Source organism: Streptomyces sp. NPDC001787 (assembly GCF_040297465.1).
Lineage (GTDB): Bacteria > Actinomycetota > Actinomycetes > Streptomycetales > Streptomycetaceae > Streptomyces.
Genome location: NZ_JBEOZE010000015.1, coordinates 112,439 through 168,850 on the forward strand (window position 1 = coordinate 112,439; position 56,412 = coordinate 168,850).

The following is a 56,412-nucleotide window of genomic DNA, read 5'->3' on the forward strand; positions in this document are numbered from 1 at the left end:
GTTCGAGCAGGTTGAACGGCACCGTCAACACCTCCTTCAGTGGCCGCTGTTGGCCGCATATGTCCTCGCCGGCCGGGCCTGGACACCGTGTCACCGCACCGAGCAAATCGCAACATGATCTTGTTACGATTTGACAGTGGGAGGTGGTTGGCTGGCCGGAACGCAACGAGCTCACCAGGAGGCAGCGAGTGCGACGCATGCGTCCCCTGTTCGTTCCCGGGCGCACGGGGTGGACGGGACCGCCGGTACGGGGTAGATGGCTGTGCGCGGGGCGGCGGTACCATCGCCCCGACCGCCACCGAACGGAGTCAGGGCCCATGACCCCGCGCGAGACGCTCCCCGAGCTCATCCACCGCCTCATCGAGGAGAAGGGCCGCCCCTGGGTGGAGCGCGAACTCAGCTACTCGCCGCAGACGGTCGACGCCCACTTGGCCGCCTACGCACGAGGACGGCCCACAGGACCCGGCCCCGTCGCGCCCTCGCGGGTGGCCGCCCAGCCCGTGCACCAGGCACAGATCGCCCGCTACCTCGGGGTGCACCGGGAAACCCTGAACCGCGCCCTGCGCAACGACCCCGCGGCCCCGGAACCGGCTCCCGGCACCGACGGCCGCCGCTGGCGCTACGCCGAGATCTACGCATGGTGGCCCCAGCGCCGCTCACGCGGCCAGTACCCCCGCACCACCGGACCAAAGTCCGCGCCCCCCGGCGAGGCCCAGGAATGAGCCGCCCTGTCCTCCCGACGGGGCCAGGCCCGCACCGGGCCTGCGCCCCCGGCATGCCGGGGACGACCGCGTCCACACCCCGGACACGGCCGGTGCCGGGGGGCGGATGATGGGCCAGTACGGCATCACCCACGCCTGCGGGCACCACGAAACCGTCCAGCTCTACGGCAAGTCCTCCCAACGTGATGACCGCGCACGGTGGTTGGAGAATTCCGACTGCGGCAGCTGCTGGAAATCACGGCAGGACCGGCAGCGGGCCGAGGACGCCGAACGGGACGCCGCGGCGAACCGCTCCGCGGGCCTTCCCGCGCTGCAGGGATCGCCCCGGCAGATCACCTGGGCGGAGACGATCCGAGCGTCGATGCTCGACGGACTCACCCTCGCCCGCGAACGCCTCATCCAGGCCGCCCGGGCCGCCGGCGGCGAGGAGCAGCGGTCCCGCCTGGAGCAGCACCTGCAGCACACGGACAGCGCGCACGCGGCCATCGCCGCGGTCACCAGCGCGAAGTGGCTCATCGACCACCGCGACCTGCGGACCCGCCACCTCACCCAGAAGGCGGCGCAGGGCACGCTTGGCCCCCGCACTCCGCAACAGCAGGTCCTCGGCTTCGACCCCTACGGACTGAACACCCTTACCTTCCCCGCCGGTGACATCGCCGCGGACACCCAGGACGAGCGGTGCGTCCGCGTGCGGCTGAGGCACTCACGGTGGGAGGGCTGCACGGCGCTCCTGCCGAGGTCGATGGTGCAGCAGGAGCAGGAGCAGGAGCAGGAGCAGGGGCCGCTGACGGTCCGGATCGGTGGCGCCTGGGCCATCAGGATCGATGACGGCGCCCGCATCGGCTCGGTGCCCGCCGAGCAGTTCCACCAGGACCGCACGCACCGCCTGTCCCACCCGGCGGAGCGGCACTACTGGGGCCCGCCGCCCTACGAGGACGGCACCTCGGGCGAGTTCGACGTCCCGGAAGCGGACGTCAGCGAGACGACGAACGACCACGGCAAGCCCGTGGCCGTGGTGCGCCTGGTGTGCTCCCGGTGGGAGGGCCTGCGCTTCGAACACCCGCCGACCCTCCTGCGCCGGCACCGGCCCGGCCATGTCACCGTCCGCTTCGGCCCCCACTGGCACTTCAGGGTGCTCGGCGGCCGCCGGGTGATGAGAGTGCCGGCGCAGCAGATGCACGAGGACCGGACCAACCCCCTCCCGCAGCCGGGCCCGTCGCAGGCCGTCGAGCCGAAGACCTGGTACCAGGTCGCCTTCCACCCCTCCCGCGTCCGCCGCGGCACGTCCACCTGGTGGCTCCCCCTCCCGCCGGGCACCCCGTGGCCGCACGCGGTCATCCACCACCGCGAGCCGCTGGTCTCGGTCAAGGACGACGGCCCGGACCACATCACCTGGCGCTTCCCCGAGAACTGGACCTTCCGCGCCCGCACACCGGACGGGGACACCACCACGGTGGGCGCCGAGGAGTTCATGGCGGCCACCTCCCCCTGGGCCGACACCGCCCCTGCCCCGGGCACCTACACCCGCCAGCCCCCGGCGCTCACTCCTCTCGACGAGGTCGCCGTTCACGCCGAACTGCTGGAGGACGACCCCCGCCTCGCGCCCGAACCGTGACGACCCCGCCCCGCGGGCCCGCCGCCCCGGCCCCGGACTGCGCAGACCGCCCCGGCCGGGCACCCGAGGAGACACCCTGATGCCGCACGACCCGACCAGCAGCCCGCCCCGCCCGTCAACCGCGCAGCCGGCACCGCCCGCAGGCCCTGTACCGCCCGGGCAGCAGGCCCTCACCGGCCCCCAGGGCGAGGCGCTGGAGCGCTTCGCCCGCCTCAAAGTCGGCGCCGCGTTCCTGGAGCAGGGCATGGGCAAGAGCCGCGTCGCGGTCGAGCTGGCCAACAGCCGCGCCCACCGGCTGGACTCGGTGCTGTGGGTGGCCCCGTACTCCGTGCTGGCCACCGTGGAGGAAGAAGTGGCCAAATGGGGCTGCCGCGTACCGGTGCGGTTCCTCGGCTACCAGACCCTCTCCCAGTCCGACCGCACCTACCTCGACGTCCTGGCCTGGGCCCGCCGGCGGCGGCTGATGATCGTCGCCGACGAATCCACCTTCATCAAGAACGCCCACTCCAAGCGCCACCGGCGACTGACCGAGATCCGCAGCAGCGCCGACTACGCGCTGGTCCTGACCGGCACCCCCCTCACCCGGGACCTGTGGGACCTGAAACGCCAGCTGGACTGGCTCTCCCCGAAGATCCTCGCCACCGACGACCGCGCCTTCCGCTACCGGTACTTCACCATGCACCAGCGCATCCAGCGCGACGGCGGCGAACGGGTGTGGTTCGAGACGTACACCCCCAACGTCGCCCACCTGAAATCCCTCATGGAGCCCTACATCTACGAAGCGCGCCTCGACGTCGGCGTACCGGAGAACGCCCGGGAACACGAACACGACGTCGGCGCACCGACACGCACCGCCTACGAGAGCGAACGCGACGACTTCCTCGACGCGTGGGCCGCCTGGGGCCAGGACCACGCCCTGTTCCGGATGCTCGGCAACCTGAAACGCATCGCGGCCACCGACCCCGACAAGTGCCGATCCGTCGCCGAGCAGGTCGCCGGCCGCCACACCATCGTCTTCTGCCAGTACCGGCACGAGCAGCAGCAGATCGCCCACCACCTCGACGACCACCTCCTCGTCAACGGCTCCACCCCCGCCGCCGAGCGGGAACAGATCTACGCCCGCTTCCGCACCGAGGGCATACCCCTGCTGCTGACCTACGGCACCGGCAGCTACGGACTGAACCTCCAGCACGTCAACAGCTGCCACTTCGCCTCGATGCCCTTCAACTACGAACTCATCCAGCAGGCCCGCAGCCGCATCCGCCGCATGGGCCAGACCCGCCCCCTGACGTACACCACGCACGTCTCCGACCTCGGCATCGACGTGCTCGTGGCGCAGAACCTGCGCAGGAAGGACTGGCTCGCCCGGCTGGTCCGGCACGAGATCGACCCGACCGGCACTCTGTGACAGACCGGCCCGATACGCTTGACGAGAGCGCCGCACCCACCACCACCGACGCAGAGCGGCGGCCGGGACGCGCTTCACACCGCCGGGCAGCCGACACACCAGGAAGTGAGACCGCACCGTGAACGTGTGGGAGGCCACCCAGGCGCGCCTTCAGGTCGTCTTCAGGGACTTCGACAACGTGATCCTGGCCTTCTCCGGAGGCAAGGACTCCGGAGTCATGTACAACGCGGCGATCGCCTACATGCGCGAGCACAACATCACCAAGAAGATCACCGTGCTCCACCTGGACTACGAGGGGCAGTACGCGGCGACCACCGACTACGTCACCGAGGTCATGACGTCCAACCTCGACATCGTCGACCCGGTGTGGATCTGCCTCCCCTTCGCCGCGGCGTGCGAGGTCTCGATGTACCAGGACCACTGGAAACCCTGGGACCCCGACAAGCGCGACCTGTGGGTCCGCGACCTGCCCGACGTCCCCGGCGTCATCCACACGGGCAACGTCCCCGAAGGCTTCCCCGCGTACGACGGCGTCTGGGACTACACCGTGCAGCAGCAGATCGCCGGCTGGCTGCACCGCCGCTCCGGCGCCGAGCGCACCGCCGTACTCGTCGGGATCCGCACCCAGGAGAGCCACCACCGCTACGCCGCCCTGCACCGCAAGGACCGCGCCGAGGCCTCCATGCTGGACGGGCGGAACTGGACCAGCAAGAAGGGCGACGGCGTCTTCAACGTGTACCCGATCTTCGACTGGGTGACGGAAGACATCTGGACGGCGAACGCCACCTTCGGCTGGTCCTACAACAAGCTGTACGACCTGTTCCATCTCGCCGGCGTCCCCATCAACGACATGCGGGTCGCCTCCCCCTTCCGCGGCGAGGGACAGGAGTCGCTCAAGCTCTACCGGGTCATCGAGCCGGAGACCTGGGCGAAACTCGTCGGGCGGGTGAACGGCGCGAACTTCACCGCCATCTACGGCGGGACCAGCGCCATGGGCGCCAAGGACATCAAGCTGCCCGCCGGCCACACCTGGAAGACCTACGCGAACTTCCTGCTCTCCACCATCGAGGACGACGAGATCAGAGCGGGCTACCTGCGAAAGTTCCGGACGTCGGCCAGGTACTGGACGGTCAAGGGCGGCGCCCTGCCCAAGGACGCCGCCGACGAACTGCGGGCCAGCGCCCCCGAAGGAACGGAATTCCTGGGCGAGCCCGCGGACAACCGCAAACGCCGCGTACCGTACGAGGTCGTCCGCTTCCGCCGCTACCCGGACGACATCTCCGGCGTCTCCGACTTCTCCCTCATCCCCACCTACAAGCGCCTCGTCATCACCATCCTGCGCTTCGACCACTCCTGCAAATACATGGGATTCGGGCAGACCAAGTACGAAATGACCAAGCGCAGCGCTGCCGTCGAGAAGTACCGGGAGATCCTGTGACCCCTCAGGCATTCGTCAGTCCGATCTACCGCGTCCGCGCCGTCCCGCTGGAGAAGGTCCGCACGAACTTCTACAACCCCAACTCAGTGGCCCCACCCGAGCGCGAACTGCTGGAGCGGTCGATGTGGGAGGACGGCATCACCCAGCCCTCCGTGGTCGTCCACGACTCCGAGGCGGACGTCTACCACCTGGTGGACGGTGAGCACCGCTACCTGACCGTCCGCGACACCCCCCGCCTCCGCGACCGCGAGAACGGGATGCTTCCCGTCGTCGTGCTGGAGGGCAAGACGCTGGCCGACCGGATGGCCTCCACGATCCGCCACAACCGGGCACGCGGCACCCACGACCCCGAGCTGATGGCCCAGATCGTCGGCGAACTCGTCGACTCCGGCATGCGCGACGCCTGGATCCGCAAACACCTCGGCATGAGCCAGGACGAGGTGCGCCAGCTCAGTGCGATCGTCGGGATCCAGAAGATCAAGCACCTCGCTCCCAACCGGCCGGCCGGCACCGACGGCGACGACCTTGCCCAGCCTCCCACCGCGGCCGTGCAGGAGGAGCTGTTCACCCCGGGCGACGACGGACGCAGCCCCGTCTACCGTGTCCAGGCCATCCCCCTCGACCGTGTCCGCGCGAACGCCTACAACCCGAACGTCGTCAAGCCCCGGGAGATGCGGCTGCTGGAGACATCGATCTGGGCGGACGGCATCACCCAGAACACCGTCGTCTACCTCGACGAGGAGACGGGCTTCTTCGAGATCGTGGACGGCTACCACCGCTACCTGACCGTCCGCGACACCCCCCGCATCCGAGCCCGCGAAGGCGGCATGCTCCCGGCCGTCGTCCTGCCCCAGGCCGACCTTGCCCACCGCATGGCCTCCACCATCCGCCACAACCGGGCCCGCGGCGCCCACGACAAACGGCGGATGTCGAGCATCGTGCAGAGCGCCGCGGCCGGCTACACCACCGCCACCGGCGAGAAGATCCAAGGCCAGAGCGACGCCTGGATGCTGAAGAACTTCGGCATGGGGGCAGAAGAGCTCCTCCTCATGAAGGACCCGAAACCGCTGGCCGACATGTACCGGGGCCGCCCGTTCTCGGAGGCGCCCAGCCCCACGCGCTGAACAACGAACTTCCACACCACCGGGGCCCGGAACGCTGAGGTGACCAAGGCGGCTGGTCGAGGAGGCCCGCTGGAGCCGTCCGCCCGTCGGCTCGGTGCCCTGCGCCCGCGATCCGGGACACAGATCCAGATGTCCGACCTGTGTGGTACTTCTTTGTCCTCAAGCGGAAGGAAAGACAAGGCGTGAGCGACAAGGAACCGCCGGAGATCACGTGGGACGAGGTCGCGTACAGCTGGCGGATCGACGAACTGGTCGAGGGCCGCCTGCCTCCGGCCACACGCGACGACGTGCTGACGCTAGCCACCATCGGCGCGCTACGGCTTGTACCGCTGCTGAACGACGGTGCGCGCCAGATGGCCTTGGATGCCATGCTGACCGCTGCCGAGAACCGCACAGAGCCAGCCTCGGACCAGGAACCACGTGATCCCGTTCGCATCGAGCAGACGCGACTGGCGATGCTGCGGACCTTCGAACAGGCGCGCCAGCGCGGCAACGAGTGACAGGCCGCCGGCTCCGAGACGCCCGTGTACACCAAGAGCTGCCCGTCGAAAGGCGACGCAAGGCACTCGGATGAACAGCAACCGCACGCCGCCGGAACCGGGTGAACGACCAAGCTCGGCAGACGAGGGCGCGCGGTGCTGGCGGAGAGGCATGCCGCAGCGGTTTCCGACGACCGTTTCCGAGCGATGAGCGGTCCGGGAGGTACATCGCCGACACCGCAGCGGAGGAGTTCGTGCTTGCCGCGGCCTATGCGGGCTCTCCCCGCTCCGCAGGGTGGGATGTGCAATATCGGCCCGCCACCCGACCGAACCCGCTCGTGGCCCCACCCACCGCTCGTCGTGGTGAGGACAGCGCACGGACGGTAGAAGCGCCGCGGGCCCGGCCCCTGAGCCGGGCCGCAGCAGATCCGCCCGGGAAGCAGCTGCTGCACAGGCCCCGTATTCGTCCTTTCCGGTACAGCGCTCACCGACGAGTGGAACGATAACTGGGACCGCGCGGCCGTCGAGCGCGGCAGTAGAGGGCTACCCAGCCACGGCCCGGAAGCTGCCGGACCGGGCCGCCCCGAGCCGTACGAAGGACTATCCGTGCGAGAGAACGACGATGCACTGCCAACCCCAGCTCCGGGGGACACCGCACGACTGGATCAGATGGCAGCCTGCTGGCGTGACGCCGAGCCGGCGGCCAAGGAGGCAGTCGGCGACGCTGCTGCCGCCCTGCAGGTGTCGCTGTCACCGGACAGCGTTGCGGACCTGTTCAACGCGCTGGAGCGTGCCGGACTGTACGACCCCAGCAAGGATTGACCCCCGCCGGGTGGCCGGAGCCATCGGCGGGTTGACGTCGTCCCCGTCCCGGCGGCAGCAGAACATCATCGGCGTTCCGCCCTCGGGCAGGTTGCTTCCCACAGGCCCAGCGCCACGCGGTCGTGCTTGTCGGTCAGTGTCTTGAGCTGGTCCGCGAAGCGGACCCAGTCCGCGGGCGGCTGGGGGTCGACGACGGCTGTCCCGTTCCAGACCGGGCCCGAGACGTGGAGTTCCCGCATCTTGCGGACCAGGTCGCGCTCCTCGTCGTCCATGGCTCGCATCCGTGACCACGGGCGCCTCCACTCGCCTCCGACAGGGGTGACGAGGTCGTGCTGCAGGAGGTGTCCCATGCGTGACTGCCAGAAGTCACGCTTCCGGTAGATGTCCTGCGCGTGGTCGAATCGGTCCATGTCGGCTGCCGAGATGACGCCGTTGACGGTGACGGCTTCGAGGATCTGCTGGTGGAACTCGGTCAGGCGCGGGAGCCTCCGTTTTCTCGCCGGCACCGTGAACGGCTCGAGCCCTGCCTCTTCGCGCAGGATCGCGTGCATCCCTGTCAGGCAGGCGGACTGGTGGAGCTCTCTCCACTCGTGCTCACGCTCGCGCCGGTCGGCCAGCCCCAGCAGGCCCGGACAGATCTGGCACAGCACCAGATCTGCGTCGGCTACTTCGCTCTTGCTCCACTGCTCCCACCACTGCTTCTCTGAGGCGGGCAGCCGCCCGCAGAGCACGCACCCGGTGCCGTGGGACGCACCGCCCTTCTTCAGTTCCTTCAGCGCCTTGTAGCTCGCGTGGGGCAAGACCTCCTGGAAATCGTTGGCGCGGCCGGACACCCCGCCCAATCCCCGGCAGTCCTCGCACAAGGCGATCGGCGACGAACTGCGCGGCTCGCCGGGCCGCGCGATCCGGGTGGCCGGCAGCTCGCGTCGGCACCAGGAGCACAGGCCGACGGTGTCGGGCTCACGCTTGCGGTACTGCGGCGTGGTGCGGCTGACGGTCAGGTCGCGGTCCTCCCGGAACAAGACCGTCCCCTCTTCGGCGTACGGGGGGAGCATGAACAGCCGCACGGTGGTGCCCTTGCCGGCCAGGGCGAGCTTGGTGCGCCAGTGGCCGTATCCGACCATGTCGCGGACCTGGCCGGTCATTCCCGCGTCCCTGGCGGCGTCCTCCATCCGGGCCTCGGCCTTGGCCTGTTCGGTCTGGTCCGACAGACGCGGAGAAAGGTGGACGGCGAGGTCGACGTGCAGGAGCTGCTCGCGGCCGGGGTCGGAGTAGGGGCCGGCGGCCCGGATCTCCTTGACCCACCACAGCGTGTCAGGGTCGGCGTTGATGTCGCGTGCCGCAGTGACGACCTTGGCGGCCAGGTCATCGGCCCTGGCGCGGCTGACCATCTTGCGGCCGGTGCCGCGGCCGAACTGCACACCGTCCGCGGTGATCTTCCAGCGTCCGCCGTCCCGGTCGGCGACGGCGCCGGAACCGGGCGCGATCAGCAGCCGTTGGTCGGCCATCGCGCCCAGGTAGGCCAGAGCCTGGGGATCGTCCATCGCGAGGTGCTCGCGGACATCGCGCAGGGTCAGGCCCCAGGTCCCGGCGCGCTTGAGGAGGTCCCTGGTCTGCCGGGTCGGATGGCCGAGGAACGGTGCGTCGAGGTTGAGGGCCACCTCGCCACCTCCCGTGCCGATGCCGCCGAGCGGAACCAGCGCGGGGCGGTCGGGGTGTGCCGAGGCGCGCAGCAGCTCCTCCTGGTTCTTCCACACCTGGTAGAGGGCGCCACGGCGGGCACCGTCAACCCGTTCGAGGTCGGGGTTCTGCACGCCGGCGGCGAGTGCCTTCGCCTGGTCGTCGGGATCGACGGGGGCGGTCTCGCAGGCTGCCCTGCGGGCATGCGTGGAGGTCCGTTGGGGCAGGTGCTGTTCCTGCCCGGCCCCGGAAGGTGGGCACTTCTGCCCGGTATGCTCACATCGAGATCGCCATCACGGCACGAGAGGTTACCGATTGTGACCAGCGCTGTCCCGGGTCCCGTATCGGACTTCTACTGCAACCAGGCGCTCAGTGGGCGGGCAGTCGTCAAAAAGGTCGCTGAGACGGAACGGGCGCTGGCCTTCCACCACACCAATCCTTCCTATCCCGTGCATATCGTGGTGATCCCCAAGGAGCATGTCCCCTCGCTCACCGATCTCGGCGACGCTGATGAGGGTCTGCTGCTAGCGGTGCTCGGTCTGGTCCGTGACGTTGCGGGCGCTGTGGAGAGAGAACACGGGTCGTGCAAGGTCACGACCAACCTCGGGCTGTACCAGGAGTCCAAGCACCTCCATTGGCATGTGGTCTACCGGGGCGAAAGCCAGGAGAAGATCCTGGACACCTACGGGCACGGTGATCGCTGACCCTTTCAGCCGTGCCGCCCGCGGTCGGTCCGAGGTTGCAACGGTGAGGTTCTCGCAGGCCTTCCAGAGAGGCCCGGCCGTCGAGTCGTATGTCGTCCGGCAGGCACCCGCAGCGGCGGGGCGTTCCCGGGCGTACGGTGCCGCCTGTCGACCTGGTTGCCGGATGCCGTCGGTGTCCTGAGCGACTTGACGGCGCCTGAGGGCACGGGTCTGGCCCGTCTCTCCCAGGTCGGGTGGGGGAGACGGGGCCTTCTGGCTCGGTTGCGCGGGTTGGCTCAGTACTTGAGCGAGGCGGTGAACGCAGTCCACGTGTCGCTGTTGAAGGCGAGGGTGCCGGCTTCAGGGGCTTTGGTGTCGCGGACGGGGACGATCCCAGGCAGGTTGACGGCGGCTCCGACGCAGTTTCCTTCCCCTGCGCTGTACGAGGACGTGAACCAGGCGGCGCCGGTGAAGTCACGGGCGGGTGAGGTGCAGGTGTGCTCGGTCATGAACTGCTTCTCTCCTTCTTCTTGAGTAGTGCCAGGGAGTCGTCCACTGACAGGGCCGAGCCGACGATGAGGTTGAACGCGTCATCGAAGAGCGTTACGTCCTCGCCGCCTTCGGCGTAGCTGGAGCCTTTGAGGTTCTCGATCTGCACCACGTCGGGCATGGGGTGCGGGAACCCGAACAGGCTGAATGCCCCGGCGCCGCCGGGGTGCGGGGTGGAGTCGAGGGGCATGATCTGGATGGTCACGTTGGGCAGCGTCGCCCTGGAGATCAGGCGGGTGATCTGATCATTCATGATCTCAGGCTGCACGGCGAAGCGTTGGTGCAGGACGGACTCGCAGATGACGGCGCGGAGTTTGAGGGGCGATCGTTCCGGCCGGGTGGTGAGAACGGACTGGCGCGTCACACGTACCTCGGCCAGCGCCGCGACTTCTTCCGTGGTGCGGGTCAGCGCGTGCGAGGAGATGGCCTCGCGGGCGTATCCGTCTGTCTGGAGCAGGCCGGGGATCAGGAGCGGCGACCATTCGCGAACACTGTCGGCGTCGCGTTCCAGGGAGATGAGGTCGGCGTAGGACGGGGCTACGACCCCGCTGTAGGTCTGCCACCAGCCGGTCTTTCCTGCGTCGCGGGCCAGGGCTTCCATGGCTGCTAGGGCGGCGGGGTCGGTGACTCCCATGACGTCGAGGAGCCGGGCGACGTCCTTCGGGTTGAGCTGGCCCCTCGCATTCTCGATGCGCGACAGCTTGCCGGGGTCCCAGCACATGGCCTTCGCTACAGCGTCGCCGCTCATCCCGGCCTTTTTTCTGAAACTGCGTACCAAGCCGCCGAGTTGGCGTCGGCGGACCGTAGGAACGAGCGGAAGTGTCGCCATACTGCCGTTTCTCCTCACTGAACGCGTAGTGGGGGCTCAGCTCTTCATGCGGGTGCTGGGCACTCTCATTCGGGTGCTCAGCTCTCTCATTCGGGTGCTGGGCACTCTCATTCGGGTGCTGGTGGACGTGTCACGGGTGCAGTGTGGCGGCAAGCGGGGGTGCAAGTCGATAGGTTGCAGGTTTTTTACTTGGGGAAACGCACCCCAATCTTGCACCCGCATACCCCAAGGGTGCATTCTCAAGGTGAGCAGACACGACCAAGCGTCAACTTGCTTATTCACGTGGGCAATTGGTCGGCGCTTGGCGACTGTCGGGCCTTGAGCAGGCCTGATGCGCGACTTCGGCTCCGTCCCGTCATGGGCTGGAGCCGGCGCGCCCCCTACTCGGCAGAGGAACGGCGATGAACACGCCCTACCCGAGCACCACCCCGAATCACCAGCACGGCCGCCCCGCCGGTCCCGGCGCGAAGTTCACCGGTGGGCAGGGCCCTTCCCGCCGCTGCGCTGAGGTGGCCTGTGGCCTGTCCCTTGTCCCGTACAGCACCCTCAGCTCCAGCCGCCCGAGGGGAGCCATTCGGTGACCACCACCGGCAACGCCCCCGCGCTGTCCAAGGGGCGGGGCCCTGCGGGCATCACCAGCTCGGTCGAGGCGGCATCATCCACCGATCAACGGGTCCCGCTCAGCTACCGCGCCAGCTACATCGCCCACGTCACAGCGGCAAGCCGGGCCCGCCGGGACATCGCCCATGCTGTGAAGAGCTGGGGGATGGCCCACCTCGCTGACACCGCGCGGCTCTGCGCGTCCGAGCTGGTCACCAACGCCGTCGTTCACACGGACTCGCGCCTCGTCTGCATGACCGTCACCCGCACCAGCGACATCACCGTCCGCATCACCGTCATGGACACCGACCGTGGCGAACTGACCGTGCCGGCCGTCCCGAGCGTCCACGAGGAGCACGGCCGCGGCCTCGCCCTTGTCGACGCACAGGCCGTCCGGTGGGGCATCGACCGCCTCATCACCGGCAAGCGGATCTGGTGCGAGCTCAACACCACGACGGTGAGGGAGCAGTGACGGCTCTTTGCCGTGAGCCCGCCACGCCCACCGCCCCTGAGTCCTCGAAATCCACGCCGGAGGTGACCCCGTGAACTGTGTCGAGGGGGGCGAGTTACACAGCCCGGCCCACCCCACCGTCAGATCCCCGCGCCAAGGTCGGCACACCCGGCCCGAAGTCAGCCAGAGCGCGGTCGGCGCGGTGATGATCACGGTGAACGCCATCGGTCTCGCCCTCACCGGCTGGATCGCCGCCGACGAGATCATGACAGCGCATGCCGCTCCCGCACCGGTCGCGACGTTCGGCCGGCCGCCCGCCGAAGAGCAGCCGCACGGGCCCTGCGCGCCCGCTGCAGCCGATGCCACGGCAGCCCCCAGCGATACCCGCCCCGCACGCGACTCCCGCGGGCAGGCATGCCGCCGCGGCACCCGTCCCAGCGCCTCCGCGTGACCCCGTCGGTCCGTCCGGATGCCCCCGCCGGCCCGCTCGGTCACCGGCCTGCCGTTCCCCGGTCCGGCACCCCGGAAAGCACTACCGCCAGGCCGTGAACAGCGGAGGCATCCCTCTTGGCAGGGTGCGGGCAGCAGGGCCTTCCGGCGCCGCTGCCCGTACTTCGCACCCCCGGTCCCGTGCACGCAGCGTGCACCAGCCGAATGTCAGCAACCGCAGAGGAGTTCCCGCATGCGTACACCCGTATCCTCCTTCCGCTCCCTGGTACAGCCGGGCCGTCTGGTCCGGGTCGCCGGCGCCCATACCGCGCTCGGCGGACGCCTCGCCCAAGAGGCCGGGTTCGACGCCGTCTGGTCGTCGAGCCTGGAAGTGTCGGCATCCCGGGTGCTTCCGGACGCGAGCGTCCTCACCATGACCGAGTACCTGGAGGCCGCCGCGAACATGCAGAAGGCGCTGGGAGTGCCGGTCGTCGCGGACTGCGACAGCGGCTACGGCAACAACGCGAACGCCCAGCACATGGTTCACGAGTATGAGGCAGCCGGGATCACTGCCATCAGCGTCGAGGACAAGAAGTTCCCGAAGATGAACTCGTTCGCCGACTGGGGCGACAGCCTCGTCTCCACGGAAGAGTTCTGCCGCAAGCTCACCACCGCGAAGGACTCCCAGACCAGCAGCGACTTCTTCGTCATCGCCCGGACCGAGGCGCTGATCAACGGGCTGCCCGTGACCGAGGCACTGTCCCGGGCCCACGCCTACGCCGGCGCCGGGGCGGACGCGATCCTCATCCACTCCAAGGAGAGCACGAACCACCAGGTCCTCGCGTTTCTGGAGAAATGGGAGGGCAGGCTGCCCGTCGTGGTCGTCCCCACGACCTACCCGGACTGGCAGGCGGATCACATGGCCGCCGCCGGTGTGTCCGTGGTCATCTACGCCAACCACGGACTGCGCGCCACCATCACCAGCCTGCGCCACACGTACTCGTCGATCCTCACCAACGGCGACACCACGAAGCTGGAGGAAGAACTCGCGCCCGTCCGCGATGTCTTCGCCCTGCAGGAACTCCCTGCCTGGCAGGCCCTCGACTGACGGTCGCGTCTGTGGTGCGGAGCCCCGCCGGCCCCGCACCCGCCCGCTCGTTCCCCTATCCCCTCATTCCCGCCAGCCAGGAGAGCACCGTGCCCCAGCCCGACCCCTACCGGGTCCTGCTCGTCGATCCGATCGCCCCGACGGCCCTGGAAGCTCTCCGTGCCCGCTACGACGTCACGGTGAGGCTGTGTCCGGCACCAGCCGATCTGCCGGGCCTCCTGCACGGCCAGGACGCGATCGTGCTGCGCAGCGGCATCACGCTGCCCGGCCCCGTCATCGCCTCGGCCAACCAGCTGCGCGTCATCGCACGGGCCGGGAACGGCATCGACAACATCGATCTCCCGGCCGCCCGGCAGGCCGGCATCCAAGTGTTCAATGTCCCCTCCGTGTCGTCCCGGGCTGTCGCCGAACTGGCGATCGGCCTCCTGTTCGCAGCGGCACGCCACGTGGCGGCCGCCGACCGGCAGGTGCGGGCCGGGGTGTGGAACAAGGCCGCCCTGGCGGGCACCGAACTGACCGGGAAGAGCATCGGGATCATCGGCGTCGGGGACATCGGCGGCCACGTCGCCTCTCTGGCCACCGGCATCGGCATGAACGTGCTCGGCTCGGTCGCCTCCCCAACCCTGGAACGCCGAGAGGAATGGGCGGCCCGGGGCGTACAGCTGGCCACCACCGCCGATCTTCTCGTCTCCGCCGACATGGTGGTCGTGGCATGCCCGCTCACCGACCGGACCCGCAGTCTCCTCGACGCCCGGGCCCTGGCCACGATGAAACCGCACGCCTACCTCGTCAACGTCGCCCGCGCCGAGATCGTCGACGGCCACGCCCTGTACGCCGCTCTCGACGAACGGCGCATCGCCGGGGCGGCTCTGGACGTCCACACCGCCGAGACGGGCACACCCGTTCTGGCCGGCCTCGACAACGTCGTGCTCACCCCCCACATCGGTGCGATGACCGACGACGCGCAGGACCGCATCGGCAGGGCCCTCGTCGAGGACCTGGAACGTGCCCTGGCCGGTCGTGACGCGACCACCCGTATCTGCTGAACTCAGCCACCCGGGAGACCTGTGATGAACACCAGCGACCTGACCGTCGGCGTCGTGGGAGCCACCGGCTACGCCGGAGGAGAACTGTGCCGGCTCCTCCTCAACCACCCGCGCGTCCAACGCATCGTGCCGACCGCCCGGGGCGACGAGAACTTCGAGCACGTACACCCCAACCTCCTGGGCAGCGGCCTGGCGTTCAGCACGCTGGAGGCCCTGAAGGACCAGGCCGCTGATGTCGACGTCGTCTTCTTCTGCACCCCGTCCGGGACCGCCATGCAGCACGCCGGGGGGTTCCTGGACCAGGACTGCCGCGTCATCGACGTCAGCGCCGACTTCCGGTTCCCCGACCCGGACACCTACCGGCGTGTCTACGGTGGCGAACACACCGCCGCCGGCCTTCTCGGCGAGGCCGTGTACGGAGTCACCGAGCTGCACCGCGACCGGATCGCGGGCAGCAGGCTCGTCGCCAACCCCGGCTGCTACGTCATCACCGCCATCCTCGCCCTGACCCCCATCCTGCGATCCGGCTGGGCGGACCTCGACCAGCCGGTCCACATCACCGCGGTCAACGGCACCACCGGTGCGGGCAACAAGCCGGTACGCGCCCTCATGCACGCCGAGGCGCTCAACTCCATGCTTCCCTACAGCCTGGACGGACACCGGCACGCACCCGAACTGGAGACCCACCTCACTCCCGAAGCCGGCCGCCCCGTGAGCATCTCCCTGTCCACCGCTCACGGGAACTACGCCCGCGGCATCTACCTGCAGTCGAGCCTTCAGGTGCACCCGGAGCACCGCGACCGCATGTCCAGGGAACGGCTCATCGGCCTTCTGACCCGCTTCTACCAGGGCGGACCGCAAGGAGCCCCGGAACCCTTCGTCCGGATCATCGCCGCCCCCAGGTCCGGCGGCCTCAACGTGAAGGACTACGGCCTCTACCCCCAGCTCACTGCCGTGACCGGATCGAACTTCTGCCACATCGGCGCGGACTGGGACGAACGGCGCGGAATCATCAAACTCGTGTCAACGACCGACAACCTGGTCAAGGGCGCGGCCGGATCGGCGATCCAGAACATGAACGTGATGCTCGGCCTCGACGAGACGTACGCGCTGACCGCGTACGGGCTGTAGAAAGGGCGATCCGCGATGAACACCCTGCCGCTGCTGACCGACAGGCCCCTCGCCACCGGCGAACGGTGGATCTTCTCCGCCGGGTTCAACGTCGCCGACACCCTGGGCGACACCTCCCGCATCGACAGCGAACTCCCCGACATCGCCCACCTCGCCGAGGGCGGCGCCCGCGTCGCGGTCCTGTCCCACCAGGGCCGCCACAGCGACAGCACCGCCCGCCACCTCGACGACATCGCCCGCTACATCGCCGACCGGCTGCACCGCCCCGTGCACTACCACCCCGACAACACCACCGCCGCCGCGGCCGACCGCTCCCGGGGACTCGCACCGGGGGAGGTGTGCGTCTTCGGGAACACCCGCCACCACCCTGGAGAGGAGAACGGAGACCCGCACCTCGCCGCCCGGTTCGCAGCCCTCGGCGACTACGTGGCCGTCGGAGGATTCTCCAAGGCACACCGTCGGCATGCCTCCAACATCGGCATACTCGCCCACCGGCCCGGATGGGCCGCCGGGAGCCTTCTCACCCAGACCCGCCTCCTCACCCCCTGGGCCGGCAGCCTCCCCGGCGTACCGTCAGCCGCTTTCCTCGGGGGGACCAAGCCCGAAAAAACCCTTGTGGGGCTGGCCGCGTTCACCCGCACCTACGACCTCGTCGTCCCCGGCGGAGCCGTGCTCCACCACCTCCTGCGCGCCCGGGGATACAGCATCGGCGCGTCCGAGCTCGGCACCGCCGCCGAAGACTGCACCGCCGCCGCAGCCCACGCCGCCTGCTCCACGACGGCCCGCATCCACCTGCCCCGCCACGTCGTCATCGCCCGCCGCGACGGACACCACTACACCGGCCGGCAGGTGACAGCCGTCACCGACGGAGTACCGGACGGGTACGCCATCACCGACTTCCTGCCCGAACCATGGCTCACGGCGGAGCTGCGCCGGCTGCGGAGCGGGGCTCGCGTCATTGTCGCCGGAACCCCCAGCCTGCACACCGCGGGATACTCCACCGCCACCGATCTCGCTCTCGGCCTCGCTGGGGCCCCGGCCGTCGACGGCATCCTCCTCGGCGGCGACACCGTCGCCGAACTCCACTTCCACGGACCGACCTCCACCGGAGGAGGATCCGCTCTCCACTACCTCCACCACGCAGACCTCCCCGTCCTGCAGGCCCTGCGCGACCACACCACCCGGAGAACCGCGTGATCCCGTTCGGCTTCCACACACCCACCCGCATCGTGTTCGGCCGCGGCCTCCTGGACGAACTGGGACGGCACACCCTCCCCTGGGGACGCACCGCCCTCCTGGTGTGCGGACACACCTCCGCCCGCACCAACGGCGTCCTTCGCCGGGCCCTGAACAGTCTGGCCGCCGCCGGTGTGAACACCCACATCGCCGACGGCGTCACCCCGCAGTCCACCGACGTCGACGCCACTGTCGGCCAGGCCCGCGCCACCGGCGCGACCGTCATCGTCGGCATCGGCGGAGGCAGCGCCCTCGACACGGCGAAAGCCACCGCGGCCGCCATCGCCCACGGCCCGTCAGGACCCCTCGTCGGCACCACCCTGGCCCCGCACCCCGACTGCCTGCCCGTCATCGCTGTCCCCACCACAGCGGGCAGCGGAGCCGAAGTCACCAAAGGCGCCATCATCACCGACACCGTGCGAGGCATCAAAGCAGGCATCCGCGGCGACGACCTCTGTCCGAGGACCGCCCTCATCGACCCGGCACTGACCGACACCCAGCCCACCCGCATCGCCGTCGCCTCAGGGTTCGACGCCCTCGCCCACGCCATCGAAGCGACCGCCGCCCGCCGCGCGGGACCTCTCACCGACACGATCGCCGACCAAGCCCTCCGCCTCCTGCCGGACACCCTCCAGCGCATCGCCGCCGGCGACACAGGCCACGAAGCACGCGACCGGATGGCCTATGGGGCCGTCCTGGGAGGACTCCTCGTCGCCACCGCCAGCACCTGCCTGCCCCACCGCATGCAGCAGGCCATGGGCACACCCGACCGCCCCGGCCCCTCCCACGGCCAGGGCCTCGCCCTCCTCTACCCCGCATGGCTCGAAAGCCTGGAACAGGCCGCACCCCAGGCCGCTGCCCGCATCGGCACCGCACTCGGCACCGACAACGCCCGGGAAACGATCACCCGACTCCTCACCACCACCGGCCTGCGCAGCACCCTGAGCGCCGCCGGCTACCGGCCCGACGACATCCACGGATTCACCGCCCGCATCACCGGCAACACCGACAACGACCCCCACCCGAACCCCGACATCCCCCTCATCACCACCATCTACGAACGGGCCCTGTAACCGCATGCACCCTGACCACCACCACCGCGCTGCCATCGTCCCGACCGTGAACAGCGGTGTGTACGCGGGCAACGCGGGCAACGACGCGCACGACGACCCGTGGATCCTCGGCCACTTCAAAACCCCGGGCGACCTCCGGCACAGCCACGACGTCGAGGTCAAATGGGGCATCCACCCCCGCGGCGACGAGCGCACCGCCTGGGTCACCGGTGAGGAACGCACCGGATTCCTCATCCTCATCAGCGGCCGCTTCCGCATGCACTTCCCCACCCACAGTGTCCTGCTCGCACAGCAGGGCGACTACGTGACGTGGGGGCGCGGCATCGACCACTCCTGGACCGCCGAGGCCGACTCCGTGGTCATGACCGTACGGTGGCCCTCCATCCCCGGCTACAAAGCCCCCAAGTCCCCCTGAACCAGGCGCCTGCCCAGTCCCGGCGGCCGAAACAGGACAACATCGACACCACCCAGGCCGCCTGCCCGTGCCTGCACCGCCCCGCATCCCGGACCTTGCCCCCGGCCAGATCTCCATTGCCGCCGAAGGCCCTCGTAGAACCGGCGCCGACCGGTGCCCCTACAGCCCCAGGCCCTGGCCCCCACCCGACAGCCCGGCAAGGCCGCCGCGTGCACCAGAGCCTGGTCCTCTGCCCCCACGAGAAGAAAGGAGCTGCGCCATGGACAACAACGAGTCCGTCATCACCAGCGGCCGTCCCTGCTGACCGCTGACCTGACCGACCACGGTGCCGGCGTCCGTGCTGGACGCCGGCACCACCCACCAGTAGGGAAACGAGACATGACCACTGCGCATCGCGCACCGGAACTGGCCGCTGAAGGCATCGACACCGAACCCGTTCCCGACGGCTTCGAGGCCACGGCCGTACGCCGGGACACCACGCACATCACGATCCGCGCCCAGGGGTTCGCGGACGAGGTGTCCCGGCAAGCCGAGCACGGCGGGTTCATCCTCGTGGACCGCAACGTCCACGACCGGTGGCATCACGCGTTCGACCTGCCGGCCGACTCCTACCTGATCGTGGAACCCGGCGAGCACCACAAGATGCTGCACCAGGCCGCCGGTCTGATGGACCGGCTGCACGAGCGCGGTATCCACCGCTGCCAGCCCCTCGTCGGTGTCGGCGGCGGCACGACGACCGACCTCGTCGGCCTGATCGCCAGTCTGTACTTCCGCGGAGTGCCCGCCGTGTACGTGCCGACGACACTTCTCGGGATGATCGACGCGGCGATCGGCGGCAAGACAGGCGTCAACCACCCGCAGCAGAAGAACCTGATCGGCACCTTCTCCCACCCCGCGGCCGTCGCCGTACGCCTGGACGCCCTGCACACGGTGCCCGAACACCACACGTCCAGCGCGCTCGGCGAGGCGCTGAAACTGGCGGTCGCCGACAACGAGAGCGACCTCTTCCACCTGCTCGGCCAGGGCGTCCGTCTCCTGGACGACCCCGCGCTCCTGGAACACGTCGTCGCCACCTGTATCGCCACGAAACTCCGGCTGCTCGGGGCGAACGCCTTCGAGAGGGACCTCGCCCGGGTCCTCAACCTGGGGCACACCGTCGCCCACCCGCTGGAAGAGATCACCGACTACCGGATCCCGCACGGCACCGCCGTCGGCATCGGAGTCGCCGTCGCCGCCCACATCTCCCACCAGCGCAACCTCCTCACCGAGCACGACCTGCACCAGATTCTGGCGACGCTCCGCAAGCTCTCCCTCCCGGTCATGGACCTCCACTTCGACCGCGACGAGCTCATCAGCCGCGTCCAACGGCTGAAGCTCCAGCGCGGCGGCACGTCCCTGCACTACGTCCTGCCCACAGCCATCGGCGCCACCACGATCGTCGACGAGGTGCACCCGGCCGAACTCCACCAGGCCATCACCCACCTCGCGGCCTACCAGCAGGCCACCTCATGACGGCACAGCCGGGCCTCGACGGCCTCCCCTACGGTGCGCACCTGGCCGCCCTGGACGTCGTGGAAGGCATAGCCCTGTGCGGTTCCCACCGCCAGGGCACCGCCGACACGATGTCCGACCTCGACCTGTGGATATTCGTCCGCGATACCACTCCGCTCAGCGAGACGTACGTCCTGGACCGCATGCTGCCGGCCGACGCCCGTCAGGAGCAGCTGTTCGAGGGCCGCGACGACACCCTCGCCTCCCACCTGGTGCTGAACCTGCTTACCACCGAAGGCATCCTGAACCTGAAGGTGTTGCACACGCGAGTCCTTGAGCGGTTCGTCCAGGAGGCGCGGCCCAACCTGGATCCGCAGTTCCTCGAAGACCTTGAGAACTACGCGGCGATGGTGCCCCTACACGACCCCCACGGCATCCTCACCACCCACCAGGACCACCTGAGGGACACCCACGTCACCACAGCCGGAGAATGGCTCACTCCTCTCCTTCTCCAGCGCTACGCCTCCTTGTACTGGCGCAGCGTCTACCAGGGTCTGCTCCGGATCGAGCCGCACGCCTGGCGGCACCTCATGGGGCTCCTGCTGGCCTTGCTCGCCTCCCAGGACGCGGTCAACGGCGGAGGCCTGCCTCCGCCCGCCAAATGGCTGATGTCGCCCCGGATCCGAACGGCGAACAAGAGCGCGCTGACGTTCCTTCAGGACCAGGTCGCGGATGCCTCCCCGGCCGATCACCGCGATGTCCTCGCCGTCTACGAGTCACTCGCACGGGTGGAATCGGCCATCTGGGGCCCGGTCCACCTTCCTCACGGCCTGTGGTGGCACCGCGCGTTCAGCGAGCGGCTGCCCAACCTGGCCCGCGGCTCGGACAACCCCCGACTCGAAGAGCTCCTCGGGGCGCTGCCCGCCGCTCTCCAGGAGACGCAGTGAGCCGCCGACTGCTGCTCGGCGTCACAGGCTCCAGCGCCGCCGACGAGGTACCCGCGCTCGTGGCAGAGGCCTCCGACCTCGGCTGGACGGTCCGGATCGTGGCCACCGACACGGCCCTGCGCTTCATGCCCACCGTGCCGGTCCCGGTCTTCACCAATGCCGACTGGCAGGACAGACAGCAGCCGCTCCACCTGCAACTCCTCGACGAGAGCGACGAATTCCTCATCGCCCCGGCCACCGCCAACACCCTCGCCGCCACCGCGCACGGCACGGCCGGAACGCTCCTCACCGCCCTCGTGCTCTCCCGGCGGCCGGCGCACTTCTGGCCGACGATGAACACCCGCATGTGGAACAGCCCCGCCGTGCAGCGCAACGTCCACCAGCTCATCCAGGACGGGCACCACGTCCTGGCCCCCGATCCCACGGTCGCGCTCACATCCGACGCCCCCAACACCGCCGTCGGACCGATCCCCGGCACCGCCCTTCCCCAGCTCACCCGCTGCTGTCACCGTTCGTAGCCGTCAACCCCGCACCACGCAGGTCACGGCACGGTCTGCCCGGTCTCTACGCTGTCGCCTCCCACCACCCCAGGGAGGCGACATGCTGCTGTCCGCCCCACCCGTACCGGTACTCCTCATCGGAGGCGGCGCCGGATCGGGGAAGACCACCGTGGCCACCGAGGTGGCCACGACCCGGCCCGGGACCCGGGTCGTCCACCTCGACCACTGCTTCCACACCGACCCCGACCGGGCGCCCCTCGTCCCAGCGATCAACAGGCCCGGTCTCGTCATCAACTACAGCGACCCCGACTCCATCAACTGGGGTTGCGTCCAGGACTCCATGGACGCGGCGGTGTGCCCCGACACCCGGATCCTCGTGGTCGAGGGAACCTTCGCACTGTTGCCCGCCCTGACATCCGTGGCTCGCTGGAGCATCTACGTCAATACCCCCGCCGACCTGCGCCTCGCGAGGAAGACTCTGCGGAAGATCAGCGACGGGGCGGACCCGGAGATCGGCCTGCGCGGATACCTGGCGCACGGCCGGGACGCACACACCCGGCACGTCGCTCCGATACAGGACGCCGCCGACCTGGTCCTGGACGGCACCCGGGCCACCGGCCACCTGGTCCAACAAGTGCATACGCTGCTGAACACGGCATGGACAGCGCCAGCGAACGTGTAACCCGCTGGGCTGACAGCGGGAGTTGGGGCGTCACCTCCCACGTGCGGAGCTCCCGAGCGTCTACGCGGGTGACGACGAGAGACAGAGACCCTGCGAACACCGAGCGTCCAGGCCGGACACTGAGCGGAATCGTAACGATGCCGTGCACGGTCGTTGCGAGGTGCGGACAGTGGCAGACAGGGCGCAGCACCCGCCGGCCCGACCTCGTCCTGGAGTGAACCGGCCACGTGCGGCGGGCGCTCCGCAACCCATATGATTGCCCAGCGTGACGACTCGTATCCGTACCGTGCCGAATGTGGCCGCCGTGATCGCCACGGTGTTCCTCGCGCTGCCCCCGCCCGCCGCGTCCGCACACCAGCACCGGGCAACGGCCCCGGCGCCCTGTGTCGGTGGCGAACGCGAGCGCCCAGGGGTATCCGCCGTCGATGACGGCGAGATCCGCTGGACGGAGAACACCCGCTACGACGGCCCGCGCAAGCATGCCCTCAAGGCATGGCAGTTCTCCGGTGCCACGATCGAACTCCGCCCCGACTCCGCCGCCACCGTCAACGACCTCGAATTCCGCGACTACGACGGCGGCCGCGGAGACCGCGCGCCAGTGGCCCAGTACGTACGCGACTCAGGAACCGCGGCTACCGACCACATCAAGTTCAACAGGGACAAGATGGACGGCCGCAGTCTTGAGTTCCAGAACTCCGCCGCCGCGCATGAACTCGGCCATGCCCTCGGCCTGTGCCACAAGCCCGACCGCGCGCTGTCGCTGATGTGGACCGACATCGCCTCACCCCCCATCATCACCCCCCAGGCCGTCGACAAGGCCAACTACCGCAGGCTATGGAGCTGACTTGCGCAAGCACGCCTTGATCGCCGCTGTCACCACTGTGCTCGCCCTGGCCGTCACGGCCGGGGCCTACGTCCTCCTGGAGGACGGGGAGATCACCGTTTCCTCCCTGTGCGCCCCACCGGCCAGCACGCCCGAGCACGTCGCCGCCTTCGCCGACACTGTCGTCATCGGCACCGTCAGCGGCCCCATCCGCTACACCCCCAACGGCGCCGACTCCGCCACCGGCGTGCAGGTCGCCACCCTCACCGTGGAGAGGACACTCAAGGGCGCCGCCCAGGACCCCCTCACTGTCGTCCAGGCTGTCACCCGCACCGCCCGGAACACCTACACCACCACCGAACCCGTCTACCAGCCCCTCATCACCGGACAGCGCTACGCCGTCGCCCTCCTCGACCGGGCCGACGCCGACAGCCGCTGGGTATGGGGTGCGGAGCGCGCGACCGGTGCGGCCGATGACGACCGATGGGCCGACGCCGTCGCCGCGAAGGTGGTCCTGCCGACCGGCACGTGCGACGACACCAGCACCATCACCTCCACACCCACGCCCTGAATCCGGCGCGCAATCGACAGCGCGCCCGCAGGCTGGAGTTAGGTGAGTTCACTGCGGGTCGAGCGGTCGCTACGAATCTGGGCCTGTACCAGGAAGTCGTCACCTACCGGGGCGAGAGCGAGGCGGAGATCCGCGACATGTACGGCAACCACGACTGACCCTGCGCTACCGGTGCTGATCCGCCGCTTGCGGGACGAGATCAGCGACGCGCTCGGCTGCGGCATCCGGCCTCGGACGGCTGCCCTGTCCGCCTCGCCCACTGCTGCCGACAGCGTTCTCGGGCCGGGCCGGCCCATCGTCCGGAGTTGGCAGGACAGGGCCGAATGACGTACGGCCGCTGCGGCCGGGACGGTGGACAGACACCTCCCCTCTGGTGAGGGGAGGTGTCTGCGTCCGGAGGCCGTGCCCCGAAGCTGGGACCCGATCGCTCAAGTCACTGGTATTGCAGCTATCCGACTTGCATCCAGACCACGTCATCCAGGACCCGGGCGCCAAGATCACACCAAACGGTCGAGGTTCCGCCGGTGAACACCCAGTTGCCTATGTGCTGGTACATGAATCCGTCAGCCTTCTTGCAATTGACGAAGGCCCTATAGGAATCCGAGCTGCTCCCGCCTGTACATCTGACCCAGCCTCCCCTATGGGTCTCACTTCCTGTCAAGAGCCCCGATGAGCAATTCGAGGGTGCGGCAACAGCCGACGGAGCCGCTGCCACTACTCCGGTAGCGGCGAGTGCGAGTGCAGCGAGAAGCCCGGCAGCACGGCGTGCGACTGGCATGTGACCTCCAGGAAGAGAGTCTTGGCGTGTCCGTACGAAGCTGCTTCAAATTACGGGGACGCTGTTCAGCCGGACAGCTCTCTGCAGGTTGTTGGCTCAAAACCGGTGCCCGGGCGTGTAATTGGAGGCCGAGCGGCACTGAGGTGCTCAACGGAGCCGACGGCGGCCGCGGGGGAGTTCGGCGCTTCGCCGAGCCCGGCGAGGACGGCGCGGGTGGCCGGGGGTGCGCCCATGGCGGTGGCGCTGCGTACCGCCGTTCACCTGACGGCACCCGGGCCCCTCAACCCGACGACGCCTGCTGGACCTGTCCGACCGCCGCCCACCGCTCGGACAGTTTCCCCCGGTACAACCCGACCCGGTGTGGCACGCCGCGCACTACGCCAGCCGGGCGCCCGCGTAGCAACGCTCGCGGAACGGTGCTCGACGCCGCATCGTCGCACCGGCGCCTGCTCCGGCCAGGACTCCGGCCCCGACGCCTCAGCCAGCAACGGCCACCAGACTGCGGCAGCCCGCCTGGCTGGGCGGAGCGGGCCGCTCTGGTTCCGCTTCCGCGACATCTTCATTGAGCCCGCGCCGGCAGCACACCGCCGACGCTGAATACGATGCCTCGCCACAACGCGGTCCCCAGGACGCCGGTGAGCGTCCCCACGCGCGTGGGGGTTGCGGTGTGGGTGAACTGGGCGCGAACCCGGCATGGGGTGGGAAGAGCGGCACGCACGGTGCAGCACAGGTGCTCGATTCGCTTCTTCGGCCATTGTGCTCTGGATTGCGCAGGAGCGTGCCCGTCACGTGGTTGGGTGGTGGAACCGCCGCGCGAGAACGGTCTTTTGGTATCCCCAGCGGCTGGCCGCGCGTTCACCATGAGGGAGTGGCAGGTCATGAGTTTTGATGCTGTGGAGGCAGTTCGGGTGACGGGTGCGGGGCCGGCGGTGGGGTCGCTGCGGGTACCGGGTGACAAGTCGATCTCGCACAGGGCTCTGCTTCTCGCCTCGCTCGCGCGTGGGACGAGTGCGGTCACGGGTCTGTCGTTGGGGCAGGACGTGATGCACACGCGTCGGGCGGTGGAGCGTTTCGGGGTGGTGGTCCGGGAGGACGGTGGTGGTGGGTTGCTGGTGGAGGGCGGGCTGCGGCATGAGCCGGACGGTGTGCTGGACCACGGCAATGCGGGTACGGGGATCCGGCTGACGGCCGGTGTGTGCGCGGGGTTCGACGGGCTGTCGGTGCTGACCGGGGACGAGTTCCTGCGACGGCGGCCGATGGGGCGGATCGCGGAGCCGCTGCGGGCCATGGGGGCGCAGATCGACGGCCGCGAGCACGGGCAGCTGGCTCCGCTGGTGATCCGCGGGGGAAATCTGCGCGGCATCGCGTACGCGCCGCCGCAGGCCTCCGCGCAGGTGAAGAGCGCGGTACTGCTGGCCGGGCTGTCGGCCCAGGGGCCGACGACCGTGACCGAGCTCCACCCGACGCGACGTCACACCGAGGAGATGCTGGCCCGGTTCGGTGCCCGCGTGCACGTGGACGGTTCGCTGGTAAGGGTGGAGCCGGGAGAGCTGACGGCCACCGACATCGCGGTGCCGGGCGACCCGTCGCAGGCCGCGTTCTGGGCTGTCGCCGCGCTGCTGACCGACGGCGGGAGTGTGGTCGTCGAGGACCTCTACACAGGGTTCGGCCGGTCCGATTTTGTGGGGGTGCTGCGGCGGATGGGCGCCGGGATCGATTTCGATGATGTGACCGGGACGATGACGGTGCGGTCCTCGCGGTTGCGGGCGGTCAATCTGACGGCCGCCGACATCCCCGGGATCGTGGATGAGGTCCCTGCCCTCGCGGCGGCCGCTGCGGTCGCGGAGGGCACCACGGTGATCTCCGGCGCCGGGGAACTGCGGGCCAAGGAGTCGGACCGGATCGCGCACACCTGCGGCATGCTGCGGGCGTTCGGCGTACGGGTGACGGAGACCGAGGACGGCATGGTCATCGAGGGCGGTGCCCGGCTGCGGCCCGGCACGGTGGACAGTCACGGTGACCACCGGATCGCGATGACCGCCGCGGTCCTCGCGGCGTGCGCGGCCGAGGGCGGGTCTCTGATCACCGGGTGGGACTCGGTCGCCACCAGCTACCCCGGTTTCGCGGAGGACCTGGTGCGGCTGACGGGTGCCCGCGTCGAGGCCGCCTCCGAGGAGTAGCGGGCACGGGGGCTGGGGCGCCCGGCCGGGTCTCGGCGGGGCGCCCCAGCGTTTCGGGGCTACCAGGCGTAGCCGTGCGCTTCGAACTCCGGCGCGTAGACGGTCTCGACGGCCCGCCGCGCGGCGGGGGTGAGGACGTCGCGGTAGCCGGTGCTGTGCGGCCGGAACTGGGATTTGGCGTGCGGTAGTGCCAGGACCGGCAGGCCCGCGGTTGTGAGACGCGCGAGGTCCTGGGTCAGGGTCTCGTGGCGCAGGACGTGGTCGACGATGATGTCTCCGCCGGTGCTGGTGTAGAGCGGCCAGTTGAGAGCGTCGGTGAACTCGCCGGTTTCGACGAAATGGTCGACCGGCGGCCGGTCGGCGGGGTCCCGGTGCCGGTGGAAGTAGAGGCTGACGACCTTGTCGTACGGGCTGCGCTCGACGGTGAACGTGGTGTACGTGTCCCACAGTTCGCCGAGTTCGGTGGCGATGTGGCGTGCGGGCATGTGGTTGTGGAAGCGGACACGGCCCGCGATGCCCGGTGCTACCGGTGTCGGCCCGGGGGTGAGCCCGGGGTGGAGGTGGTTCTGGGGCGGCCGCCCGCCTTCCTGTTTCCGCAGGGCTTCGTCGCGGGGGGACAGGGCGGTGACGATGTCGTCGGGTCCGGCGAGGCGGGACAGGGCGATCTCCAGCGAGGTGGACGCGGTCTTCCGGGTCCGTATGTACGCGAGCCGCCGGCTGTGGAGGACGATCACCGGTGCCTCACAGTTCGGGGGCGAGATGGCCGTCGGCGGTGCCGATCGTTTCCAGGGCCCGCCGGTAGGGGGCCGGGGCGTGGTGGGGTGCGTGGCGGGCGGGGAGCATGGGGTCGACGAGGAGCCGGCGGCCCATCAGGACGATGTCGCAGTCGCCGTCCTTCAGCAGCCGGGCGGCCTGCTCCAGGGTGGTGATCTTGCCGACGGCGGCGGTCGGCATGCCGGTGGCCCGCACCGTGCGGGCGTAGGGCGCCTGCCAGACCGGGCCGCTCGGCCTGGGCTCGGGGCGGGCGATGCCGCCGGAGGTGCAGTCGATCAGGTCGGTGCCGTCGGCGGCGAGGAGCGGGGCCAGGCGCACGGTGTCATCCAGCGTCCACCCGTTGTCCAGGTGGTCGGTCGCGGACATCCGTACCAGGAGCGGTACGTCGTCGGGCAGGGCCCGGCGCACGGCACGGACGGTGCGGCGCAGCAGCCGGGTGCGGCCCTCGAACGTGGTGCCGTAGGCGTCGGTGCGGTGGTTCGCGATCGGGGACAGGAAGCTGTGGAGGAGGCGGCCGTGTCCGGCGTGGAGTTCGACGGCCCGGAAGCCGGCCCGCATCGCCCGGCGGGCGGCGGCGGCGAAGTCATCGACTGCGGTGTCGATCTGGTCGGGCGTCATCTCCCGCGGTGTGCGGTAGCCCGTGGCGAAGGCGAGGGGGGAGGGGCCGAGCGGTAACCATCCGCCGTGGGGCTCGTCGAGCGGGGCGTCGGCGCCGGTGCCCCAGGGGCGGGTGCGGGACGCCTTGCGGCCGGCGTGGGACAGCTGGAGTGCGGGGGTCGCCCCCTGCGCGGTGATGGCCGCGGCGACCGGGGCGAGCCCGTGTGTCTGGGCGTCGTTCCACAGGCCGAGATCGTGCGGGGTGGCGGGGGCGCCCGGGGAGACGGCGGTGGCCTCCACGATGACCAGGCCCGTGCCGGCGGACCTGCTGGCGTAGTGCGCGGCGTGCCACACCGGGTCGGGCAAGTTCCCGGGCAGGGCCTGGTAGGTACTCATCGGGGGGAGTCCGATGCGGTGGCGGACACTCACGCCGCGCAGGGTGAACGGTTCACTGAGAGGGTTCATGCGCACTCTTTCGTGGTGAGGGAGGCGGCCCGTTCCAGTGCGGCAACAGCGGGGTCGGTGTCGCCGTCGGGCAGGGACTCGTACATGTCGCGGGTGTCGATCTCCACCAGGCCCTCCAGCAGTGCCCGGGTGCCGGGGAACGTCGCAGGATCTGGCGTGACCAGTCGCCGCAAGCCCAGCAGCGCGCCCAGCCGGTCGTCGGTGAACAACGGCAGGCGGTGCAGCGGCGCCGCCGGGAGACGCGCCCGGATCCCGGCCGCGGACAGGACCCGGGCCGTGTCGCTGCCGGGCCGGCCGGTGCTGCGCCAGTGCCATTTGTAGAGGGCGCCGTCGACGTGACCCTGTGGTGCGGGCAGGGGCTGGAGCCAGGGGAGTTCGGCGGCCAGGACCGTCTCGATGTTTGACTGCCGTTCGTTCTTCGCGGCGAGGGTGTGGGGCAGGCGGATCAGGTGATCGGTGACCAGGACGGCCGCGACCGGGTGCACCCGCCGGTTGTGGCCGGCGCCGGTGGCGGTCAGCGCGAGAAGTTGCGCGCCGTCGACGCGGGCGGCGGCCCGGTGCTTGGGCTGGGCCAGGACCATGGCCCGCTCCCACACCTGACGGTCCGTACAGGTCAGCAGGCCTGCCTTGCCGCCGGAGACCATCTTCGTGGTGCCTGTGGACCAGACGGCGGCATCCCCGACCGTGCCGACGGCGCGGCCCTGCCACCGGGTGCCGTGGGCGTGCGAGCAGTCTTCCAGGAGTACCAGGTGGTGCCGGTCGGCGAAGGCCCGGATGCGGTCCAGGTCGGCCGGGCGGCCCCACGTGTGTGTGACGACCAGAGCAGCGGTCCGGGCGGTGACCCGGGTGGCGGCGTCGTCCAGGTCGATGTGGCCGGTGCCCGGGTCGGCGTCGCACAGCACCGGAACCAGGCCGGCCGGAAGCATCGCGGTCACCGTGGCACGGAACGAATGGCTGGCGACCAGCACCTCGGACCCCCGGCCCAGACCCAGCGCGGCGTACAGGGTTTCCAGGGCCGCGGTGCCGGAGTCGCACATCATCACCGGCCGTCCCGCGGCCAGCGTGTGCGAGGCCATCTGCTCGCAGGCGTCGATCTGCTGGTGCCCGGCATCCGCACCCGCGAGATCCCCGCACTCCAGCAGGCCGCCGACCAGGTCGATGGCGTGCTGCGACCACCACGGCCACAACCGCACCGGCATCGTCCGCAGGTTCACCCGGTCCGCCGTCATCGCCACGGGCTCCTCGTCGCCTGCTCCGGCCAGGACACCGGCCCAGACACCGCGGCCAGCAACGGCCACCCGTCCGCGCCGGCCCGCACCGCCGCCCACCGCTCGGACAACTCCCCCCGGCACAGGTCCCCGGGCTCGCACACCACCCGCACGTCCGACCCCGGCACCGGCAGTTCGGGCAGCTCCGCCTCGACCTGCCGGCAGGCCGTCTCCCAACGTCCTGCGGAACCGTCGGCCAGCCGTCCGGCCGCCTCCTCCACCAGAACGGCCCGCTGCGCCCAGTCGGGGAAGAACACGGCGAGCTCCCGCACCACGTCGGCCGGCTCATCGGCGCTGTGCACCATCGTCAGCACCCGGTTCACCGCGCCCGCAACCTCACGCAAACTCCCCTCCCGCCTGCGCCCGGGTGCGCCGTCCCCCTTCGCGGCCGTCATCCGCGACGACGCCGGCACCGGGCTGCTCGTGTCGTCGGCCCACAGCACCACCAGCCCGGGTCCCAGATTGACGACCGCGTCCAGCAGCCACAGCCGCTCGACCGTCGCCCACCGGCACATGTACGCCCATAACGCGCGGGCCCCCGCAGGGTCCACGCGCACCGGCCGTGCAGCGAGAACCCTGAACCCCCGCCCCGCGACGGCACTCAGGACCCGGCGGGCCGAGCCGGCCGCGAACGCGTCCGGCCGGATCCAGGTCACCGCGACCCGTCCGGCGAACCGGTAAGCCTCCGCCTCGCCCAGGGCCAGGCGCAGCGACGACCAGCCCTCACGCGCCCAGATGTCCGCCGCGAACACGGCGTCCTTGCCCTCCAGTTCCGTGAGCCGGTCCCACGCGCAGCCCGCCAGATCCCACCCGATGTCGCGCGGCGCCTTGCCCGGCGCACCCACAGCCGCTTCTGCCATCGACGTATCCCCTCGTCCCCAGGACCGGCACAGCACCGGCCCGGCGCACAGACAACCCGCCCCGCCCCCACCCGGACCAGAGGTGTACGAGGTGGAGAAGGTGGATCCACCAACTCGGTGTACGTACACCGGTCGGTGCACGCCGCCCAGTACCGGGCAACGACCTTGGCTGCTAGCGTCCGGCCAAGGTCCGCCTTCCCGAGGGATGACGCATGGAGCCACAAGCCGCCGACAACCCGCTCGCGGACTTACTGCGCAGGCTCGGCTGGAACCCCGAGCATCTGATCGCCCGCATCAACGAGGTCCGCGCCGGCCGCGGCTGCGGACCCCTGGACCCCAAGAGCGGCTACTCGTGGGTGCGCACGAACCCCGCGCTGCCGCACCCCGACAACCAGCGCGACGCCCTAACCGTGCTGGGCATCCGCGCCGAACGTCCGGTCACGGCCGCGGAACTGGGCTGGGACGGCCCCAGAACCCGCGCCACCCGACGACGGCACCTGGACGCACCGGCCGACGCCCCCCTCGACGCGCTGCTCCGCGAAATCACGCAAGGAGACCTGATGGACCGCCGCCACATGCTGATACTGACCGGCGCTGCGACAACCGCACCCGCCCTGGCCCTGCTCCTCAGCCCCAACAGCGCACTCGCCGCAGCAGCCGAACGAGGCGGCAGCCCCTCCGACAAGGTCATCGACAACATCGACCGGGCCATCCAGGACCTGCGCGACCTCGACGACACCGACGGCAGCGGCACCAAAGCCCTGGAGTGGGCCGGAGGCCTGTGGCAGGCCACCGCGCGCATCGTCAACGGTGCAACAGGCGACAACGCGAACGTCCGACGCCTGCACACGGCGTTCATCGAACTCTCGGAGCAATACGGCTGGATGGCCTTCGACAACAACCTTCACCCGCAGGCCCAGCGCATCTACCACACCGGAATGCGGCTGGCCGCCGAAAAATCTCCCCACCCCGCCGCCCGCCACGCGACGAGCAACCTTCTCGCGTCAGCCGCCTACCAGGCGGCATGGCTCGGACAGCACACCGAGGCCACCGCCTTCCTCACCGTCGCCGAACGCACCAACACCGCAGCCGGCACCACCCCCGCACTGGCCGCTGTCATCGCCGACCGCAGGCTCTTCGCCGCCGGCCGCCGCGGCGACACCGAAGACCTCCGCCGCGCCTGCGACAGCGCCCACGAACAGCTCGACAGGAGTGGTCCCGACTCCGGGGCACCCTGGTGGTGCCAATGGCTCTCCCACACTGCGATCGACGCCGCCACCGGCCGCGCCTGGCTGGCCGCCCGACAGCCTCACCACGCCGAGCCGTACCTCACACGCCGCGTCACCGCCACCACCCTCGGCTATCCCCGCGATCACATGCTCGCCGTCCTCGACCTCGCCGACGCACACCGCCAGAGCGGCGACACCGACCAAGCCACCGAGCTGCACGACACGGCCACGACGCTCGCCGAACACGTCGATTCACCTCGCGCCCAACTCCGGCTCCAACAGCTCACCACCGCACTCACCCACTGAACCCGAGCCGGGAAAATCATCGGAAACCGGGACGGGGAACGTGTTGCGACGGCCCGTGACCTGCCGAGAGGGCGGGAGTGCCGCTACCACGGTGGAAGCACTGCGGGGGAGGCGGAAAAGCAGGGCTCTTCTGAAGGACAGGGAAGACGGGCCAGTCACGGCCGCACCGCCCCTCGATGATACGCAATCCAGTCCCTTGGTCCCTGCTGGCCCACGACAGATGCCCTGGTCAGGGCAGTCCCTTGCAGCGTGCAGGGACTGAACTCCCGGCGCCAACGTCCCGGCGATCAGCTCCCTGGCCGCCGTGGCGCAGGCGGCCCGGCTCCGCACCACCGTCGCCCTGGCCCAGCACGGCTGGCGTGGCCCGACTGGAGCCTGAACCGGATGCAGGACTGGGAACCGCTCGTCCTTGACACGGCGAAGGAGAACCCGGCGCCGTCAGACAGGGCAGATGAACAAGGCCGCCGGGCACCTGGGAGGGGACGACATGCAGCGACGGGCATTACTCAAAACGGGCGCGGGAATACTCGTCATGAACAGCACCGCCCTGATCCCCGGCAAGGACGGGCTTCTGGCCGGCAACGACGAACTCCTGGACGCCCACCGTGCCATCCGCGCAGCACAAGGGCGCATGGACAACCTCCGCGGAGCGTCATCCGTCTATGCGCAGGCATGCGACCACCACCGCGAGGTGACCAACTGGCTGAATTCCGCCACCAGTTCTGCCGAACGCGGACGTATCGCCGCACTCGCCGCCGACACCGGCGGGTTCGTCGGCTTCCTCACCTACGACCAGGGAATGACGGAGATGGCAGCCGGCTACTACCTCAACGCCGCCGATCACGCCCAGGCGGCGGGCGACCTCTCCGTGGCCGCCAACCTCCTGGGGCAGTACAGCCGCGTCGCCGCCGACCAGGGCCGCCTCACCGAAGCCCTCGCGATCGCCGACCGCGCCCTCCACATTGCCGGGACCCGCGCCCACCCCGCCGTCAGATCCTGGCTCCACGCGGTGCGCGCCCACCATCACGCAGCGCTGAAACACGTGCGTTCCGCAGACAGCGACATCCAGACCGCATGGGAACTGCTGGAGACGGCGGACGACGGCGAAATGCCTCCCTACATCGGATACCTCGACACCGCGGAGATCCAGAAATGGGTCGGCCACGCCATGGTCCGCCTGGGAACCAGCACCCCGGGAGCACTCCGGCGGGGCAGGGAAGCCCTCGACGTCGCCCATGCGTCCTGGCCGACGGATTCGGTCCGCGGTGCCGCGGAGATGCTGACGTCCTCCGCCTCCATCTACCTCGCATCCGGCGAACGCGAGGCCGCGGACAGTGTCATCAACGCGGCCGTGACCATCGCCCAGAACACCGGATCAGCCCGCAACCTCCGGGCCGCACTCGCCGTCAGAACCCGCATGGCCGCCATGTGAGTCAAGACCCCGGCCCCCGCCGTCCAGGATCGCCTGCACAGGGCCTGCCCACGGACGACGGGGGCCAGTGGTGCCGCGGGCCAGCATGCGTTGCCTGCCCGGCCAAAGACCCATCAAGCAGTGGTGGTGCAGGACGATCCCGCAGGGACGCAAACTACGGCCCGGGAAAACCAGGGAAGATCAGGGCGGCCGACGCGGCACCCCCCTTCACACTCCATCGATCAGCCGGCGTGCCATCGAGAGATAGGCCTGCCCCCTCCCAGCTCCCGGTGGATCTGCGCACACAGCACCTGAAGAGGAGCACCGTCCACCAGGTACCGGACCAGCGCCAGGTGCGACTCAACACTGCCGCGGTGCACGTTCAGCATCCCCTCTCTCACCAGCGCGCGGAGCGCTCCGGAATCTACATTCCCGTTCCGAGCCGCTGCAGCGCCGATGCTGTCGTCGAAGAGCCCGAGCTGTTCACCGGGTCGACGGTGCGGCTGAAGGCGTTCAGAGCCTGCCTCCTGGACTGGTGCCTGGGGGGTGCGGTTCTCCCCGCCGCCGGTCGAATACCACGCCTGGGCCGAACTGCCCGGCCTCGGACCGGTCGGCGAGTACACCGAAGCGGGCTGGCACCACCACACCGCACTGACCATCTGATCGCGTCACCGGGTGCCGTGTCCTTCACCCGCCTGGAGCAGTTGACCGAATGCGTGTACCCGTACCCCTCGAAGGAGTGAGCCGATGTCCGCCGTCGCCCTGGCCGCCGAAACCGTCCCCGAGCGCCACTACACCCACCACGAAGGCCGCGGCGCCACCCCGCACCGCTCGAACCCGGCCGTCATCCACCGCGAACTGACCACGCTGGGCGTCCGGCCGGGGATGAACGTCGTGGAGTTCGGCACCGGCTCCGGCTACTCCGGCGCCCTGCTCGCCGAGCTCGTCGGTCCCACCGGGCAGGTGACCAGCCTCGACATCGACACCTACCTGACCCGCTGGGCGGGCCTCATCCACCACCAGCGCGGCGTGGACCATGTCCGCTGCCACACCGCCGACGGCACCAGCGGCTTCCCCGAACAGGCCCCCTACGACCGGTTGGTGGCCTGGTGCACCCCGCCGCTGCTGCCGAAGGCGTGGGTGGACCAGGTTGTCGACGGCGGCCTCATCGTCGCCCCGCTGCCGATCGCGACCGTGCCCAACATGACCGTCGTCACCAAGATCCGTGTCTTCGGCGGCCGGCCCGTGGTCGAGGAGGTGTTCGACGGCGGGTATATCGAGGCGACCAGCTCGCCCAAGGACAACCTCGACCTGCCCGGCCGGTGGGTGGACTGGGAGCACCGTGTCCCCGCCCCCTCCTGGATCTCCATCGCCTGGCGAGGCGAGGACGACCACCTGCACACCGGGGCCCGCACCGCGCTAAACGGGCTGCTGAAGGACGCGCACACCGAGCCGTACGGCCCGGAGATCGACTGGCCGTCCTGGCGGACCTTCGCCGCCACCCGCGGTGACCACCGCCTCACGATGGCCGGTCTCACCCCGGACATGTGGGCGATCGGCCACACCACCACCACGACGGCCGCCGTCATCCAGCAGGACGGCACGATGCTCGCCGACGCCCACGACTCCCCGTCCCTGACCGTACTCCGCGGCTGGCTGACGCAGTGGGAAGAGGCCGGGCGTCCCGCCCCCGCCACCTACACCCCTGCCCTGGTCCGCACCGGCGACAGCTGGGACCTGCGGCTCTCCCGGTAGCCCCGCCGATGCCGCTCACGCACCTTGCCCGGGACACTCAAGGCGTCCGGGCAATGCCCTCTCCGCCACGTCGCTGCCTCGGTTGCCAGTTGGTCGAAGGGGCGCCTGCCGAGCGGGACACGCCGGCCCTTGCAATGCCGGTCCGGAGCTTCACCCCAGGTGCGGTCCACACCGATGCCGGTCGAGTACGCCACCAGGCCCTGGAAGGCGTCCAGGGCCTGGTGAGGCATCAAGTCGGGGTTAGGGCGTCTGGGCGAGCAGGCGAGGTGCAACTCTCGCTGCCCACTCCGATCCGTCCCGTGAGGCCGGGGTCTCAGCAGTTGACGTAGCGCATCTCGATATGGTCGAACCCTTCGGAGGCCCAGATGTTGATGTTGGCAGTGGTGCCGTTCCCGGTTGCCCAGTCACTGTCCACCCACCCCCCGCTGTTGGTCACTCCCCGGACGTAGGGACACCTGCCGTCCGACTTGGTGTCCTTTACGGTGCCCACCACGCCGGTGTTGTTGTCAGACCACTTTCCGCTGGCCGAACCTTCAGAGCTGGAGAGAGTCCAGTTGTTCGTGCACGACGCGGCTTCTCCGGACGTTCGTGGGGGCCGCGGCGACAGAGGGGGAGACGAGAGTAAGCGCTCCAAGGAGCCCAAGTGCTATCGGGGCCAGGACCATCGTCTTGCGCATTGCGGAACACCCTTCCGTTGAAGACTGTCGGGCGTTGTCTATCAGCGGGTCCGCAGCGAATCGATGGGACGGCCCGAAGAGGCGCAAACCAGAGAGATCTTTGTCCGGTGCTGCCAAACGTCGCAGTGCTCGGCGCGTTGGGCTGACCGTCAGGCGGCGTCAGCCAAGCACCGCCGGGTGAGCATTCGATCCCAATGAAGCGCCGTCCTTCGGCGAGGGCGGCCAGGCCGGGTTGTGCCGGTCTGGCCGAGCTGCCGCTTCATGGCCATGGGACGGGGCGGGTTTCCAGGTGCCGGGTGCGGGTTGGCGTGGTGGTCACGGCAGGGGGGCTTCCTGTGCGGTCGGCTCGGTGGTGTGCAGGTGGGCGAGAGCCGCTTGGAGGGTCTGTCCGGCGGTGAGGGCGCTGGTGTTGATGACGTGTCCCTGGGCGTGCATCCAGGAGTCGGCGGCCGCCTGGTAGTCGGCGGCCCGGCGTTGCCGGAAGGCGCGTACGGCCTCGCCGGGGAAGTCGTCGCTGTCGGCGATCCGCTGCTGCAGGGTATCCGGTCCGGCGTGCAGGACCAGGTGGTGGAAGCCGGGGCCGCGTTGGCGCAGCGGGGTGAACAGTTCAGTGGCGTAGCGGGGGTCGAGAATGTCATGGGCACGATGACAGGGTCGCCGGTGTAGTCGGCCAGGCGCTGCGGCTCGGCGGCGTGGGCGACCGCGAGCTCCTGGATCCGCTCTGCCGGGACGGTGTCGTGCACGCCGTCGTTGGTGATGATGACGAGCTCGTCTGCGGGGATCAGTACCCCGGGCACGGTCTCCAGGGTGGCGTTGGTGAGGTCGCCGCGCAGATGGTCGTGAGCGGTGAAGGGCAGGGGCTCGGTGAGTTAAAGGTAGCGGCGGATCTGGCCGGCGACCGGTTGGTCGCTGGAGTAATGGTGGAGGCGCGTGCTGTTCGAGCCGTAGATCCGGCAGTCCCCCGACCAGGCCGCCATCGTCTGGCCGTTCGCAGGACACATCACAACTGCGGCGACGGCCCGCGGGCCGTCGCCGTCCGGCCCCCGTTCGGTGACGAGCGAGGACGCCGACAGCACGCCGCGCACCGCGCCGTGCTGGGCCGCGTTGCGGGCGGCGACCTCGGCGAGGACCGGAGCGATCGCCACGACATCGGCCTCGTGACCGGCCCCGTCGACGACGGCGACTGCGGTGGTGTGATCGGCTGCGACGTAGTGCCGGACCGCGTCGGCGATCGGACCTTGCGTGCCCTGGCGGGACGCGGTGGCGACCACGGCTGCGGACGTGGATCTGTTGTTCTTCACGAGTCTCCTGGTACCGAGTGCTGGCGTACGGGCGCGTTCTCACCGGATGTGCGGGAGGTCCTCTCGTCCTTGCCGATCGGTTCCGCGTACGGGCGGGGGCTGAGGAATCCGGGCGGACATCAATGTTGGCATGCGGTGGGCAGATCGGGTCTCCGGGCTACGACGTCGCGCAGGAAGGTGCGCTTGGAGTAGTAGGTGCGCTCCGTGGCCAAGCCGCGCGCTGCGAGGTAGTCGCCCAGCCATCGGGTGATGCGTTCCATCTCGGCGAGAAGCTCATCGTGGGTGGTGTCGAGGACACTGCGGGAGCGGAGGTACTCCAACTCGCACTGGGAGAGCACGATGTCGGGGGCCGCCAGCAGGGAGCAGCGGTCGAAGAAGATGCCGAAGATGTGGCCGGTGCCCATTGACTCGCACTGGATGTCGTAGCGAACGCGCGCGAACGCGGGCAGTGGCGCGACTTCCAGGCCGAGTTCGTCACGCAGGTAGGCCTCGAAGCCGTCGGGGCGGACATCGATGCCCGGCGTGAGCTCTTCACGCCGGGCGAAGGCGTCCTCCGTGTACCACTTCCGCTTCAGGACGTGCCCGGCCGTCACGGTGGGGATGAAGGAGGCGTACCCGATCTCTTCGTCTGGGCCGGTCACGTCGAACAGGTGGTTCTCGGTGTGGTTGATCTGGAACTCGTCCCGGTATTCGGGTCGGCAGCCTTCCAGCTCGCCGTTGCGCAGGGCCTTGAGGAGGCTCATGGACGCCGTCCAGATGTCCGGTGCCGGGTCCAGGGTGTACTTGACCTCCAGCTCGGTGCCGGACAGGTGGGTGCGGAAGTACCGGCGGTGGTTGTTGAGAGCCCGGCCGTGGTCGCTGTGGGCGGTGAGAGCCGGGCGCAGCCAGCGCAGTTCTTCGACCGGTCCGGCGCCGACCGGTTCCTGGGTTGTGCGGACGAAGCAGGCGTCCTCGGGGTGGAACCTGATCTGCGCGTAGACGTGGAATCCGCCGGGGTACCGGGCCAGATAGCACAGCGGGACCAGCCCCGGAGCCGTGCCGACCAGCTGGCGCAGGGCCGGCCCGGGCATGGCGTGGGACCACAAGGCCGCGCCGTCGACCACACCGGACGCCAACGGGGTCCCGTCGGCGGTCCGGACGTCGACGGGACAGAGGCCGAGGGTCTGCCAGCTCACGGTCACGGTCGTGGCCGGCCGGCAGACTTCCAGCTCGGGCACGCGTACGAGGACGATGGTGTCCTCGTCACGGGCGGGGGCGGTGCGGTTCAGGAGGTGGACGCCGCCCAGGACCACCCAGCTGGTGCCTGCTCCGGTTCCGTCATCGCGCACTGCCGCCTCCTCCTTTCCGGCTGACCCGCGGGCAGGGGACGGCGCGGGTATGGCGCGCGGTGCTTCTTGCCCGCGGGGCTGGAGGTGTCGGCCTAGGGTGGGGCGGGTGAATCATGGGCACGCCGATCAGGTGGTTGTGGACGAGGCGGAGACGGACGCTGCGCGGGCCGTGTGGGAGTTCGACGGCGCTAGAGCGTGGCTGGAGCAGGCACGGCGCCATCGGATGGAGCCGCTTTCGGCTGAGGTCTGGGCGTTGGACCCGGACTTCGCGCACGTGCTGCTGGTCAGACACCGCGTGCGCGGCTGGGTGCCGCCCGGGGGGAAGGTCGAACCGGGCGAGAGGCCGCGTACGGCCGCGGCCCGGGAATTTCTGGAGGAGACCGGGGTCCGCGCCGAGCTGCTGCCTGACCCGGCGGCGGTCGCCGTACGCTCCTACCGGGCCGACTGGTCTGCGACGCTGGGGCTGTCCTACGCGGCGATCGTCGACCGCGATCAGTCCCTGGTCGCGGAGGCGGACCAGCCGGCCCGGTGGTTCGGGCTGGAGGAGCGGTGGGACAGCGTGTTTCCCGCGGACAGGTCGCGGATCCGCGCCCACGCCCAGTTCCTGGCAGCCGGACGCACCGTCGGCGCCCGCTGAGAGCCGCTGCTGCCCCTTCTTGGGCCCGGGGGTCATCGGACTGCTTCGATCCGGGCAAGATCGGCCTGCGCCAGGGTGATCAGCCCCAGAGCGTTCAGGATCCCGCACCACACCGGTTCCAGCCCCGGCATCTGTTCCCAGCCCTCCTGCCGCAGTTCTCCGCCGGCGTACGCCGCTGTCCGCCGTGCGGCCTGATGGAGTGCTTCGGAGGTCATCCAGCGAGGTGAGCGGGCCTCGCGGGGGGAGGGCTGCAGGGTGCCGGACGCCTCGGCGTGGAACACTGACCAGTGGTGGCCCACGGGCCCGGTGGGGGTGCGGCGGCAGGGGTTGGGACGCCACTGGGTGTGCACCAGTTGCAGCCGGGTGATGTCCAGGCCGACCTCTTCGCGGGTCTCGGCGACGGCGGCCTGCTCGGGGCCGCCGTGCTCGTCGATGTGACCGGCCACGGGGGCGATTCCCCGGGGCGGTGTCGCCCGCTCGAACATGAGCAGGCCCTGCCCGGAGTGGATGAGGACGCCGACGCTGGTGTGGTCGCAGTGAGGAACCGCGCCGTCGGCGCTTTTCGTGCGGGCGGCGGTGTTCACGCGGCCGCCTTCGGCAGCTCGGCGGTCATGACCAGCCAGCTGGTGACCAAGCGGGCCTCCGGTACGGTCCGGGCGTAGGCGGCCTCCAGGATCTCCATGCGCTGCTCGTGGGTGAAGTTCCCTTCGGGGCGGGCGAACAGGGGGATGGACAGCCAGGCCTTCTTCTCGGCCATGGTGCTGTGCTGGGCGGTCACCTCGGCGTCGGTCACGTACAGACCGGCCGAGTTCAGGTGCTGCGTGATGGTTTCCGGTGGCAGTTTGGGGTCCGTCCGCCCGAGGGGCGGGGCGATGTAGCCGTGGTCGGCTTCCGCGATCTGGCGGATGAAGGTGTTCAGCGAAGGCCGGGCGCTGGTCTCTTCGTCGGGGTGGCGGACGCCGGCGAAGCCGCCGCCGATGTTGAACACGAAGCGGCCCTGCGGGCGCAGGACACGAGCGGCGGCCTCGCATACCGCCGGGACGTCGGTCTTCCAGAGCGCGGAGTTGCACACCACGGCGTCCACGCTGCCGGGTGCGAGGTGGTTGCTGAGCTGCTCGGCAGAGGCGGTGACCCAGGTCAGGCGGGGATCGGGCAGGGTGCGGCGGCCGACCTGCTGCATCGCGGCGGCACTGTCCAGCGACACCACCCGGGCCCGGGCGGGGAGCAGGTCGAGGAGAGCCCGAGCTGTCGCTCCGGCGCCGCCGCACAGGTCGACCACGAGGTCGGCGTTGTCGAGTTGCGCCCGGCGGGCGAGGTCCCGGCTGGTGGTGTTGTACATCGGGAAGGCGCGGGTGAAGGCTTCGTACGCCTGGGCGTTGGCGGGTTCGTCCCAGCCGAGAAGTGCGTCCTGAGGTGCCATGAGCTGCCTCGCTTCGTGTGCGCGGGCCCCACGGAGCCTGCAGAGTCCGGGGGTTGTCCGTGGGAGGGGCGGTTGGGTCAGAAGAGGGCGGGCTGCACGGTGGCGGGCGGGGAGCGGAAGTGCGCTCCGAGCGTGATCCGGCGTCCCTTGAGCGCTGAGAGGTCGAGCAGGTAGTGGAGGCTGTCACCGGAGAGGGTGACGAGGGCCTGGGAGCCGGCCACGGAGTGCACCCTCAGTCCGTGCTCGCCTTCGCGGAGGTCGTGCGGGTACAAGAGCCGGTCGGCGCCTGGAGTGCTGGCCAGACGGCTCTGTTCCGGTGGGGTCCATGGCTGGAGGTCGACGGGGATGCCGAGTTCGGTCAGGACCTCGGCGGCTCGCCGGACATGCCGCGCATGGGCGTCATGGGCCGGGGCAGTGTCGCTCAGGCGGGCCAGGCCCTGCAGTTTGGCCGTGGCCCGCACGGTCTGGGTGAGGTCCAGGCGCCGGGTGAGGGCGTCCTCGACGAACCGTACGGCGCGGCCGTCCGGGCCCTTGGCCAGGTAGGTGGCGAGCAGGGGACCCTGCTCGTCGAGGCGGGAACGCCAGCGCGGTTCGGCGGCCGTGCCGACCTTGGTCGTGGTGTCCGCGAACGTGGCCACATACAGCCAGTGCGGCTGGTTCATGTAGAGGGCGAGCGCCTGGGGGACAGGGCCGCCGGTATGGACGTGGTGGGCGAAGCGGAACTCGTCGCGCCCCCCACACGCGGCGCACTGGGAGCCGGTACCGGCGGCCGCCATGCCGGGGCAGGGGTCGGGTTCGACGCGGAAGCGGTCGGCGAACCGGTAACGGCCGGTGCACCACGGGCCGGACTCCTCCGCCCGGTAGCCCAGGCGGCGGCCCATGACCGGGGCGTGGACGAGCCGCCCCCCGCCGAGCGGGACGAGCAGCAGCCCGGGGGCACCGCTCGCCCACGTGATGCCGTGGCAGAGGTACCTCCCGCCGGCGGGCAGGTCCTGGTCCATCGCGCGCTCCTTCGCGGCCGGTGGGGTTCGCGGGGTTACAGGTGCAGGTCGAGACGTTCGGACACGACGGTGGCGGCGGCCTTGAACACCTCATCGCGGTCCATCCGTCCGACGTTCAGCTGCTGCCACCCACCTGTCGTGGCCTGCTGGCGGATCTGCTCCAGGACGGAGTCCTGGTAGCGGATGAACGCCTCATCGCCCCCGGCGTCGTGGCCGGCTTCCAGAGACGTGAAGGAGCCCTTCCGGGCGAGGGCTTCCCGGGCGGGGATGTCCAGGAAGAACACCAGGTCCCCGGCGGGGAGGTGAGCGAAGACGCGTTCGGTGAGGCGGGGGTCGATGTCCGGGTTGACGGCGTACCGGGCGAGGATCTTGTGAGGGGAGTTGTCGAGCACCACGTGGGCGCCCTCGGCGAGCGCGGGCTGGATCACCAGACGGTCCTGCAGGGTGTACCAGGAAGCCAGCGCGAGCAGCCAGTAGTGATCCCCGCACGCCTGGGCGACACGCGTATCGCGCCGGTAGACCAGGGCGTTGAGGCGGTCGAGGTAGTCCGACAGGCCAGGGTCGGCGGCGGTCGTGCTGTGCTTGGTGACCAGGACTGCCCGGTGACCGGCGTCGTTGAGGGCTTCGTGGAGGCGGGCGGCGAGCGTGGACTTTCCCGCCCCGTCCCCGCCGACGAAGGTGATGAGCCGACCCGGCCCGGGCCGGGCAGCGGGGGCGGACGTGGTCTGGGTCATGGAGTTGCTCCCGTGAGAGGCGCACCGCCGGTCAGGCGGGCGGTGAGGATGCTCGCGATCCGGTCGACGAGGATCGCGCGCTGGTGAAGGACGTCGCCGTGCCGCTCATTGGACAGGTCGGCCGGATAGAGCGAGGCGAGGTTGTTGGAAATGACGTGAAGGTAGCCGAACGGGATTCCCGCCCGCTGTGCCGCTGCCCCCATCGGGCCGATCTCGGGATCGACGAAGGCGTACGAGGCGTGCTGGGCCAGCCAGTCCTGGTTCTCCAGCAGGATCGACGGCGAGGAGACGTGCAGCCCGCTGCGAACCCCGGGCTGGGCGCGGGCGTAGTCGCCGAAGAAGTCCTCCCAGCTCACCAACGCCCCGCCCAGCAGGCTGGTGTTGCCGGTCGCCAGCCATCTGTTCGGTTCCGTGCCGGGATTCAGGCCGCCGACCTTCCCGACGTAGACGACGGCTCCGGCACCCAGCCGCGCCAGTCGTGCCACGGTGCGCCCGGCGACGTCGCCCCAGATGCTGTGCCGGAAACCCAGGTAGACCACCCGTGCGTCGCCGACCTGGGCGTCCTGCCAGCAGTATCCGGGGCCCTGCGTCCACACGCCGGATCGTGGTGCGAGGTGTTCCAGGCCCCACCCGACGATCACCACGTCGCCGTGCAGGTCGAGGTCGAGTGTGTCGAGGGCCGTGCGGCACTCCTCCTCGCCGGGCGGCTGGTAGGTGACGGTGTCGGCGGGGCGTCCGGTCATGGCCAGGTAGGTGGCGATGATCAGGGCGTAGTGCTGGACGTAGTCGGCGCCGGGGAATGCCTGGACGAGGAGGTTCCGCCCGTACGCCTGGGCGGTGGGCCGCTCGGTGTTGAACAGCTTCCCGCTCTTCTCGTGCCGGGAGATGCCCCTCGTGCGGTTGTAGCCGCCGACGACCCGGATGCTGTCCCAGTCCTGCTCCTGGATGAGGTGGTGGACCTTGATCTCCAGGTAGCGCAACAGCCGTTCGCGGCTCATGGTGTGCCGGGCCGGATCGACCGGCGCCGGGTGAAGCAGCCCGGCGGGAGGGCTCACCAGCAAGGAACTCAAGCTCATCGAAGCTCCGCGGCGATGGTCACCTGGCTGCCGGCGGCGGCGCGGACGACGGCGATGTTGGCCCGGATGAGCGGGAAGCGGTCCGGGTGGATCGGGCCGAGCTTCTCGATCCGCGGGGTGGAGGGCTTGATGTAGGGGCCCTCGGGCAGGAGCTCGATGCCCATGGCCCCGAGGGTGACGGGGGCCGCGCCGTCCACGGAGGAGATCCACTCGTGTTCGCGCTGCTCGACCAGCTCCAGGTGTCCGGTCCGGCCCAGCCCGAGAAGCCGATAGACGAGCCGGTCGTCGACCAGCCCTTTGTTCTCCAGATAGGCGGTCGCGGCCCACCGGGTACGGCACAGCTGCCCGGCAGGGTCCGGACGGCGGGAGGCGGGCAGGGCGATGGCGCCCGCCCAGCCTTCGGTGACGATCGCCTCGTACGTGCGGTGCCATTCCTCGTCGTCGCGGGCATGCAGCACGGCGCACAGCCGGAACTCGTCCCCCGCGATCTCACGGATCTCCCGGGCGGCTTGCTGGCTGGCGGTGAGCGTCGCCGCTCCGTCCCGCATGACGTCCGGGAGGATGATCTCGCGGGCGGACACCGCCCGCGCCGCGGCGACGAGCTGATCGGCCGGCAGCGCGTAGCCGAGGTCGAAGAGCCCGTTGTCGACGATGATGTCGGCGTCGCGGGCGGACTCGCGGGTGAAGAAGGCGCGGTAGCCCGGGTCGGCCAGGACGTGCTGGGCGGCGACATGGTGGATGCGGGCCGGTTGCTGGGCGACGAAGTCCTTCAGGTACGGGGTGGGCGCGATCGCGGAGAAGTCGATGCTCTTGCTCACTGCACGCCCCCCTGCTGCCCGGCCGTGGTCAGGGTGAGGAACTCGCTCGCGAGGGCGGCATCGGCGGCGAACTGGCCAAGCCTGCACACGGTGGTGGTGCGAGCCGGCTCCATCCTCACGCCCCGCATGCTCATGCACTGGTGAACGCCCCGCACGGCGACGGCCACGTTGTCGTGACCGACGACGCTGGCCAGGTGCATGGCCAGCTGCTGAGTGAAGCGCTCCTGAACCTGGAGCCGTCCAGCGAAGTGCTGCGCGATCCTTCCGAACTTCGACAGCCCCACCACTCTGTCGTCGGCCAGATATCCGGCGCTGACCAGCAAGTTCATGGGCAGCATGTGGTGCTCGCAGAACGACCACACGCTCATCCCGCTCACGATGACCAGCTGGCCGTTCACCGTGGACTCCGGGAAGCAGGTGGCCTCCGGGGCGTCCTGGCAAAGGAAGTTCTGCCACATGGCCGCGACGCGGCACGGGGTGTCGCGGAGACCTTCACGGCGGGGGTCTTCACCGAACTCGTACAGGAGCTGGGTGATGAGCTCAGCCACGCGGCCCTCGTTGATGGGGCCGCTGGACTTCAAAAGTGTCTGAGGGCCGCCGGGTGCGGCGCCGGTGTTGGTGATGGAGATGGTCATGGACTTCTCGCCTTCTGCTGGGTGACGAAGGAAGGGAAGATCGGCTGATCGCAGGCGACCCTCACGGGCGGCGGGCGGGCCGCCTGGCGAAAGGCGGCGGGCTGGACATCACGTCATCGGACGCCCAGGGTGAGGTGAAGCCGGCCCGACAGGTTGAAGCCGAGCTGCATCACGTGGTCGGCGATGTCCGCCCCCGCCGCAGCCCACGTGGCGGCGTCGTCGCCCAGAGGCATGACCCACACCCGGTCCTGTGGCAGATGGAACGCGCGCACGACCTCCGCCGCCTCATCCGCTTCGCCGATGTCGGCGGCCACGAACTTGAACGTGGCACGCCCCTGCTGCGCGAGCTCGGCGAAGGCCTCCAGCACGGAGGGCACCAGCCGCTTCTTCTGCGCGTCGGCGGCGCCCATCCGCCCGATCTTGGGGCTCACGCTGAAGTGCGCGACCCGCCCCGTGGTGACCGGGCTCGGGGCGATCGTCGCGTTCGTCTCGACGTGGACCTCGCCCGGCAGATCCTGCAGGAGCTGTTCCCAGGCGGTGCTGCGCTGCCACATCAGAGGCTCACCACCGGTGAGGATGGTCAGCCCCGAACCCGCCCCGTGCGCGGCCGCGGACTGGACGATGTCCTCGACGGTGCGGGGCGGACATGTCTCCCGCAGGTCGTAGCGGCTGCTGTCCCAGGTCTTCTTCGAGTCGCAGGGCGGGCAGTGCAGGTTGCACCGGCCGAAGCGGACGAAGCACGACCGCCGCCCCATGAAGGCCCCCTCCCCCTGGGGGACCGGTCCGAAGATCTCCTGCACAGGCAGTGACCCGGCGGGCAGGCCTCCCTTGGTCCGCTGGGCCTTCATGACCGGCTCCTGGTGTACTGCGCCCAGCTCGACTCGGTCTCAGAAACCCGAAGGGTGGCGGGACCGCGATCCATCCAGTCGCTGAGGTAGCGGGCGAGCTGCTCGGACGTGGGGTTGAGGTCAAGGCTCTCGTTGAGCACCGACCCGTCGAGCACCTTGCTGATATGCCAACGCAGTTCCTCCGGAACGGGCACGGAGCACCCGTCGACTTCCGCCGCGCTTACCAGGTAGGAGTGACCGTGCGGCTGCCCGCACGGGTGCCCGGCCGCCAGACCGTTCAGGTGGTGCGTCGCCTCGAACTCGACCGCGAACCCCACAGCCGGTCCCCGCGGCCGGCCGGTACGGAGCCGCACACCCACCAGGGCGTCGGCCACGTCGTCGGGCAGGTGGGTCCGTGCCCAGCCGGTGAGGTAGGCGGCCAGGCCCTCGTCGCTGACGTCGGATACGTGCTCGTTGAGGCAGCTGTGGTCGAGCCGGTCGTCGATGTGCGTCTTCAGCGCAGCGAGACGACCGAAGTCGATGACGAAGCCCACCGGGTCGAGCCCCGGCGCGCAGAGCACCGCCTCGGCGGTGAAAGAGTGGCCGTCGGCCCGGCCGTTCAGCCACCGCGTCGCCTCGAAGCGGTACTGCTTGCCGATGTGCCAGGAGGCGTGGACCCCGCTCAGGGGGGAGACGCGGACGGGCTTAGCCGAAGTGGTCATCCGTCGATCCCTTCTTCTCGTGAAGCAACGTCCGGCGCTGTGGTTCATACGCAGCGCCGGAGCCCGACGCCGTTGGTGCGGCCGGTGGCACTGTGCGGACTGCCGGTGGTCGGCGGGGGCGGACCCGTCGCCCGTCGGGAGGCGGGCGTACGCCTGCTGTCGGTGCCGCCCAGGTGATCGAGTGTCGATACTGCGTGCTGGGGCGTGAAGAGGGCGGCGGGGGTCCCGTAGGGGTCCCCCTCTGTGTACTTGCGTACACAACGGGGGTGCGTCTGCCAGGATTTGAGGGTGGACGAGACCCCATGGCATCCGCTGACCGCTGCCCGTGAGGCGGCTGGGCTCAGCCGCGAGCAGCTCGCTGACAGGGTGCGGGCGGCTGCCGCGCGCCGCGGGCTGCGCTCGGGCGTGGACAAGAGCCGCGTCCGGAAGTGGGAATTGCATGGCGTGCGGCCCGACGACCAGCACCAGGTGTACATCGCCGAGGCCCTCGGTCTGCCTGCCCCGGTGCCCGATGGTCCGCTGCCCTGGCCGTACTGGCTGCCGGGCGCCGGGCTGCCGCTGCTCCCTGACGAGATCGTCGCTCTGGGTCCCGCCACCACCGTTCCCGCCCTGCGAGAGGCATTCAAGGCCACCATGGACCACACCCGGCGCCGCATCGTCGTATCTGCTGTCTCCAGCACCGCCCTGCTCGCGCTGGCCGGTGCCTGGGCCCAGCCCAGCCACACTGCCACGGCACAGCCCGAACCGTCCGATGCCACGAACCTCGTCGATGGCGACGAAATCAGCCGACTGGAGCAGGCCGCAGCCCTCTTCACGAACCGAGCCACCGAGAACCGGATGCGCACCGTGACGGTGCTGGAGGCCTTGCTCCAGTCCGTCACCGACCTCCTCGACGAACGACGCCATGGCCCCCGGGACACGGCACGCCTCCACACCCTGGCCGCCAAACTCGCCTCGGAAGTAGGCTGGCACCGCTTCGACTTGGGCCGACACGCAGAAGCGGCCCGGTACTGGATCGGGGGCCTGCACAGCACGCACGAACTTGGCGACATCGACGCCGGCGCGGGCCTGTTAAGTGATTTGGCCTACCAGGCATCCTGGCGCAGCCGCCCGCACACCGCGGCGGAACTCCTGCGCCGCGCACTGAAACGGGCCCGACACCCGGCGGCGCAGTCCCTCCTCCAGCTGCGCCTGGCCCGCGCGCTCGCCGCGCTGGGCGACCGCAAGAGCACCCTGAGGGCGCTGACCGCAGCCGAGAACCTCCTGAGCGTGCCCGCCGCTGACCCGGTGCCCTCGTGGTGCAGCTGGTACTCGAACGCCGACCTCGCCGTCGACTCCGGACAAGCGCTGCTGGACCTCGGTGATACACGGCGAGCTCATCAGCTCATCCGTGAGGGGCAGGCGGAGCTTCCCTCGGCCCGCATCAAGACGTACGGCGTCTTCCAGAGTTATCAGGCCCGGTCCTACCTGGAGCTGGGGGAGCCGGAACAGGCCGCCGCCGCGGCGACCGAGGCGCTCGATCTGGCGCTCCGGATCGGAGCACCGCGGTGTGTGCAGCTCGTCCGTGAACTGACTCCGCGCTTCGAGGAGTTCCCGACGGCTGAGGGAGTTCCCGAACTTCTCGCCCGCACGGCCGTGTAGATCTGGGAGGGTTCCGGCCGGACGGGCCAGGTGTCCAGAGCAGGCCCACCTCCGCAGCGTCACGGGCCAGAGGGTGTTCGTGCGAGCTTCTTTCCACCTCCGACCGTCCAGGAGCAGCGGGCAGGTCTGGGGGCGGCCCGCCGTCGCCGGCTCCCTTGTGCGGGCAGGCGCGCAGCTTGTCCTCCGGTATGCGCCCGGCCTCCGCGTTGCGGTGCTCCCGCGCCTTGTGCATCGCCTCGCTGCTCGTGCCTATCCGCGTGGTCCTCAGCCCGACGCTGCGGGACTGGGCCTGGAAAACTCGCCTCTGGACGCGGTCCGGGTCGGGGAAGTTCAGCTCGTCGGCAAGGTGCTGGAAGGACAACTTCCCAGAGCCACTGTTCCGCCAGCGCATCGTTGAGCTCCTCTTCCGCCTTGAGCCTGTCGGCGCGTTTGCTCACGGGTTCGAGCGCGAAGGCGGCGTCGCACGGGCCCCCGGAGCCGGTCGGCCTGTTCCGGGGTCAGACGGGGCTTGTCGGCAATGCTGCCAGGCGTGCCGGGTACGGGCACGGGGATGTCCAGGGCCAGCTCGTTCCCGTCCTCCTTCAGGCCGATCTGCCGGGCACGCTCGCTGGTGAGTTCCAGCGCGGCCCCGAGCGTGGTGTAGGGCCAGCCACTACCGTAGGCGGCCTTGAGGGTCGGACCGAGCCGAGGATCGCGGGAGCTGTGCAGATCCCGGAGAACCCGGGCGAAGTCGGCGGGCATCTCTGGCTTCTGGCCAGGCGAACGGCGGGCCATCATGGACGTGTCCCCATTTGCTCGGCGGTGTGGTTCAAGGTGGCGCGCCGACAGGCCCCTCAGGGTCACCCGGTCCGGAGGCCTGTGGTCGGGGGGCACTGACACCACCGCGCTTCTCGCGCCACCGGCCCGCCGCAGCGAACCATGCTCATGGTCACCTCGCGGTTGCCGCACTTGCGGTGAGCGCCGCCGCAGGCCTACCGGTGCAGCGGGGTGTCGCGGACCATGCGCCGGCTGCCCCGACCGAAAAGCGCCGCCGAAGGTCCTTGCTCATCGCGAGATCCCGCCACAGCGGGTACGTACGGACATTGACCACTTTCGGATCCTCCTACATCTAACTTGGGATCACTGCTCGGTCTCCATCCGTGCGACGACCGTACCGCGCAGCCGGGCCTGCGCCGGGCCGTGATCCACCAACTCGCTCCGATCTCTGCTCGGAGCCGGGCCGTACTCAGAAGACATCTCATTTGGCTAACTCGGTAGAGTGGTTGGTCATGGTGGGGATCGTTGAGCGGTTGGTGCCGGACGAGTTGTGGGAGTTGTTCCAGCGGGTGGGTGGTGCCGGAGGCGCCGTCGCGGCCGCAGGGTGGTGGCCGGCGTCGGCACGGCGACCGGGAGGTGCTGGCCGCGATCGTGTTCGTGGCTACGTCGGGTTGTACCTGGCAGCAGTTGTCTTCCGCGTCGTTCGGCCCGTCGGGTGCTACCGCTCATCGGCGCTTCTCCGAGTGGTCAAAAGCCAGGGTGTGGGCCAAGCTGCACCGTCTGGTCCTCGATGAACTCGGTGCTCGCGGAGAGTTGGACTGGTCGCGCTGCGCGATCGACTCGGTGAACATGCGGGCCTTGGAAAGGGGGACCTGACAGGTCCGAGTCCTGTCGATCGGGGCAAGTACGGCTCGAAGATCCACCTCATCACGGAACGATCGGGTCTGCCCTTGTCCGTCGGTATCTCAGCGGCGAACCTGCACGACAGCCAGGCCCTTATCCCTCTCGTGAAAGGAATACCGCCGATCCGCTCGCGCCGCGGACGCCGACGGCGCAAGCCGGGAAAGCTGCACGCCGACAAGGGCTACGACTACGCCCACCTGCGGCTTTGGTTACGCCAGCGTGGCATCACCCACCGCATCGCCCGGAGGGGAATCGAAACCTCGCAGCGACTCGGCCGCCATCGCTGGACCGCCGAACGCACCATGGCCTGGCTTGCCGGATGCCGACGTCTTCACCGGCGTTATGAACGAAAATCTGACCACTTCCTCGCCTTCACCAGCATCGCCTGCACCCTCATCTGCTACCGCAGGCTCGCTTACTGATGTGAGTGTCCAGCAGGTTCACCGCCAAGTCGTGGGTATAGTAATTGGCCATGTCCAAGGGGGTGCGGCCATCTGGGTCTGCCAGTTCGGGGTCCGCCCCGAAGGCCAGCAGAACAGCAGTGGTATGCACGGTCAACGGCTGAGCACTCTGTAGGGCGCCATCACCCTCCGCATCAATCGCGTGTGTCAGCAGCGTCATGTTGCCGAGGACCTCATCGGGATCGGCACCCTCGGCCAGCAAGCGGGCCAGGGCTTCCGCATCCTCGTGCTCAACTGCGTGATGGGCAGGCGTCCAGTAGTCACTCACCAGCACATTCAACAGCGGCCGAAGCCTATCTACCAGCGACTATCCACCCCGTCAGCCGCCAATTGAGATGACTTCTCAGTCGGCATGCTGCTTCGCGGCGCGGGCGGGCAGGAGGATCCCGTGGGCCGCGGCGGTGTCTCCCGGCCGCAGCGTCCACGGCACGGACCCGATCTCGGCGAGCCACCCGTCGGCCAGGAGCTGCTGGACGATGTACCCGCGCAGCTTGGGCGGCCAGCCCAAGGCGGAGCACAGCTGACCGTACGACGGGCCGTGTTCGTGTCTGCTCCTGAACATGGCGGTGGCCTGCGCGGCTTGCCGGCCCCGGCCGGGGTTGAGTTCCTTCCAGGCGTCGTAGGCGTCACGTACGTGCCGGGGGGCCTGGCCGGTGTAGCGGGTGGCCGTGAACGCGGCCGCCACCTGGAGGCCGGGGAGGCGGCACACGGCGCAGCGCTCGACCGCTTCGGCGTTCCGCCGCACCGTCGGGCGGGCCTGCTGCTTCCACTGCGCCCATTCCGCCCTGGTGGTCCGGGCGGGCCGGGGAACCCTCCGCGGGCCCTTGCGCGGTGGCGAGTCGTTCGGGTCGGCCCGGTGGGGGAGCCGTCCGGCCAGGTGCCGTACGGAGGAGTCGATGCGGTACCGGTCCCCGACAAGGTCTGTGAGGAGGCCGCTGGTCACCAGGTCGGGCAGCCGGTCCCGGCAGGTTCGCGGCAGGATGTCCGGGAGGGTGCCATTCAAGTGGGCGGAGGCGTGGCCGGCCAGGAACAGCGAGGCGAGCCGGGTGGCGGGCGGGGCGTCCGCGATCAGCGGGGTGGCCAACACGCGTGTGGTCCACCCTGACACCCGTGACCGGGGCTCCTTTCCGACGGCAAGCGGGTGCTCCTCCGGTCCGGCCGCCAGGTCCGGCACTGTGACGGTGACCGGGGTGTCGGAGTCCTGGTCCAGGAGCACGTCGGGAATCTGCCAGTCCAGGGCGCGCAGCTCAGCGACTGCCCGGTCCGCATCGTCCAGTCGAAGCTCGCGCAGATCGGCGGAGACGGCGTTGCCCGTGCCGCCCCGCGCGGCTCTGATCGCGATGACCACGGCGAGCAGCTGGGCGTCGGGGGAGGACAGGGGCAGGGAGGCCGTGTAGGAGAGGAGACGACGGGCGGCGTGCCCCTGCGGGATGGTCAGCAGGAAGGACGCTGACGGCGGAGCGGCTGGCTTCGGCATGAGGGGTATTGTCCCTCAGCCCGCCGCGTCGCAGGTGCTTGATCTCGCTGTCGGGCCAACGGCCACGAAGGAGGACCACCACATCATGACCGCAAAGGAAGATCACGAAGATGCCGCCATCGGCGCGCTCTGCGATGAGCTGACTGCCCGAGGCCTCGAAACGCGGATTGTCGCCCACCCTGACCGCGACAAAAACCATCCGCTCACCGTCGACGCAGTGATCAGCATCGCCGGGGACGAATGGGCCGTCGACCACTGCCTGTTGTCTCGCCCAAGTCTTTTGCCCGCTGCGATGAAGGCTACCGAGAAGGCGCTCGGGATCGAAATCGAAAAGATCGCTAAGGAGCACGGCCGCATGATTGTCGTGAGCTATCTGCCCCAGACCGGTGCACACGGACAGAAATGGGGTGCTGACTACTACCGCGGACTCAGAGAGCTGGCGGTGAAGGCAGCCGTCATCGACGGCCTCGTTGCCGGTGACGATGGCTTTGCCACCGCGCAGAGCTTCCACAGTGACACTCCGACGGCGGTACTCACTCCTTTCACCGACACCACCGGGAACGCGTCGATCGCCGCGCAGATCGCGGCCGGACTGCGCGACCCCCTCGTGAAGAAGCTCGACGGTCAACTCAAGCAGGCCAAACAGGCCGGGTTCCGGACGGCTCTGTTGCTTGACCAAGTACCCCGAGGCGGCAGCGAAAGCCACACCGTCTGGCTCGCTGGTCCCACGACTGTCGCCGCAGTGACCACATCCATCCTGAACGAGCATCGGCGGGAGAACCCACCGGTTCTCGATCAGGTCTGGCTCAGGCCAGGACAGCGGATCACCTCGGCTATAGCTCCCTCGGTTCACCTGCTGATCAGCTGAGCGGCTCCTGTTCAAGCGGACCAAACAGCGGTCAACGGTCAGTCCTCAACTACCGCCACACCGTCGCCATGGAGCTCTACAGCAAGGTGATCACTGGGTTGTGTCTGACGCCGGTATCGACGAAGTCGACCGACGTGGCCGGTGTTGTGTTCGAGACGATCCGACCGCGGGAGGTGTCATCTGCCGGAACGGGCGAGCCGCTTCCGTACTGCGGGGTTCCTTCCACGGTGGTGTTCGACGCGGAGAAACTGGTGGACGCGCACGGCCAGCCGCTGCTGCCCGCAGTCGCGGCGGAGACGATCATCTACGACCACGGCAAGATCTACGTCTCGCACCACATCGCGAGCGTCCGCGCGAAGCTCGACATCTCCCTGCAGCCGGCTCGTCCCTGGCCGCCAGGGGGGGGCATGGAGGTCGTATCCGGTTCGTGACGCGGGAAAAAAAGGGAGGGGGACTGCGCCCCGCTCGCCGGCCCAGACCGGGGAGGCAGGCGGGGCGGGCGGGGCGCAGTGGTTCAGGAGGCGTAGGTCAGGAGTGGTGCGGGCGGGCGCTGAATGCGCCCGGTCAGGAACCGGGCGAGTTTCCTGGTGATGTCGAGTTCTGGAAGGGCCTGCTCGATCCACCCGTACTGGCCGGCCGGGTTGAGGTCCACGAACCAGACGGTGCCCTCGCTGTCGACCAGAAGATCGATCGCGGCGTAGACCAGGCCGTAGTGCTCCGTGAGGGCGAGGAGCCCGTCGGTGACGTCTTCGGGCAGGGTGGTGGGTGAGTAGGACAGCGCGTCGTAGTCGGCGCGCCAGTCCTGGTGGGCGGCCGGGCTGTGCGCGTCGATCCGTACCGCGATGACCTCGGGCCCGACCACATGAGCGCGTACCGCGTACTCCGTGTCGATCCGGTGCTGCAACTGGCACGGGCCGAGAACCGTGGTGCGGTCGAGGGCCTGCGGATCGACCGGCGCGGTGTAGAGCATCCGCACCCGGTCACCGCCAAGGAGGATCTGCGGCGTGGTCAGGGTCTTGGTGACGATGCCGGCCGGTGCGCAGTCGCCGAAGATCCGGGCCGCAGTGGGTTGGGTCCCTATCCAGGTGGGCGGCACAGTCAGCCCCGCGCGGACGGCCTGCATCAGGACATCGGCCTTGACCTGCGACGACCGTGTGTCCCGGGGGTGGTTGACCTGTTTGCAGTCCAGGGCACAGAGGACATTGAGCGCCGCGGCGGACTCCCTGGCGAGCCAAAGGTTCTCCCCTTCGCTCGCCGCCCCCATGTCCTTCCCGCTGGGGAGGTTGGGGTGCCACCAGAACACGGAGTGGATGTCGTGCAGGTTGATTCTCCGACCGCGGACCGTGATGAGGCCCTGCCAGGTGCCGAACTCATCGAGCGTTGCGTCGAGCCCCACGCTCGTCGGAAAGTCCGCGAGGTCGAAGCGGACGAAGGAGGCGCCCAGCTCCTGGAGCTCCAGGACCACTCTCTCGCCGGTGTCGTTATCCGGGCCCGTGATCACGAGCACGGTGTCTGGCACGTCGATCCGTGACAGGCTCACAGGCCCTCGCCCAGACCCACCACGTCGGTCCAGGTCGGGTCACCTATCTGAGGGGTGGTTTGGGGTGAGGTCGTGGATGCCCGATGGGCGTGGCTCTGCACGAGCGGTCGGCCGTCGGCGTCGGCCCGGACCTGACGCCGGGGGTCGAAGTGCTCGCCGGGCACCTGAGCAACCGGCTTCAGCAGCAGCACGGGGCTGTCCTCCCGCAGCGCAAACGGCAGGGTGGTTTCCTGAACGGTGCTGGGCACGATGTCTCTCCTTCGATTGGGGTACGCCGGTTCGTACCGGCGCGGGTCGGATAGCGGTGACGCGTGCCCTACGGCACGAGCTTCTGCGCCGCGAGGGTTTCCAGGGGCATGGAGGCGGAAGGGTTCATCGCGCGGCTACGTCCGGGCCGGTGCGGGGCGATGATCTGCCCGTCCGGCAGCAGCTCCCCGGTGTCCTCGAATAGCAGGACGCCGTTGCACAGGAGGGACCAGCCCTGAGCTTGGTCCCGCATCTCCGTCCGGGCTGCTTCCCTGTCCGCCGTCAGCGGTCGGGCAGGTGGGGGTGTGCTGACACATGCAGATTTCCTCTTGGCACGGGAACCCTCCTCGGCGGCCTCGGGCCAGGGGTGGCGGGGTTGCCGCCGAGGAGGGAGTACGGGGGGTGGTGGTGCTACGCCGGGGTTCTGGATACCTGCCGGCCAGGCGTCGGCGGTTCGACGAAGCAGTGGAACCGGGCGATTGCGGCTCTGTCCGACCAGGCGGTGGGCTCGGGACCGCCCCACTCGACGGCGTCACAGGTGCGAGGGTGAGGCGCCGGCCGTAGTCGCAGGCGGGGGAAGCCCGCATGCCGCAGCAGGGCGTCGCGGACCTTCAGGCCGAAACAGGTGCAGGGGATGGAGTAGAAGCCTCCGTGGCGGGTGCCGCCCACAGGGACTGCCAGAGACGCCACCCCCATCACGCTCAGGACGACGCTCCGCTCCAGGAGCCGCACATCCGCGAGGCGGTGCGCGAAGTACGCATAGTCCTGGGCATCTTCAGGGCGCGGCAGCTCGACAACGTGTACCGGCGGATGCTCGGGACAGAGCGGGTCGTGCATCATTCGGCCACCGCCACGGTCCCCTGCTCCATTATCTGGTCGATCAGGTCCGAGACCGCCAGGGCGAGGCGGCGTATCAGGCCGAGTGTCGGCCCGTCATCGGACAGGGGCTCCTCACGCAGGCACTGGCCGCAGGCGATGAGCCGATGCGTCTCCGGGCCCGGCGGGTGCCTGGGGTCGGCCGTGGCGATCGTGGCGAGCCGCTGGTGCCAGCCGCGAAGTCTCGCGGTGGTCGTGGCGACATCGCCGACCAGTACCGCGGTCTCGAAAGCTGTGTTCAGGTCCTCGAAGAGCGCGTCCAGAACCTGCGGTACCTGCTTCTCGACGGCGGTGCCCGGCTGCGTTCCGGCAGAGGGGCAGAGCCCTATGGACGTGGTCACGACGCCTCGCGCGGAGCGGGAAGGCAGGCCCGACCGGTCTTCCGGCCGTTCCGCAGCTGCCAGGTGATATCGGCGCCGAGCGAACAGGCAGCACGCAAATCGCCGTGACCGGCGTCGGCCGGGTCGAACCTGCGGAACTCGGGAACGCTGTCCTCGATCTCGATCACGAGCTCGTGAGCCTCGGTCAGGCCGAAACCGAGACTGAACTCCCAAGGCCCATCGCGGCCATCGTCACTGCCGAAGCTCTCAATCAACAGCCGGACGAGGTCGTCCACCGGACTGACGGGACCGGCCCACCCAAGTAAGGTCAGACAGAGCCCGGTGTGAATTCGGGCCGTCTGAACCGCCTGCGCAATGCCACCGATCGTCGGAGCCCTCACCCGTGACCGCAGTTCACGGACGACAGGGCTCGACTCCACGGGGCCGACCGCCGCCGGATGCCGATCGAGCAAGCACCACGTATGGGCGCCGTTCTCGCTGACACCCCATGCGTCGGACAGCTCCGCGACGATCTGCAAGCCGCGACCGCGCTCGCTCAGGTCATCCACCGGAGGGGGCGGCACTGGCGTGTACGGGGAACCGGTCACGACGAGACCGATTCCATCATCGGTGAGCGTCAGCGTGACGCCGATCTCGTCGGTCCCGTTCCCGT

The 56,412-nt window shown here is 69.8% G+C and carries 59 protein-coding genes and 2 pseudogenes (2 of these 61 only partly in view); 33 read left to right on the forward strand and 28 right to left on the reverse strand.

The features are described 5' to 3' along the window. A protein-coding gene (gene casA / locus ABT170_RS21455; protein WP_351869669.1) for a type I-E CRISPR-associated protein Cse1/CasA crosses the window boundary here: on the reverse strand, positions 1–22 show its start. It extends 1,427 nt beyond the left edge of the window; only the first 22 of its 1,449 coding nucleotides appear in the window; the start codon lies at positions 20–22; its stop codon lies off the left edge, out of view. 295 nt (positions 23–317) lie between these two features. On the opposite strand from casA, the gene ABT170_RS21460 reads away from it, so the two are divergent. The 7 genes from ABT170_RS21460 (at position 318) to ABT170_RS21490 (ending at position 7,608) form a co-directional block, all read left to right on the forward strand. Continuing rightward, entirely contained in the window at positions 318–722 is a 405-nt protein-coding gene (locus tag ABT170_RS21460) for a helix-turn-helix domain-containing protein (protein ID WP_351869672.1), read from the forward strand. A 106-nt stretch (positions 723–828) separates the two neighbouring features. Then, positions 829–2,337, forward strand: coding sequence for a hypothetical protein (locus ABT170_RS21465; protein ID WP_351869675.1), 1,509 nt, complete (start codon positions 829–831; stop codon positions 2,335–2,337). A gap of 79 nt (positions 2,338–2,416) precedes the next feature. Next, positions 2,417–3,745, forward strand: a complete 1,329-nt coding sequence (locus tag ABT170_RS21470; protein WP_351869678.1) for a helicase-related protein — start codon at positions 2,417–2,419, stop codon at positions 3,743–3,745. Between the two features lie 118 nt (positions 3,746–3,863). Beyond that, positions 3,864–5,183, forward strand: coding sequence for a DUF3440 domain-containing protein (locus ABT170_RS21475; RefSeq protein ID WP_351869681.1), 1,320 nt, complete (start codon positions 3,864–3,866; stop codon positions 5,181–5,183). Continuing rightward, entirely contained in the window at positions 5,180–6,307 is a 1,128-nt protein-coding gene (locus tag ABT170_RS21480) for an IbrB-like domain-containing protein (RefSeq protein WP_351869684.1), read from the forward strand. The genes ABT170_RS21475 and ABT170_RS21480 overlap by 4 nt, the downstream gene beginning before the upstream one ends. 182 nt (positions 6,308–6,489) lie before the next feature. Further along, positions 6,490–6,807: a hypothetical protein gene (locus tag ABT170_RS21485; RefSeq protein WP_351869687.1), complete on the forward strand. Its 318-nt coding sequence runs from the start codon at positions 6,490–6,492 to the stop codon at positions 6,805–6,807. Positions 6,808–7,392: 585 nt separating this feature from the next. Further along, positions 7,393–7,608 (forward strand): hypothetical protein, encoded by a 216-nt coding sequence (locus tag ABT170_RS21490; RefSeq protein ID WP_351869690.1) that lies wholly within the window; start codon positions 7,393–7,395, stop codon positions 7,606–7,608. Between the two features lie 65 nt (positions 7,609–7,673). Here ABT170_RS21490 and ABT170_RS21495 read toward each other — a convergent pair whose 3' ends face one another. After that, positions 7,674–9,422, reverse strand: a complete 1,749-nt coding sequence (locus ABT170_RS21495; protein WP_351869693.1) for a hypothetical protein — start codon at positions 9,420–9,422, stop codon at positions 7,674–7,676. Positions 9,423–9,605: 183 nt separating this feature from the next. On the opposite strand from ABT170_RS21495, the gene ABT170_RS21500 reads away from it, so the two are divergent. Next, positions 9,606–9,992, forward strand: coding sequence for an HIT family protein (locus ABT170_RS21500; RefSeq protein WP_329941958.1), 387 nt, complete (start codon positions 9,606–9,608; stop codon positions 9,990–9,992). A 275-nt stretch (positions 9,993–10,267) separates the two neighbouring features. Here the strand turns inward: ABT170_RS21500 and ABT170_RS21505 are convergent, their stop codons facing one another. After that, positions 10,268–10,480: a DUF397 domain-containing protein gene (locus ABT170_RS21505; RefSeq protein ID WP_329941957.1), complete on the reverse strand. Its 213-nt coding sequence runs from the start codon at positions 10,478–10,480 to the stop codon at positions 10,268–10,270. Next, positions 10,477–11,349, reverse strand: a complete 873-nt coding sequence (locus ABT170_RS21510) for a helix-turn-helix domain-containing protein (protein ID WP_351869697.1) — start codon at positions 11,347–11,349, stop codon at positions 10,477–10,479. The genes ABT170_RS21505 and ABT170_RS21510 overlap by 4 nt, the downstream gene beginning before the upstream one ends. Before the next feature lie 577 nt (positions 11,350–11,926). Here ABT170_RS21510 and ABT170_RS21515 point away from each other — a divergent pair. From ABT170_RS21515 to aroA, 16 genes are all read left to right on the forward strand, one after another. Further along, positions 11,927–12,421 carry an ATP-binding protein gene (locus ABT170_RS21515; RefSeq protein WP_351869700.1) on the forward strand — a complete coding sequence of 165 codons (495 nt, stop codon included), beginning with the start codon at positions 11,927–11,929 and terminating at the stop codon, positions 12,419–12,421. Between the two features lie 70 nt (positions 12,422–12,491). Next, complete coding sequence (locus tag ABT170_RS21520; RefSeq protein WP_351869703.1) at positions 12,492–12,851, forward strand: hypothetical protein; 360 nt, start codon at positions 12,492–12,494, stop codon at positions 12,849–12,851. Between the two features lie 231 nt (positions 12,852–13,082). Further along, a complete protein-coding gene (locus ABT170_RS21525) occupies positions 13,083–13,937 on the forward strand; it encodes an isocitrate lyase/phosphoenolpyruvate mutase family protein (protein ID WP_351869705.1) in 855 nt (284 codons plus the stop codon). 89 nt (positions 13,938–14,026) lie between these two features. Further along, positions 14,027–14,983, forward strand: coding sequence for an NAD(P)-dependent oxidoreductase (locus tag ABT170_RS21530; protein ID WP_351869708.1), 957 nt, complete (start codon positions 14,027–14,029; stop codon positions 14,981–14,983). A gap of 24 nt (positions 14,984–15,007) precedes the next feature. Next, entirely contained in the window at positions 15,008–16,114 is a 1,107-nt protein-coding gene (gene argC, locus ABT170_RS21535; RefSeq protein WP_351869711.1) for an N-acetyl-gamma-glutamyl-phosphate reductase, read from the forward strand. Positions 16,115–16,129: 15 nt separating this feature from the next. After that, positions 16,130–17,311 (forward strand): phosphoglycerate kinase, encoded by a 1,182-nt coding sequence (gene pgk, locus ABT170_RS21540; protein WP_351869713.1) that lies wholly within the window; start codon positions 16,130–16,132, stop codon positions 17,309–17,311. Then, positions 17,308–18,423 carry an iron-containing alcohol dehydrogenase gene (locus tag ABT170_RS21545; protein WP_351869716.1) on the forward strand — a complete coding sequence of 372 codons (1,116 nt, stop codon included), beginning with the start codon at positions 17,308–17,310 and terminating at the stop codon, positions 18,421–18,423. Before pgk ends, ABT170_RS21545 begins: the two co-directional genes overlap by 4 nt. A gap of 46 nt (positions 18,424–18,469) precedes the next feature. Further along, positions 18,470–18,838, forward strand: a complete 369-nt coding sequence (locus ABT170_RS21550; RefSeq protein WP_351869718.1) for a signal peptidase I — start codon at positions 18,470–18,472, stop codon at positions 18,836–18,838. A gap of 378 nt (positions 18,839–19,216) precedes the next feature. Then, entirely contained in the window at positions 19,217–20,350 is a 1,134-nt protein-coding gene (locus ABT170_RS21555) for a 3-dehydroquinate synthase (RefSeq protein WP_351869721.1), read from the forward strand. Next, the gene (locus ABT170_RS21560) at positions 20,347–21,276 is read left to right on the forward strand and encodes a hypothetical protein (RefSeq protein WP_351869724.1); all 930 of its coding nucleotides are present in this window, start codon (positions 20,347–20,349) and stop codon (positions 21,274–21,276) included. Before ABT170_RS21555 ends, ABT170_RS21560 begins: the two co-directional genes overlap by 4 nt. After that, positions 21,273–21,794 (forward strand): flavoprotein, encoded by a 522-nt coding sequence (locus tag ABT170_RS21565; RefSeq protein ID WP_351869727.1) that lies wholly within the window; start codon positions 21,273–21,275, stop codon positions 21,792–21,794. Before ABT170_RS21560 ends, ABT170_RS21565 begins: the two co-directional genes overlap by 4 nt. An 82-nt stretch (positions 21,795–21,876) precedes the next feature. Next, a complete protein-coding gene (locus ABT170_RS21570; protein ID WP_351869730.1) occupies positions 21,877–22,458 on the forward strand; it encodes a hypothetical protein in 582 nt (193 codons plus the stop codon). 265 nt (positions 22,459–22,723) lie between these two features. Continuing rightward, positions 22,724–23,302 carry a hypothetical protein gene (locus ABT170_RS21575; RefSeq protein WP_351869733.1) on the forward strand — a complete coding sequence of 193 codons (579 nt, stop codon included), beginning with the start codon at positions 22,724–22,726 and terminating at the stop codon, positions 23,300–23,302. A 1-nt stretch (position 23,303) separates the two neighbouring features. Continuing rightward, positions 23,304–23,852, forward strand: a complete 549-nt coding sequence (locus ABT170_RS21580) for a hypothetical protein (RefSeq protein WP_351869736.1) — start codon at positions 23,304–23,306, stop codon at positions 23,850–23,852. Further along, positions 23,810–24,010: a hypothetical protein gene (locus ABT170_RS21585; protein WP_351869739.1), complete on the forward strand. Its 201-nt coding sequence runs from the start codon at positions 23,810–23,812 to the stop codon at positions 24,008–24,010. Before ABT170_RS21580 ends, ABT170_RS21585 begins: the two co-directional genes overlap by 43 nt. 1,498 nt (positions 24,011–25,508) lie before the next feature. After that, complete coding sequence (gene aroA / locus ABT170_RS21590) at positions 25,509–26,810, forward strand: 3-phosphoshikimate 1-carboxyvinyltransferase (protein ID WP_351869742.1); 1,302 nt, start codon at positions 25,509–25,511, stop codon at positions 26,808–26,810. Between the two features lie 59 nt (positions 26,811–26,869). Here aroA and ABT170_RS21595 read toward each other — a convergent pair whose 3' ends face one another. From ABT170_RS21595 to ABT170_RS21610, 4 genes are read right to left on the reverse strand one after another with little or no spacing between them, the layout of a single operon-like run. Next, complete coding sequence (locus ABT170_RS21595) at positions 26,870–27,544, reverse strand: sulfotransferase family protein (RefSeq protein WP_351869745.1); 675 nt, start codon at positions 27,542–27,544, stop codon at positions 26,870–26,872. A 7-nt stretch (positions 27,545–27,551) separates the two neighbouring features. Then, entirely contained in the window at positions 27,552–28,646 is a 1,095-nt protein-coding gene (locus tag ABT170_RS21600) for an oxidoreductase (protein ID WP_351869748.1), read from the reverse strand. Beyond that, positions 28,643–29,875: a DegT/DnrJ/EryC1/StrS family aminotransferase gene (locus ABT170_RS21605; RefSeq protein ID WP_351869750.1), complete on the reverse strand. Its 1,233-nt coding sequence runs from the start codon at positions 29,873–29,875 to the stop codon at positions 28,643–28,645. The genes ABT170_RS21600 and ABT170_RS21605 overlap by 4 nt, the downstream gene beginning before the upstream one ends. Further along, complete coding sequence (locus tag ABT170_RS21610) at positions 29,872–30,774, reverse strand: nucleoside-diphosphate kinase (RefSeq protein WP_351869753.1); 903 nt, start codon at positions 30,772–30,774, stop codon at positions 29,872–29,874. Before ABT170_RS21610 ends, ABT170_RS21605 begins: the two co-directional genes overlap by 4 nt. Before the next feature lie 212 nt (positions 30,775–30,986). On the opposite strand from ABT170_RS21610, the gene ABT170_RS21615 reads away from it, so the two are divergent. The 3 genes from ABT170_RS21615 (at position 30,987) to ABT170_RS21625 (ending at position 35,475) form a co-directional block, all read left to right on the forward strand. Further along, positions 30,987–32,309, forward strand: coding sequence for an NsdA family TPR-like regulatory protein (locus ABT170_RS21615; RefSeq protein ID WP_351869756.1), 1,323 nt, complete (start codon positions 30,987–30,989; stop codon positions 32,307–32,309). Positions 32,310–32,718: 409 nt separating this feature from the next. Beyond that, a complete protein-coding gene (locus ABT170_RS21620) occupies positions 32,719–33,741 on the forward strand; it encodes an NsdA family TPR-like regulatory protein (RefSeq protein WP_502970549.1) in 1,023 nt (340 codons plus the stop codon). Positions 33,742–34,467: 726 nt separating this feature from the next. Continuing rightward, positions 34,468–35,475 (forward strand): protein-L-isoaspartate O-methyltransferase family protein, encoded by a 1,008-nt coding sequence (locus ABT170_RS21625; RefSeq protein ID WP_351869761.1) that lies wholly within the window; start codon positions 34,468–34,470, stop codon positions 35,473–35,475. Positions 35,476–35,788: 313 nt separating this feature from the next. Here ABT170_RS21625 and ABT170_RS21630 read toward each other — a convergent pair whose 3' ends face one another. Continuing rightward, positions 35,789–35,968, reverse strand: a complete 180-nt coding sequence (locus tag ABT170_RS21630; RefSeq protein WP_351869764.1) for a hypothetical protein — start codon at positions 35,966–35,968, stop codon at positions 35,789–35,791. Between the two features lie 538 nt (positions 35,969–36,506). On the opposite strand from ABT170_RS21630, the gene ABT170_RS21635 reads away from it, so the two are divergent. After that, positions 36,507–36,818: a hypothetical protein gene (locus ABT170_RS21635; protein WP_351869767.1), complete on the forward strand. Its 312-nt coding sequence runs from the start codon at positions 36,507–36,509 to the stop codon at positions 36,816–36,818. A gap of 203 nt (positions 36,819–37,021) precedes the next feature. Here ABT170_RS21635 and ABT170_RS21640 read toward each other — a convergent pair whose 3' ends face one another. Then, positions 37,022–37,453 (reverse strand): hypothetical protein, encoded by a 432-nt coding sequence (locus ABT170_RS21640; protein ID WP_351869770.1) that lies wholly within the window; start codon positions 37,451–37,453, stop codon positions 37,022–37,024. Between the two features lie 119 nt (positions 37,454–37,572). Next, positions 37,573–38,781 carry a hypothetical protein gene (locus ABT170_RS21645; protein ID WP_351869773.1) on the reverse strand — a complete coding sequence of 403 codons (1,209 nt, stop codon included), beginning with the start codon at positions 38,779–38,781 and terminating at the stop codon, positions 37,573–37,575. 106 nt (positions 38,782–38,887) lie between these two features. Here ABT170_RS21645 and ABT170_RS21650 point away from each other — a divergent pair, with 106 nt between their 5' ends. Next, a complete protein-coding gene (locus ABT170_RS21650; RefSeq protein ID WP_351869776.1) occupies positions 38,888–39,418 on the forward strand; it encodes an NUDIX domain-containing protein in 531 nt (176 codons plus the stop codon). Positions 39,419–39,450: 32 nt separating this feature from the next. On the opposite strand, the gene ABT170_RS21655 is transcribed toward ABT170_RS21650, so the two are convergent. From ABT170_RS21655 to ABT170_RS21695, 9 genes are all read right to left on the reverse strand, one after another. Then, complete coding sequence (locus ABT170_RS21655) at positions 39,451–40,002, reverse strand: NUDIX hydrolase (RefSeq protein ID WP_351869779.1); 552 nt, start codon at positions 40,000–40,002, stop codon at positions 39,451–39,453. Continuing rightward, positions 39,999–40,838, reverse strand: coding sequence for a class I SAM-dependent methyltransferase (locus ABT170_RS21660; protein WP_351869782.1), 840 nt, complete (start codon positions 40,836–40,838; stop codon positions 39,999–40,001). The genes ABT170_RS21655 and ABT170_RS21660 overlap by 4 nt, the downstream gene beginning before the upstream one ends. 77 nt (positions 40,839–40,915) lie before the next feature. After that, positions 40,916–41,839, reverse strand: a complete 924-nt coding sequence (locus ABT170_RS21665; RefSeq protein WP_351869784.1) for a DUF2797 domain-containing protein — start codon at positions 41,837–41,839, stop codon at positions 40,916–40,918. Positions 41,840–41,874: 35 nt separating this feature from the next. After that, a complete protein-coding gene (locus ABT170_RS21670) occupies positions 41,875–42,573 on the reverse strand; it encodes a dTMP kinase (RefSeq protein WP_351869787.1) in 699 nt (232 codons plus the stop codon). Next, positions 42,570–43,649, reverse strand: a complete 1,080-nt coding sequence (locus tag ABT170_RS21675) for a nucleoside phosphorylase-I family protein (RefSeq protein ID WP_351869790.1) — start codon at positions 43,647–43,649, stop codon at positions 42,570–42,572. The genes ABT170_RS21670 and ABT170_RS21675 overlap by 4 nt, the downstream gene beginning before the upstream one ends. Continuing rightward, entirely contained in the window at positions 43,646–44,467 is an 822-nt protein-coding gene (locus tag ABT170_RS21680) for a hypothetical protein (RefSeq protein WP_351869793.1), read from the reverse strand. Before ABT170_RS21680 ends, ABT170_RS21675 begins: the two co-directional genes overlap by 4 nt. Continuing rightward, positions 44,464–45,102, reverse strand: a complete 639-nt coding sequence (gene folE, locus ABT170_RS21685) for a GTP cyclohydrolase I (protein ID WP_351869796.1) — start codon at positions 45,100–45,102, stop codon at positions 44,464–44,466. Before folE ends, ABT170_RS21680 begins: the two co-directional genes overlap by 4 nt. Positions 45,103–45,215: 113 nt before the next feature. Beyond that, the gene (locus ABT170_RS21690; protein ID WP_326681656.1) at positions 45,216–45,950 is read right to left on the reverse strand and encodes a 7-carboxy-7-deazaguanine synthase QueE; all 735 of its coding nucleotides are present in this window, start codon (positions 45,948–45,950) and stop codon (positions 45,216–45,218) included. After that, the gene (locus ABT170_RS21695) at positions 45,947–46,651 is read right to left on the reverse strand and encodes a 6-pyruvoyl trahydropterin synthase family protein (RefSeq protein WP_351869799.1); all 705 of its coding nucleotides are present in this window, start codon (positions 46,649–46,651) and stop codon (positions 45,947–45,949) included. The genes ABT170_RS21690 and ABT170_RS21695 overlap by 4 nt, the downstream gene beginning before the upstream one ends. 288 nt (positions 46,652–46,939) lie before the next feature. On the opposite strand from ABT170_RS21695, the gene ABT170_RS21700 reads away from it, so the two are divergent. Both ABT170_RS21700 and ABT170_RS21705 read left to right on the forward strand, forming a co-directional pair. Next, entirely contained in the window at positions 46,940–48,292 is a 1,353-nt protein-coding gene (locus ABT170_RS21700; RefSeq protein WP_351869802.1) for an NsdA family TPR-like regulatory protein, read from the forward strand. A gap of 1,268 nt (positions 48,293–49,560) precedes the next feature. Continuing rightward, a pseudogene (locus tag ABT170_RS21705) lies at positions 49,561–50,373 on the forward strand (IS5 family transposase). Here ABT170_RS21705 and ABT170_RS21710 read toward each other — a convergent pair. Together ABT170_RS21710 and ABT170_RS21715 are read right to left on the reverse strand one after the other, a co-directional pair. Then, positions 50,345–50,680 (reverse strand): ankyrin repeat domain-containing protein, encoded by a 336-nt coding sequence (locus tag ABT170_RS21710; protein WP_351869804.1) that lies wholly within the window; start codon positions 50,678–50,680, stop codon positions 50,345–50,347. The pseudogene ABT170_RS21705 and the gene ABT170_RS21710 sit on opposite strands and share 29 nt — an antisense overlap. Positions 50,681–50,755: 75 nt before the next feature. Next, positions 50,756–51,889: a hypothetical protein gene (locus tag ABT170_RS21715; RefSeq protein ID WP_351869806.1), complete on the reverse strand. Its 1,134-nt coding sequence runs from the start codon at positions 51,887–51,889 to the stop codon at positions 50,756–50,758. A gap of 85 nt (positions 51,890–51,974) precedes the next feature. Between ABT170_RS21715 and ABT170_RS21720 the strand changes: the two genes are divergently transcribed. Further along, positions 51,975–52,757: a hypothetical protein gene (locus tag ABT170_RS21720; protein ID WP_351869809.1), complete on the forward strand. Its 783-nt coding sequence runs from the start codon at positions 51,975–51,977 to the stop codon at positions 52,755–52,757. Between the two features lie 68 nt (positions 52,758–52,825). Further along, positions 52,826–53,188: a hypothetical protein gene (locus tag ABT170_RS21725; protein WP_351869812.1), complete on the forward strand. Its 363-nt coding sequence runs from the start codon at positions 52,826–52,828 to the stop codon at positions 53,186–53,188. 83 nt (positions 53,189–53,271) lie between these two features. Here ABT170_RS21725 and ABT170_RS21730 read toward each other — a convergent pair whose 3' ends face one another. The 6 genes and pseudogenes from ABT170_RS21730 to ABT170_RS21755 all read right to left on the reverse strand — a co-directional run. Then, on the reverse strand, positions 53,272–54,276 hold the full coding sequence (locus ABT170_RS21730) for an MvdC/MvdD family ATP grasp protein (protein WP_351869815.1): 1,005 nt from the start codon (positions 54,274–54,276) through the stop codon (positions 53,272–53,274). Positions 54,277–54,293: 17 nt separating this feature from the next. Further along, a complete protein-coding gene (locus ABT170_RS21735; RefSeq protein ID WP_351869818.1) occupies positions 54,294–54,545 on the reverse strand; it encodes a hypothetical protein in 252 nt (83 codons plus the stop codon). Positions 54,546–54,613: 68 nt separating this feature from the next. Beyond that, a pseudogene (locus ABT170_RS21740) lies at positions 54,614–54,860 on the reverse strand (DUF5999 family protein). A 94-nt stretch (positions 54,861–54,954) separates the two neighbouring features. Continuing rightward, the gene (locus ABT170_RS21745; RefSeq protein WP_351869820.1) at positions 54,955–55,383 is read right to left on the reverse strand and encodes a DUF6302 family protein; all 429 of its coding nucleotides are present in this window, start codon (positions 55,381–55,383) and stop codon (positions 54,955–54,957) included. Further along, positions 55,380–55,760, reverse strand: a complete 381-nt coding sequence (locus tag ABT170_RS21750; protein ID WP_351869823.1) for a DUF6415 family natural product biosynthesis protein — start codon at positions 55,758–55,760, stop codon at positions 55,380–55,382. Before ABT170_RS21750 ends, ABT170_RS21745 begins: the two co-directional genes overlap by 4 nt. Next, positions 55,757–56,412, reverse strand: partial view of an ATP-binding protein gene (locus ABT170_RS21755; RefSeq protein WP_351869826.1) — the 3' portion only. 268 nt of this gene lie beyond the right edge of the window; 656 of the gene's 924 nt are visible here — the last part of the coding sequence; its start codon lies beyond the right edge, outside the window — the gene reads right to left on this strand; its stop codon occupies positions 55,757–55,759. The genes ABT170_RS21750 and ABT170_RS21755 overlap by 4 nt, the downstream gene beginning before the upstream one ends.

What these genes read in the sequence shown, in the direction of transcription:
- ABT170_RS21460 (WP_351869672.1), top strand. Translation starts at nt 318, where the DNA reads ATGACCCCGCGCGAGACGCTCCCCGAGCTCATCCACCGCCTCATCGAG.
- ABT170_RS21465 (WP_351869675.1), top strand. Translation starts at nt 829, where the DNA reads ATGATGGGCCAGTACGGCATCACCCACGCCTGCGGGCACCACGAAACC.
- ABT170_RS21470 (WP_351869678.1), top strand. Translation starts at nt 2,417, where the DNA reads ATGCCGCACGACCCGACCAGCAGCCCGCCCCGCCCGTCAACCGCGCAG.
- ABT170_RS21505 (WP_329941957.1), bottom strand. Translation starts at nt 10,480, where the DNA reads ATGACCGAGCACACCTGCACCTCACCCGCCCGTGACTTCACCGGCGCC.
- ABT170_RS21510 (WP_351869697.1), bottom strand. Translation starts at nt 11,349, where the DNA reads ATGGCGACACTTCCGCTCGTTCCTACGGTCCGCCGACGCCAACTCGGC.
- ABT170_RS21525 (WP_351869705.1), top strand. Translation starts at nt 13,083, where the DNA reads ATGCGTACACCCGTATCCTCCTTCCGCTCCCTGGTACAGCCGGGCCGT.
- argC (WP_351869711.1), top strand. Translation starts at nt 15,008, where the DNA reads ATGAACACCAGCGACCTGACCGTCGGCGTCGTGGGAGCCACCGGCTAC.
- pgk (WP_351869713.1), top strand. Translation starts at nt 16,130, where the DNA reads ATGAACACCCTGCCGCTGCTGACCGACAGGCCCCTCGCCACCGGCGAA.
- ABT170_RS21555 (WP_351869721.1), top strand. Translation starts at nt 19,217, where the DNA reads ATGACCACTGCGCATCGCGCACCGGAACTGGCCGCTGAAGGCATCGAC.
- ABT170_RS21560 (WP_351869724.1), top strand. Translation starts at nt 20,347, where the DNA reads ATGACGGCACAGCCGGGCCTCGACGGCCTCCCCTACGGTGCGCACCTG.
- ABT170_RS21570 (WP_351869730.1), top strand. Translation starts at nt 21,877, where the DNA reads ATGCTGCTGTCCGCCCCACCCGTACCGGTACTCCTCATCGGAGGCGGC.
- aroA (WP_351869742.1), top strand. Translation starts at nt 25,509, where the DNA reads ATGAGTTTTGATGCTGTGGAGGCAGTTCGGGTGACGGGTGCGGGGCCG.
- ABT170_RS21600 (WP_351869748.1), bottom strand. Translation starts at nt 28,646, where the DNA reads ATGAACCCTCTCAGTGAACCGTTCACCCTGCGCGGCGTGAGTGTCCGC.
- ABT170_RS21605 (WP_351869750.1), bottom strand. Translation starts at nt 29,875, where the DNA reads ATGACGGCGGACCGGGTGAACCTGCGGACGATGCCGGTGCGGTTGTGG.
- ABT170_RS21610 (WP_351869753.1), bottom strand. Translation starts at nt 30,774, where the DNA reads ATGGCAGAAGCGGCTGTGGGTGCGCCGGGCAAGGCGCCGCGCGACATC.
- ABT170_RS21615 (WP_351869756.1), top strand. Translation starts at nt 30,987, where the DNA reads ATGGAGCCACAAGCCGCCGACAACCCGCTCGCGGACTTACTGCGCAGG.
- ABT170_RS21625 (WP_351869761.1), top strand. Translation starts at nt 34,468, where the DNA reads ATGTCCGCCGTCGCCCTGGCCGCCGAAACCGTCCCCGAGCGCCACTAC.
- ABT170_RS21660 (WP_351869782.1), bottom strand. Translation starts at nt 40,838, where the DNA reads ATGGCACCTCAGGACGCACTTCTCGGCTGGGACGAACCCGCCAACGCC.
- ABT170_RS21665 (WP_351869784.1), bottom strand. Translation starts at nt 41,839, where the DNA reads ATGGACCAGGACCTGCCCGCCGGCGGGAGGTACCTCTGCCACGGCATC.
- ABT170_RS21670 (WP_351869787.1), bottom strand. Translation starts at nt 42,573, where the DNA reads ATGACCCAGACCACGTCCGCCCCCGCTGCCCGGCCCGGGCCGGGTCGG.
- ABT170_RS21675 (WP_351869790.1), bottom strand. Translation starts at nt 43,649, where the DNA reads ATGAGCTTGAGTTCCTTGCTGGTGAGCCCTCCCGCCGGGCTGCTTCAC.
- folE (WP_351869796.1), bottom strand. Translation starts at nt 45,102, where the DNA reads ATGACCATCTCCATCACCAACACCGGCGCCGCACCCGGCGGCCCTCAG.
- ABT170_RS21690 (WP_326681656.1), bottom strand. Translation starts at nt 45,950, where the DNA reads ATGAAGGCCCAGCGGACCAAGGGAGGCCTGCCCGCCGGGTCACTGCCT.
- ABT170_RS21695 (WP_351869799.1), bottom strand. Translation starts at nt 46,651, where the DNA reads ATGACCACTTCGGCTAAGCCCGTCCGCGTCTCCCCCCTGAGCGGGGTC.
- ABT170_RS21715 (WP_351869806.1), bottom strand. Translation starts at nt 51,889, where the DNA reads ATGCCGAAGCCAGCCGCTCCGCCGTCAGCGTCCTTCCTGCTGACCATC.
- ABT170_RS21720 (WP_351869809.1), top strand. Translation starts at nt 51,975, where the DNA reads ATGACCGCAAAGGAAGATCACGAAGATGCCGCCATCGGCGCGCTCTGC.
- ABT170_RS21725 (WP_351869812.1), top strand. Translation starts at nt 52,826, where the DNA reads ATGGAGCTCTACAGCAAGGTGATCACTGGGTTGTGTCTGACGCCGGTA.
- ABT170_RS21745 (WP_351869820.1), bottom strand. Translation starts at nt 55,383, where the DNA reads ATGATGCACGACCCGCTCTGTCCCGAGCATCCGCCGGTACACGTTGTC.